The organism is Haloferula sp. BvORR071 (assembly GCF_000739615.1).
In the GTDB taxonomy this organism is placed as follows: domain Bacteria; phylum Verrucomicrobiota; class Verrucomicrobiia; order Verrucomicrobiales; family Akkermansiaceae; genus Haloferula.
Genome location: NZ_BATP01000062.1, coordinates 1 through 44556, shown reverse-complemented (window position 1 = coordinate 44556; position 44556 = coordinate 1). Strand labels below are relative to the sequence as shown.

The window sequence follows — 44556 nt, the reverse complement described above, 5'->3', positions numbered from 1 at the left end:
CCCACACTCCAACCAAGGACTCCCGCGACAGCCGGGCACAGACTTTAGCACAGAAAGCCGCGGAAACCGAGCCACCAGGCAACATCGCTCATAACTACTAAATTTATAGTAGTTACCTCCGCAACCCACGCAAGAGCTCCTCCGCCTCCTCCCTCGATCCAATTCTTACCACAGGAAAAGCCCTCCCACCCCCCTCCTCCATCAGGGCCCGGTACTTCTCCCGAGTCCTCCGGAAGCTCTTTAGCATCCACAGCAAAATCGACTTCTTGCTGAAGAACGCCTGCCAGAAAGACTCCCGGTTGCCCGTCCCCGTCCAGATCTCCTGGCCTCCTAGAGACCTTTTGATGACCCGCCCGAGGGACTGACTCGTCGTCCGCGCAAAGGAGTAGTCCAACCATACCACGCACTCCACCTCGGCCCATTTGATCGCCTGCGTGCGAGTATAGTTCCCATCGAGAACCCATTCCTGGCCCGAAACCGCCGCGGCAACTTTCGCAAGAAAGTCCTCCTCCGCCGGCTGCTGCCAGCCGGGCAGCCAAAACAGCGCGTCCATCTCAATGCAGGGCAGGCCGAGGATCTCCGCCAAGAGTCGGCTGAAGCTTGTCTTACCGCTGCCACTGGTCCCCACCACGTTGATCCGCCGGGCCCGCCGCAGGATCGCCGCGCTTTCCTCCAGATCCTGCTGTCGCCGCGCCCCCATCCTGAAACCCTAAGAGGCTCCTCAGCCTACCGGCGAGCCTCCTGAGCGTCCTCCTACGCTCCAAACAAAAGCGCGGCATGGAAACCCATGCCGCGCTCGTAAATTACATCCGGAGATTGCCCCCTTAGGCCGGAGCCCCGACCACCTCACCGGGCAGAGGGCCGCCGTCATCCGGCTTGTCCTCCGTCGGCTTGGCCACGGGCTTCTTGCGGAATTCCTCCGGCACCGGCGGCGGCTTGGGCGCGCTCGGCGGATTGCGCATTTCGCCGTGGTCGATGATGTCCTTCATGTGCGTGGCATCAAGGGTCTCGAACTCAAGCAGCGCATTGGCGATCAGCTCAATGGTGTGCTTGTTCTTGGTGAGCACCTCGGTGGCGTGATTGAAGGCCTCGTCGATGAAGCGCTTGATCTCGGCATCGATGACCCGGGCGGTGTCTTCGGAATAATTGCGGCTGCGGGACACGTCGCGGGCCAAGAAGACCGGGCTGTCGCCATCGCCATACTCGATCATGCCGAGCTTCTCGCTCATGCCCCATTCGCAGACCATGTGGCGAGCGAGCGAGGTGGCTTGGCGGATGTCGCCGGAGGCACCGTTCGAAACGTCATCGGTAATAAAGGACTCCGCAATCCGGCCGCCCATGGTCACCACCAGGTTGGCCAGCGCCTCCTTGCGCTGCGTGGAATACTTGTCGCCCTCCGGCAGATACATCGTCGCGCCGAGGTAAGGTCCGCGCGGAATGATCGTCACCTTGTGCAGCGGGTGCGTGTGCGGCAGCACCATGTTCAGGTAAGCGTGGCCGGCTTCGTGCCACGCCGTGCCGATACGCTCCTTGTCGGACATCGCCAGGCTGCGGCGCTCGCGGCCCCAGCGGACCTTGTCCCGGGCTTCTTCCATCTCTGCGATCGTCACGGCCGAAAGACCGCGCCGCGCCGCCAGAAGGGCCGCCTCGTTGATCAGGTTCGCCAGTTCGGCACCGGAGAAGCCGGGCGTGCCGCGGGCGATGACGCCGAGATCAGTGCCCGGGGCCAGTTTGATCTTCTTCACGTGAACCCGCAGGATCTCCTCGCGGCCATTCACGTCCGGCAGCGAGACAGTCACCTGACGGTCGAAACGGCCGGGGCGCAGCAGCGCCGGGTCAAGCACGTCCGGACGGTTGGTGGCGGCGATGATGATCACACCCTCCTGAGTGTCGAAGCCATCCATCTCCACCAGCAATTGGTTGAGGGTCTGCTCGCGCTCATCGTGGCCACCGCCCATGCCGTGACCGCGGTGACGGCCCACAGCGTCGATTTCATCGATGAAGATCAGGCAGGGCGCATGCTTCTTGCCCTGCTCGAACATGTCGCGGACGCGGGAAGCGCCCACGCCGACGAACATTTCGACGAAATCCGAACCGGAGATCGAGAAGAAGGGTACGTCCGCCTCGCCGGCGATCGCACGAGCCAGCAGGGTCTTGCCGGTGCCCGGAGGGCCAACCATCAGCACGCCCTTAGGAATCGAGCCACCGAGTTTCTGGAACTTGCGCGGATCGCGCAGGAAATCGACGATTTCCCAAAGCTCTTCCTTGGCCTCCTGAATGCCGGCTACATCCTTGAAGGTGACCTTGTTATGATCGCGCGTCAGCAGGCGCGCCTTCGACTTGCCGAAGGACATCGCCCCACGACCCGCTGCCTTCATTTGCTGGCGGAACAGGAAGAACAGCAGCAGCACGATCAGCAGCACTGGCAGGAAGGTGAAGATGGCGCTCTTCAGGAAGCCGTCGTCCACCTTCACGGAGCCTTGCTTAGCCAGCAGGTCACCCACCTTGTCTCCCAGCATCAGGACCGGAGCCGTGACCTCGAAATGGACCGGGGTGGCCTTATTTTCGGCAAATGCCTCGGGCTTAATCTCTTGGAGAGCCACCAAAGTACCGTTCTCGCCGTTGGTGGAATAGACGGTCAGCGAAGGGTCACCCTCGGGCACCTTCAATTCGCCCAGCGCGACCACGCGCTTGAAGTCGTCGCCCGAGAGATACTCTACCGGCGCCTGTTCAGGCCCGGGATTCGCCTGCTCGACGACTTCCGGAACCGGCTTGTCGAGAACCCGGAAGGAGCGGTCCTTGCCCAGCAAGGACGGAAGTTCCGCGATATTGACGTTGGCACGGATCTGGATCTTCGGGGTGCCCGGCTTCTCGTAGCCCTTACGCGGCGGCTTGGCGTGCATGTAGCCGTCGATCACCGCGTTGTACGGGCTGTCCTTGGTCGAAACCTTGAAGGGCAGCTTCGGATCGTCGAAGATGATGCTCTGCTGGTCCCAGTGCTTGCGGAACTCCGCGTAGGTCATTGCCTGCGCCGTGGGGCTCACCGCATTGCTGAAGAAAGCCAGACCGAGGATCAGGAATGCTGCACCGAGGAGGATGGCGAGACGCCAGTTGAATCCAGGCGGGTCATTGGGTCCACGCGAGCCGGGGCCCTGCTGCGGACGATTCTGGGATGGGTCAGACATGATTTGAGGTAGGAGCAGCTCCTGCCGGAACTCGCGGGGATCATAGCATCACCGGAAGGACATGCAAAGGGCGCGACAGGGTAGCTCTACTTATCCGAAAGAAAACCCAATTTTTTCCGGCGGCCTTGCCCCCCACCCGAGCCTTTGCCATGGATGGCCCGGATGGATCGAGATGCGCCGACCGACGACGCCCACGAATCGCGCAACGGGGCGGGTTCGTGGTGGCGGGCCTTGAGGACACGGCGGCGTGGCAGCTCGTCCGGCTCGCGGATCCTGGCGCTGCTGGTGGATGCCTTCGCCGGCTTCGCTACACTTGATGGCCGGATGGATGCCGAGGAGGCCGACCTGATCCTCGACCTGCTGCGCAGCGCCTTCCCGGAGGCCGACCACAGCTGGCTCGCCCGGCGGGTTCAAAAAGCGGTCCGCGACCAGAAGCCTCTCGCCCGCACTGCATTGGATCTCAGGGAGTTGCTGGACGACAGCCAGAAAATGGCGGTCGGCCTCCAGCTCTACACCCTGGTTGACGCCGTCGGCCGATCCGAACGCAGCCGGGCTTCCTTCGAGATCTTCCTGCGACGGCTCGGCCGTCCCGACCATGCGCGCCAGATCTTGGCGGAAATGAGCGGTGAGGCGGCGGACCATCCGGGCTTCGAGCGCCTGATTTTCGGGGCGGACGAGGAGGCCGAAGTCCGGCTCCCCGAGCAAGCCGCCGGACATGCCTTCCGGGTTTACCGCGCTTCGGACCTCCTGCTGGTCCGGAATACCGGCGAAAATCCCCTCTGGGTCCGCGGCCGATCCTTGGAAAGCGGCGCCTTCCTGCGGATGCGGGAACGCCAGCAACTGGTCGTCCCCGGCTGGACCCTGACCTGCGAGGACCTCGTTTTCTTCCTGAATGTGAAGCTCACCGGCAACCGTCCGGCGATCTTCCTCGCCCCCACCGACGAGGGTCTCACAAGCGAGCGTGCGCGCAGCCGCCAGAGCGCGGTGCGGATCCGCTTCGGTCTGGAGGCAGAGGTGGAGGCCCTGCGGCCCACCGAGATGGTCATGGAGGGCTACGGCCTGCTCAAGCCGGGCCGGCCGCTCTTCTGTAGCAACCACCAGCGGCTCTCCGACCCTTCCGGCTTCTCCACCACCGTGGATGCCCTGCGGCGGCGGAGGGTCGAGGCCGGTGGGCGCTTCCGTCTGGAGGCTGATCAGCGCGACTTCCGGGTTTCGAACGACCCTTCAGTGCTCGACCGCGGCGACCTGCTGCTGGCCCCCGGCATGGCCCCGCGGGTCGTCCTGCGGGTCCGCTTCGACTTGGAGCGGCGCACCGGGGATCTCTTCGTCCGCGAGGCGGAAGATACCGTGCTGGCTGACGGAGTCCCGGTGAAGACTTCCGCGCCGCTGCGGGAAGGCTCGGTCATCCGTCTCTCCCGCACTCAGGCCCTGCGCTGTCGCTTCAGCGAAGGCATCATCGATGAGGAGCGTAACCTGATCGAGTCCCTACGTGCGCAGGACATCATCCACGAGTTCGTGCCGGGCGTGCGCGCCCTGGACAACGTGAACTTCGAGATCGGGCGCGGCGAGATGCTTTGCATCATCGGCCCCAGCGGCAGCGGCAAGAGCACCCTGCTTTCCGTCCTCGCCGGGCAGATCGAGCCGAGCCGCGGCCGGGTGCGCCTGAACGAATCCTCGCTCTATCAGAACCGTCTCGAGCTGATCCGCTTCATCACCTACATGCCGCAGGAGGAGGCGCTCAATCCGCAGCTCACCGTGGTCGAGCACCTGCGCCACGCCACCACCATCCGCCGTCCCTTCCTCTCCGCGGAGGAAGTCGAGCGCCGCGCCCACGGGATCATGGCGGAGCTTGGCCTGCAGGCCATCGCACGCCGCCGGGTCGGTTCTCCCGGCGAAAAAACCCTGAGCGGTGGTGAGCGCAGCCGCCTGAATCTCGGCTTGGATCTCGGCAGCCCGGCGGAAGTCTTCCTTTTCGACGAACCGATCTCCGGACTCTCCTCGAAGGACTCCGAGCACGTCGCGGAAACCCTGCGTTCCCTCGCCCGCGACAAGATCGTAATCGCCTCCCTGCACCGCCCCGGCGCGAAGGTGATGGGACTCTTCGACAAGGTCCTCCTGTTAGACAACGGCGGCAAGCTGGCCTTTTACGGCACCCCGCAGGCGATGATCGCCTACTTCCGCGAGCGCGCGGAGGAACTTGGGATCTCCCACCCTTCGGTCGCGGAAAATGCCCCGCTCGGCGCGGACTTCGTCTTCGATGTGTTAGAAACACCGCTGGCCCAGATCGGCGGCGGCCAGAACCCTACCGCCGCACGGCGCTTCCCGCCGAACTATTGGCAAGAGCGCTTCGAGAGCGAGTCGCTGGTCAACTCGCTCGGTGAAGTGGCCCCACCCTCGCGGATGGAGCGGCTGGCGAATTCACCCGTGCCCTCGATGCGCGGCAAGGCTGGTGTCGCGCACGGGATCAAGCGCTCCTTCGCGGTCTTCTCCACGCAGTTCCTGCGCTCCTTCCTCTCGAAGTTCCGCAATCGCGGCACCCTCTACTCCACGCTGCTGGAAGCGCCCCTGCTGGCCTTGCTCATCGGCATCACCCTGCGTTCATCGAAGGAAGGTCCCTACGCCTTCCCCACCGCGCTGCATCTCCCCGCCTATCTCTTCCTGTCCGCGACGGTGGCGATGTTCCTCGGCCTGACCAACTCGGCCACCGAGATCCTGCGCGACCGGCCGATCCTGCGGCGCGAGCGGAATTGCCGGCCGAACCCCGTGCTCTACGTCGCCGCCAAGTTCAGCGCCCTGGGAGTCGTCGCCGCGGCGCAATGCCTCGCCTACACCGCCATCGGCCACTGGATCCTGGAGATCCGCGGTACTATCCCGAGCCAGTGGATGTGGATGACCCTAACCGCTTGCACCGGCACGGGCCTCGCCTTGCTGGTATCCTCGCTGGTCAAGACCGAGCGTGCAGCATTGACCGCGGTGCCCCTGCTGCTGGTGCCACAGATGTTGCTGGCCGGAGCCCTCGTGCCCTTCCGCGAAATGAACCGCGGGCTCTTCGAGAACAGCGAGCTTGAGCGCGAGCGCGGCGGCACCCCGGTGCCATCCCGCTTCATGCCCTTGCGGCACGCTTATGAAGCGATGGTAGTCACCCAGGCCACGCGCAATCCTTACGAAATCGAGCGCATGCGCATCCAACGCCGCATCGATGGGATCAAGGAGATGGAGCATACCCTCCAGCCGGCGGTGGAAGAGCGCCTGCAACTGATGCTCGAGGCTCTGCTCAAGCTCGGGGCAGCCGAGGCGACGAATGCGCCTGATGCCCGCGAGCTTGCAGAACGGATCACCGACCTCGCCCGGGGTGGAACGCGCTTGGAAGTGGAATCCATCAAGGTCCAAAGCACGGACCCGAAAGCGCGGCCTCTCTCGGAGTTCTTCGTCAACGACCGCATCGATCTATTGATTCGTGAGGCGGAAACCTTCCGTCTCGACTACCGCAATGCCGAGAAGCCGCGGCTCATCTTCCTCGGACTGAAGAAGCCCTTCGGGGACGATTGGATGGACACGCTCGACTACGACGCACTGATCCTGCTCTTCGTGATGGCCAGCTGCGCGGTTTCGACTGCGGCGGTGCTGGGAATTCAGAACCGGAGGACGAGGTAGCCAAGCGGCCCACACCGGCCATCACTGGGTGCGCCGACTTTAGTCGGCACGAGTGGTGCGGGCTGGTACTGGCCTCGAAATTCGATGTCCGAAATTCAAACGCTGCTTCAGGCCGACTGAAGTCGGAGCCCCCAGTGAGAGACCTCAAGGTGTCACCAAGATCCGATAGAATCGTCCCGCCCGATGGGCTCCCCCGCTATCCGTGACCTGCATGATGCTGCCGGTACCGGTGAGATTGCTTGCTACCGACAGCCAAGCACCCGCCGCGAGACTGTCCGAATACTCCACCGTGTAGTGCCGCCCCGCCACCGAGGCGAAGCTCAGGGTGATGTCGTTCTGCCCGCTCTCCACCGCTGAGAGCGCCAGCGTGCTGCTTCGATCCGTGGGATTCGTTCCGGACACATACTCGTTGGCATTGCTCCAGCCATCGCCATCCGGATCCGCAGCATCGGCGGCGTTGCCGCTGTTCTCGGTCGTGCCGAAGTAGTTCTGTCGCCACGCTTCCTCCGGGGTCAGCGCCGAATTCGGTGCCGCATTCTGTTCCGTCGACTTCGCGCTTTCCGCGACGCCCTTGAGCGCTGTGACGACGTAGTAGTAGGTCGTGCCCGTCGCGACCGCGCTGTCGTTGTAGCTGGTAGCGGTGACATTCGCGGCAAGGGTCAGATAAGGCCCGCCGGGGCTGGTGGCACGCTTGACCCGATAACCTGTCGCATTGGCAATCGTCCCCCATGTCAGAGCCACATTGCCCGAACCCGGAGTGGCATTGAAGCCCGCCGGTGGGTTCGGTGGACTGGCGAGTTCGGCCACTTCCGAGGCACTGAGGGCGCGATTGCGGATCTGGAATTCATCGACCAAGCCGCCGAAATAAGGGTCGGGAAACTGCGAGCGCCCCAAGTAATTCTGAGTGGTGACGCCCAAGCTGGAGGGCTTCAGACTCAGCGAGCCATTGCCGCCGACCACCGCACCGTTCAGATAGAAAGTGCCCGTATCGCCGGAGATCGTGATGGCGATGTGGGTCCATGCATTCAGCGGCAGAGCCATCGAGCTTTCGATCACCTGCTCACCGATGATCGGGGTGCGGATCGCGAAGCGCGGCTTGCCCGTCGGCGACTTCGGCGTGAGGAACATGTAGTTCGTGGTGCCAGTCCCGATATCAAAAATACGCGACCAAGTGGTTGTCGTGGTAGCCCGCACCCATCCGGAGATCGTGCAATCGTTCACGCCGCTCACCACTCCAGAAGGCAGGGTGACGTGGTCATCGGTTCCATCGAGGTTGATCGCGCGGTCAAGACGGCCGGCGGTTCGTGTCGAGCCATTGACCATCGTCCCGTTGAGAGCATTGCCGGAATCGTCCACGACGGCGGTTCCGGAGAGTTCATCCATCTTCAGCGAGAGCACGGTCTGCGGAGCGGTCGGCTGTGCACTCGTCTGGCTGGAATCGGCACTCTCCGCCCCGGTCGCGCCGAGCGCGGAGACGACGTAGTAGTAGGTCGATCCAGGAGCTGCGGTGCTATCCGCGAAAGTGGTGGTGGCGACATTACCCAGAAGCGCGAATGGGCCACTGCTGGAAGCACCACGTTTCACGTTGTAGCTGCTGGCCCCGGCGGAGGCGGCCCAAGACAGCTTCACCTGGCTGGTGACTTCGTAAGGATAGAGGTAAGCCGGCGGCTCGGGCGCAAGGGTCGCGGAGGCGGATGGAGTGGCGGAAGCCGATGCGGAATCGGGACTGTCCCCCGCCCCGTTCACCGCTACGACCACGTAGTAGTAAGCGCTGCCATTGCTCAAGCCAAGATCGCTGTAGCCGGCGGCATTCACCGTCGCGACGAGATTGAAGGGACCACCGCTGCCGCTGGCACGTTTCACCTTGTAAGAAGTCGCGCCGAGTGACGGCGACCAATTCAAGAAATTCCGTGCGTCTCCGGGCCGGGCTACCAAGGACACCGGCACAGAAGGAGCGGTGACACTGCGGAGCTTGCCCAAGTCCGCCGCGCTCAGCGCCCGGCTATAGATGCGGAACTCATCGATTCGGCCGTTGAAATAAGGGTCCGCAAACTGCGAGCGACCAATCCAGTTCTGCGTGGTGACGCCGAGGCTGGAGGGGCGCAGGGTCATCGCGTTGTTCGTCGCGGCGACCACCCCGTTGATGTAGAGCGTGGCGTTGTTGCCAGATAGCGTGACCGCGACGTGCGACCAGGTATTCGGCGGCAGGACCGCGGCACTGGTGAGCTGCTGCTCATTCACGGCGGCCGTGCGGATCGCGAAACGGACCCCAGCACCATTCGAGGGTGCAAGGAACATGTAGTTCGTCGTGCCGGTTCCGAAGTCCCACGCACGGGCCCAGTTGCTATTCGCATCCGGATTGATCCAGGCGGCGATGGTGAAATCATTCAGGCCGCTGACGATGCCAGATGGCAGCGCCACGTAGTCATCGGTGCCGTCGAGGTCCACCGCGTTGGCGGCATTGCCAGCGCCCCACACGGCACCGTTGAGCAGCGTGCCATTCCTGCCGAAGCCACTGGCATCCGCTGCAAGCGTGCCCGCGTTCTCATCGAAGGGCAAGTAGGCAAGCAGCTCCGCATCCGTGGCGACAGAAACTTGCGCCGAGTTGGTTCCAGCCCCCGCCGCATTGCTTGCAGCAACCACATAGTGATAAACCACACCGCTGCTGACATTCGTATCCGCATAGCTGGTTCCGGCCAAGGTGAGAAGAGTAGCGTAAGGACCGCCGGGCGTGAGCGAACGCTTCACCGTGTAGGAAGCCGCTCCGGAGACAGCGGCCCAGCTCAGGTTGATCTGACCGGCAGTGGTGGTGGCAGCCAGCACCGGCGCGGGCGGCGGCTGCGGCGTGGTCGAACCGTAGATCTGGGCATCGTAGATGCTCGGATAGCTCGACGAACCACCGGTGATGTAGATGCGCACCCAGCGCGCGACTCCGGAGAAGCTGTCTGAGGTCGTGTAGGCTTGGGTATTGTCAGTGCGGTCGGCCAAGGTGAAGTAATTCACGCCATCGGTGCTGCCTTCCACGCGATACTTGTAAGAACGCCCGTCGTCATCGAACCACGAGATCACTGCCTTGTTCACCTGCTTGGCCGCACCGAGATCGACCTGCCACCAGCCCGGATAGCCGGATGAATTCGAACACCAGCGGGTGTAAACTGGATCCACGTTGTTGGCATTCACCGCCAGATTGCCGTCCTGCTCGCCGTTGGCATTGCAGGGGCGGAACATCGAGAGATTCCGCATCGGCTGTGCCTCGTTGTAGACACGACATTCCATGAAGGCGGCGTAGCCCGCGCTGGAGCCGGTGACCTTCACTCTCACGAAGCGCGCACTGACCCCGACGAGGCTGTCCACGGTGGTGCCAGTGACATTGTTGCCCGTGCGGTCCGCGGCTACGTTCCAGTTCGCATCGTCATTGCTGACCTCGATCTGATATTGGTAGGTGCGCGCATCGTTCGGATACCAATCCACTTCCACCTTGGTGATGGGTTGCACAGTCCCGGTATCAACGCGCCACCACTGCGGGAAGGAACCGCTGGAAGCAGTCCAGCGATCACCGGCCACGCCATTGTTGCCCTTGAAATCGTAGTTGTTGTCTTGGGTGGAACTGGAAGCGACCGGACGGCCTTGCGAGACCACGCCTTCCTCTGGTGCAAGCTGCACAAGTTGGTGCAGGATGGTCCACTGCTGGTTCCAACTGAAATTGTTGGCGGCATTCCATTGCCCGATGCCCGCGCCATCCTCCGTCGCGCCCTGGCCATCGAGGCCCTTGCCATTCGCTTTGTTGACGATCTTGAAGAAGAAAGAGTCGGTCTGGATGATCTGCCAGAGCTGGGAATCCGTGGGCGCGCCAGCCAGCGCCGTCAGTCCGACCGCCGCGCCATCGGCAGTCGTCCCCAGCGAGTCGAGATACTTGCCACTCGCGACATTCTGCAGCGTGAAGTAGCTCGTGCCGCCGATCAGGGCGATGTTCCAGAGTTGGCCGCCGTTATAGTTGGCATTCTCGTTCTGGCGGACTTGCGCGCCATCAGCCGTGGCACCGAGGTTATCGAGCACCTTCACCGAAACGCGGTTGCGCAGGCGGTAGGTGCCGGAGGCGATGCCGATGGTCTGGTCACCGCCAGAGAGATTCATGTCGCGGCGATAAGCGCCGATGATGCCGACCATCTGGGGCGCCTGCACCCCCTCGCTGTCGTAGTTCGCCCCCTGCGGCCCGTAGTGCACGCCATAGGTGAACTGCCGCTCGCCGGGACCATCATAGGCACTGCGGAGGTTGAAAACGTAGGTTCCGTTCCAGATTGAGAAGCGCTGGTGCAAGTCCCACTGGCCCACTGTGCCGGTGCCCATCCAGTGGCTGGATTCGTGCATCGCCGTGCGGTAGTTACCCTGCCCGCCGAAGCGGATTTGCCCCATGTAGCCCGAGTCCGCCGTCGGCGTGCCGGAGCCGTATACGACCGGAATGTTATAACCGTAATTCGAGTAGGTGTTCCAGGTGTTGATGCAATCGTTCATCGGCCCCGGGCCCCATGGACCGGCATCCCCGCTCCAGGTCATGGCGGCGGGAGCAGTGGCCAAGCTGCCGCACAGGCCCAGCAGGAGCGCGGCAATGCGACGGCAGAAAATCTTGCGATACGGACGAGGACGAAGCGGGGGCGTGGGCATCATGGGTTGTCGGGTCCTTGGGAAACTCCGGCACTTGAACCGCGGAATAAGCACACTTCCGAAGAGCTCCCGGCGCTTGAACGTGGTTCAACGCGGGAGCTGCTCGAAAAATGTTAGTCCGCGCAAAAAGCGTGCATGCACGGCTTGGGTTAGGAGCCGTGCTGAATATGCCAGCCCCTCGCTAGTAAGACTCCGCAGGCCGCTGGTATTATTTCACCAGACAAGAAACGATACCTCTACCCCACTCCGCATTATGCGGGCATCAGCTTTGCCTGACTTGGGATCTTTGCGCCCTGACAGATCAGTCTCAAGCCGGCCCTGAATCCCTAGGCTTCGCCGCCTGCCGCAAGGCCGCCGCGATCTCCGCAACCGCCGATGCCGTCAGCGGACGTGGCATGACCGTGCCGAGCACCAGACAGCCGAAAGGCGTCTCCACCGGCACCACTTCGAGCACCGCATTTGAACCAATCTTGACGTGGACATTGCCCGCCTGCCCGGCGACCGGGCGATAGGCTTGAGCGAGGCTGCGAGCCAAGAAATGGAGTTTCCCGAAGGCGGGGTCCTCCATCACCGGCTTGCCCTCGCGATCGAGGATGAAGACGCCTTGCGCACCGGTGTGGCGGATCAGCGCATCACGAAAACGGGCGAGCCGTTCCAGCAAGGGCCCACGACGTTCTTGGACCGGCGTGGGCGCAGGCGATGGCGTCGGCGTGGGCACTGGCTCAGCCACAGCTTCAGGTGGAGGCACAGGTGAAGCAGGAGCTGGTACTGACTCGACCTCGGGAGCGAGTTGCGGCACCGGTGGCGGAGCTGGCGCTGAAGGCTCTTCCGTTGGGATGACGCTTTGCATCGGAGCCACCGCGGGCGTGGCCGGCTCAGGCGGAGCGAGAGGAGCAGCCGCCGAGGCTTGAGTCGCCGCGGCAAAGGGTGTCGCGGGACGAGGCTCCACGGCAAAGCCCTCGAAATCCCGGCCGAAGCCAGCGTCTGGCTCGGCGTTTACGACCGACCCGCGCGGGTCGGCCAGCAGGCTTTCCGCCATCCGCCGCACGGCGGAGGCATCGATCCATGGTTCAAGCGGGTCCATGGGAGCGGGGCTGGGGCAAGTGACCGGCTCGCTCGAGTTTCGCCTCGATCTCGGAGCGCAGGGCATCAAACACCGCGAGGGCGCCGGCACCATCTTCCAACACGCCGACTGGCAAGCCGCGGGCACTGGCCCGAACAAAAAGCGGATCGCGCGGGATCATGGTGCGAAGCACCAAGTCGGGAGGCAGGATCTGGCGCAGGGCGGCCACCGACTCACGGCTCTCGGCCATGTCGTTCTGGACCATGGTCATCAGCACCCCGAGCACCAGCAGCCGCGGATGGATCACGCGCAGGCGGTTGAGGCCTTCCAGCATCTTCGGCACCGAGCGGATCCCCAACGGCTCCGCCTGCTGGGGGACGAGGACGGCGTCACAGGAAGCGATGATGTCCGCGGTCAGCCCGAAAAGTCCGGCCGGGGTGTCCATCAGGCAGAGGTCGAAACCGCGGGCCTCGACCGCGCGCAGGAAGCTGCGGACCCGGGCGAGATTCGCTCCGGTCGGCGAGCCGCCCACCTCGTAGTCGCTGGCCTGACCGCTGGCGACCAGCGAGAAGGTCTCCAAACGCGTGGGCACGAGGATCCGGTCCAGCGGAATCCCGGGGTCCGCGAGATAGTCGTAGAAGCCCGAGAGCATGCGCGACTGGCGGGTCAGGGAGAGGCCGACCGAGCCCTGAGGATCGGCATCCACCAGCAGGGTGCGGAGCCCGGCCCTGGCAAAGGCATGGGCCATGTTGATTGAGGCCGTGGTCTTGCCCACCCCTCCCTTTTGACTGGAAACCGCTATACTGATCACGCTGGTAAGCCTCTGGAAATCGCTGCCGCAGCGTAGCTTCGGCTTGTAAGCACGAAAGCCTTTTCTGCATGGTGCGCGCGCCCCGCCCGGTGCTTCACCCCATGTTCAAATCAGGAATCCGTGCCTGCTTGCTGGTCTCCCTCGCGCTGCTTCCTGCCTGCCGCAAGAATCTTGCGCAAAGCGACCGCACGACCAATCCGCCCCCGCTGATCCCCGCTTTGGTGGAGAACCGCTTGGGTGACGCTCCCGCCGGCCTGCTGGGCTCCCGCGCGGCCTCCCCGGTGCATTGGCAGCCATGGGATCCTGCGATTTTGGCCCACGCCGCCGAGGCAAACCGCCTGATCTTTGTCTTCATCGGCTCAGCCCGCTATCCAAGCACCGTCGAGTCGCTGAACCTGATCGACAAGGACGCGGCGCTGGTCGCGCGCTTGAACTCTGAGTTCGTGCCGGTGCTGGTGGACATTGACCTCTGTCCCGAGGCTGGCCTGGCAGCCGGTGTACTTAGCCAGGAAATCCGCACCGGGGTCTCCTTCCCTTTCCTGCTCTTCCTCTCGCCTGAAGGCAACGAGGTGACTTGGCGGACGATTACCGGCAGTTCCGAGACCGGTGGAATCCGCGAATCGCTCTCTGGAGCGATGGATGTGGTGGCCAAAATGTGGGCCGACTCCCCGGATTACGTCATCAAGAACAGCCGCGTCGATCACCAGGCGCGGGTCGAAAGGCTCCTGCATTCGGACCCGAGCCCGGCGGATGCCGCCGATCGCGACCAGCAGCTGACCCGGGCGATCCGCCAGTTGGTCAGCCTCTATGACGAGGACACCAGCAGCATGTCCGGTGCTGGTGGCTTGCTGCCGCTTGGGATCGTCCAGACCCTGGCTTCCGCCGCACTCGATCCCGCGACCGCGCCGGACCTCGCCAAGCGCTGTCGCACCATCGTTTCGGAGCTTGGCACCTCGCTCTGGTCCAGCGCCATCGTCGATCCGCTGGACGGCGGCGTCTACCCCAGCCGCTTCGGCCCGAGCTGGGACCTGCCGATGATTTACCGGAACTGCGCCACCCAAGCCCGGGTTGCCCGCGCCTTGGCGACCGTTTACCGGGCTACCGGGGACCAGCGCCCGCTGCAGGTGGCCTTGGGGGCGGTCAAATTCGCAGAGGAGCGCTACGCCAGCCAAGACGGGCTGTTCGCGGCCCAGCGCTTGCCGGGGACACTCTCGTTGAAGGACTGGCTATGGACCCAAGAACAGGTCGAGAAGGCCCTGTCGCCCCAAGAAGCGGCCCTGTGGAAGGCCCTCTGTGGCATCAATAGCATGGGCAACCTGGCGATGGAGTCGGACCCGCTACGCGAGTATTTCCGTCTCAATTCCTTGGCTTCGAAGTCCACGCTACCGGATGCGGCCAAGAAGCTCGGCCTGAGCACCCCGGATGCCACGGCGCTCTACGAGTCCGGCCGCAAGAAGTTGCTGGAGGCGCGAACCGCCCGCCAACCGGATCGCCAGCCCAATCCAGCGGCTTCAGCGAGTGCCAGTTTCCGGATGGTATCCGCCTACGCCGCGCTCTTCACCGCCACCGCCGACCCGGCGTGGCGAACCAAGGCGCTGGCCTTGGCCGAGCGGACCCGTAAGACGTTTGGGGAAGGCACCTTGCTGAAGGAGGCAAATCCCGGAAAGCCGGCGGAAACCTGCGAGGCGCGGGCCTTCACCCACGCCCTCGCGATCCAAGCCGCGCTCGATCTGGCGGAAATCACGCTCGATGAGAACTGGCGGATCTGGGCAGGCGACCTCAGCACCAGCGTGGCGGAAGCTTTCGTCGACAACGACGGGCGGCTGCGGGAAGCCCGTCAGGCGGTTTCTCCGCTGAGCACGCCCTTTGAGGACCGCATGATGCTCTTCGACGACTCCACCGCGGGGCTGATGCGGATGAACTTGGCGCGCTTGCAGGCGCTTGGCCAGAGCCCGCCGCCCGCGCTTGTCCCTTGGCTGACCTCCCTGCCACCCTTCGCGGAGGCCCCGGTGGTCTTCACGGATTCAATCCTGGCCGCATCTTTCGCGCGCTCACGTGTCATCGTCGAATTGCCCGAAAACGCCTCGCCAGAGTGGCGGGAAGCCGCCTGCAAGCTGCCCTTGGACCGCATCGGACGCCGCCTCGGCAAGGTCACCGCTCCGAAGCTTCTGAGGCCGGATGGCAGCCAGACCGAGCTGGAAAATCCGGCCGCTTTGGAGGCCCTCGCACGCCCCGTGGTGCCCTGACACGATTTTTCCTCTCGCGTCGGGCGGATCCCTTGGAATTGTCTCGGGAAATGAAAACCCGCCACCTGCTGCCGCTCGTCTCCCTGCTACTCGCCGCGTCCGCTCCGGCCGATACCTTTGAATTGAAGGACGGCTCGAAGATCGAGGGCACGATCGTGAAGGAGGACGGCTCCGATTACATCATCGCGGTCCAAGTGACCAAGTCGATCAAGGACGAGCGCCGCATCCCCAAGGCGGATGTGGTGAGGCAATTCGCGGAACAGAAGGACGAGACCGCCTTCGCCGAGCTCGCGAAGATCTTGCCGACCCCGGATTTGCAGAGCGAGGAAGCCTACCAGGCGCAGAGTGCCAAGGCGGCTACCTTTCTCAAGACCCACAAGGACTCTGCGCGGAAGAAGGAAGTTCAGAAGATCTACGACACGCTTGAGAGCGAGCTCGCCGTGGTGAAGGCCGGCGGCGTGAAGTTCGGCGGCAAGATGATCTCCGCGGAGGAGCGGGCCCCGAAGGCCTATGGCTTGGACGCGAGCATCGTGGCCAGCAACATGAAAAAGGCTGCTGATCGCAACGATCTGATCTCCGCGCTGCGCGAATGGTCCAAGCTCGAGAAGTCCTTCCCGGGCAGCAAGGCCTACAAGGAAAACGTCCCCTATGCGGCGTCCCTGATGAAGACCCAGCTCGCCAACGTGACCACCAGCATCAACGCTTATCCGGCTCTCGTCGAGAAGCGCAAGAGCGGTCTCTCGCGGATGTCCGCATCGGACCGTGTCCGGAGCGAAGAGGCCATCGCCGAGGAAGCCGCAGCCTACACCGCCCGCGTCGAACGCGAGAAGGCGGACGGCGTCAAGTGGCTGAGCCTCGATCCCTATTTCAAGCCGCAACTGGATGATGCCAAGCGCAACCTCGACACCGAGAGCCGCCGCTTGAGCACCTTGGACACCAGCACCATGCCGAAGACTGAAGAGGCTTACGAGGACGCCTATCAGGCGATCACGAAGGAAGGCGCGACCAAGCAAGAAGTCGATGCCGCCATCTCGAAGGTCCGCGGCGTGAGCATGCCCGAAGCCTACCTCCAGATCCTGACCAAGGCGACGCCGGCAGCCCCGGCCAAGTAACTTTTCCCGACTGAACGATATTCCATGTCCGCCCGCACTTCCCACCGCACCCGCCACACTGCCGAAACCAAGATCGAGCTTTCGATCGATCTGGACGGTTCCGGTGAATCGAAAATCGCCACGGGCATCGGGTTCTTCGATCACATGCTGACGCTCTTCGCGCGGCATGGCCTGTTCGATTTGAATGTCGATGCCAAGGGTGATCTGGAAGTGGACTTCCACCACACCGTGGAAGACACCGGCATCGTCATCGGCGAGGCGATGAAGGAAGCCTTGGGGACCAAGGAAGGCATCAAGCGCTACGGCAGCTTCTATCTGCCGATGGATGAAACGCTGGCACGAGTGGTCGTGGATCTGAGCAATCGCCCGCACCTTGAGTTCCGGGCGGCTCCGAACACGCCTTCCGCACCGAACTTCCCCTTCACCCTGGTGGAGGAGTTCTGCCGTGCGCTCGCATCCAACCTGCGCGCGAACATCCACGTGGAGTTGCTCTACGGCCGCGACGGTCACCACATCGCGGAAGCGATCTTCAAGGGCCTCGCCCGCGCCCTGCGGGAAGCCTGTGAAAAGGATCCACGGGTGAAGGGAATTCCAAGCACCAAGGAGGCATTGTGATTGGCATCATCGATTACGGAGCGGGCAACCTGCGCAGCGTGGCAAATGCCGTGCATGCACTGGGGATTGAGCCACGCCTGATCTCGAAGTCCGCGGATCTCGCCGGCGTGGATCATCTGGTCCTGCCTGGCGTCGGCGCCTTCGGCGATTGCATGGGTGAACTGGGGAAGCGCGACTTGATCGAGCCACTGCGCGACTGGGTGCGCGCGGGCAAGCCCTACTTCGGCATTTGCTTGGGCTATCAGATCCTCTTTGAAGGCAGCGAGGAAGAGAATGGCATCGAGGGCCTCGGCGTGCTGCCGGGCCGCGTCAAGCGCTTCACCGAGGACGGCCGCAAGATCCCGCACATGGGCTGGAACTCGGCCATCCCGCAGAACCCCGCCGACCCGATGTGGGATGGCTTGGGAGCCGCGCCTTACTTCTACTTCGTCCACTCCTACTTCCCGGTCCCTGCGGATCCGGGCGTGGTGGCGATGCGGACGGAATACGGCGAAAACTTCGCCAGCGCGGTTCGCACGGACTCGATCGTGGCAACGCAGTTCCACCCGGAGAAGAGCCAACAGGCAGGCTTACGCCTGCTGGGGAATTTCCTCGGGGCTGGGGTCGCGGTAGCTTGAGCCCGTTTTCCCCGCCCTATCTGAGGCTTGTCTAACGGCAAGCTTCTAGGTTAAATGTCCGGTGTAATGAAATACCGGCCGTCGAAGCGTGTCACCCGGGCAATGCTCTGCATGGTGCCCCTCGGGGTAGCGCTTTATTGCGCGCTGACGCCTGAGCCTGGCAATGGCGGAAGCCCACTGGTGCGAGGTGAAGTCGTGTTTCGTAGCGAGCGCCCGCCGCGAGTGAGCAAGGAGACAGTAGCCAGCCAAGTGACGACGCCGCGCCACTCCTCGCGGAGCGTCTGGGACTGGGCGACGGAATGGCTGGACGGGCAGTTCGAGAACCTGATGACCTGGGAGCGCAATCCATGGAAGCGGAGCGAGCGACTCACTTTCGGCAGTCATTACTTCAAGCTCAAGGCATCGAAGGATCCGGCCGACCAGGCCAAGGTGAAGGAGATCAAGCGGCTGGGTGAGGAGTTATTCAAGCGGGTGCTCGCCCGCTATCCGGAATTGGCGGTGGCCGATAGAAAGGTGTCCACGGAGCGCAACGGCTTCCTCCGCTGGTTGGAGTTCTCCGAGCGTTTCAAGGCGGATCCCAAGACCGGCAAGGCAGCCTTCGAAGTTCCGGAAGACATTAGGAAGCACTTGGCCGGTGAGAAGCCTTGGGATGCCGCTGCTGTCCGCGCTTGGCTTGAGCACGAGCGAGCGAATCTGGATGAAATCCGCGCCATCGGCCTAATGCCGGACCAATCGGTTACCGGCATCGACATCGAGCGCTGGTCCTTCATCGGGGCACAACTGGGGAAGAGCGCGACGGAGATCCTGCTGCTGGATGCCCGTCTGGCCGCAGAGGAGGGCGATGCCGCGCGAGCCTTGGAATCGATCCGCGCGGCAAATGGCCTGGCGGATCGTTTCGGCAAGGTGGAGACCCCTTCCCTGCTGGCGATCACAGTCGAAATCCTCATCCGCCTTGAGACCCAGGCTTACGCACTCAAAGAGGTGATGCCGTCGATCCCCACGGGACAACTCGATGTCCAGGCTTGGCAAGAAGCCTTGAACCCGACCGTCGCGCCGCCCGCTGAATTCGCGCGAATCATGGCCGGCGAATTCCACGTGGGTTCACGCGAATTCCTGATGCCGATGCTCGCGGATGCGGAAGACCCGAAATACCCGGTCGATCCGGATGCGTTGATCGATGTGCAAGCGAGCTACTTCTCCCAATACCAGGATCTTTTCGCGGGCACCTCTCCCGCAGATTGGACCAAGACGAAGTTCCCCGGAATTCCGGACATGGATCACCTCTCCCGCTCCAGCCGGGAGCTCATCGAGATCCTCTTTGTCGGGGCCAACGCATGGAGCAATGGCTTCCAGCGGGCGCAGTCCACCACCGCGATGACCCAAGCCGCCTTCGCCATCATGCAGGGGCAGCCGATCCCGAACGACCCCGTCTATGGGCTTCCCTACGGGTGGAATCCGTCCACCCGCACGCTCACGCCTCCGGAAAGCCCCGAATTCGAGAAGATGAAGCTCAAGCCGATCGTGGTGCCGCGGCCCTGATAGATCGTCGGCAGCCGCCTTCCCTGAGGGCGCGCAAATTCCTCGCATGCGCAGGGGCCCGGGCTTAGGCAAGTCCCTGTGCGGCACGTCGCGGTCATCGTCGAAACTTCCACCCAATACGGGCGCAACCTGATCCGGGGCATTGCCCGCTTCGGGCGCCTGCACGATTGGCAGATCCACTTCGAGTACCGCGGCAAGACGGCCGCCGAGCCGGATTGGCTGGCGGACTTCAAGGGCGACGGCGTGATCACCACCAGCCCGGACCAGAAACACTCCCTGGCGCTGCGCAAGCAGGGCATGCCGGTGCTCGACTTGCAGGGCACCTTGATCGATCCCGCCGGCGAGCACCTGCTGGTGGACAGTGATCACCGCGCGGTGGGTCGGCTCGCCGCGGAGCACTTTGTCGAGAAGGGCCACCGCCATTTCGCCTTCCTCGGCTACAGCGACCACAGCGTCTCCCGCGAGCGTGAGATCGGCTTCACGGAGGCACTCGCCGCCCGCGGCCATACACCCCTCTGCCACCACACCCCGGAGCGCAAGGCCCGCACCTTCGAGACCCTGCACCGGGGCGATGAGGCCTTCATCGCATCCCTGCCGAAACCCTGTGCACTCTTCTGCTGCTGGGATGAAGTCGCTTTCCGCGCCGTGCAGTCGGCGATCGAACGCGGCATCGCCGTGCCCGAAGATCTGGCCGTGCTGGGCGTGGACAATGATCCAGTTTTCTCCAGCACCTCGCGGATCCCGCTTTCCAGCATCGACCCCGATATCGTGCGGATGGGCTTTCTAACAGCTTCGTGGCTCGCGGAGCTGATGGAGGGCAAGGCTCTCAAGCAAATCAAGCTGGAGCGCCTGGTGCCGCCGAAAGGCTTGGTAATCCGGCAATCCACCGCGCTTGACGCGATCGACGACCCGGTTGTTAGACGCTTCCTGGAGCTGCTGCGGCAGCAAAAGCCCGGCATGCTCAGCATTGAGGAACTGTCGCGCGACTGCCACGTTTCGCGCCGTCTGTTAGAGCAGCGCGTGAAGTCGGCCACCGGCAAGACACCACGGCAGTTGCTGAGCCAAACCCTAGTCGATGGGATCCAGCGCTTCCTTTCGCAAACCGATTATACCTTGGCCCACATCGCGGAGCTGCTCGGCTTTGAGCACGCGGAGCGACTTAGTCATCTTTTTCGCAGACAGACCGGAATGACGCCCGGGGAATACCGTAAATCCACGGGAACCTAGCGTTCCGGCAGGTTCGCAAAATCGCAAGGCGGGTTCCCGTCTTCATAATGCAAGGCAAGCGGTCTCGGGTTACTTTCACGTCACCCGTTGGGAGCGTCCCTCCCGAAACACACACCAAAAAGACCTCGAACCTACTACAGCCATGTCCGTTCCTTCTGCCATCTCCTTTCCTGTGAACACTGGTTCCACGCAGCAAAACGGCGCTCGCCGCTAAGCTCGCCGATCACTTTCCAAGCGCCGCCCCTCCTGTCCGAGGGTCGGCGCTTTTTTGTGTCCACGGCTTCAAAACGAAGACAATAATATCCATATAGAGGTGCGCATATTCACACAGGAAACGATTGAAAGAGTCTCGTGATGCCAGTGCGTCTCAGCGCTCCGCCACTTCGTATTTCCGCCGTTCGACCTCCTTGCCCTTGTAGGAGAGCTTGAGTTCGACCGCTGAGACCGCACTTGCCGACTTCACCTCGAGCATGGGTGCGCCGTCGTTGCCAAAGTCCTCCTGGGCGGTCCACCACATGGCGGAGGTGGTATTCTCCTCCCCGAACTTGTTCCCCTCCGAGTCGAGTAGCTCGACATTGACCTCGTAGTCCTCTGGAGCGATCTCCTCCTGCTTATCCTGCCGGAAGCCGACACGCAGGGTAGTACGGGCAGCGTTCGACTTCAGAAAGCTCAGGAAGAGCGGCGATTCGCCGGCAGCCGGCGCTCCATCCGACTGCGGGACTTCTTTCGCCACCGACCAATCCTTTTGTGCCGCGGTGCGCCTCCGGTCTTCGCTGCGGGCCGGAGCCGCGTCCGGTTCCAGCGATAACGAGGCGCGGCTCCCCGCGGCTCCTGCATTCCCGCTGACGGAGCGGGGATCCGTAGCAGGAGCTCGCTTCATGAACAGGCCGACACCGAGAACCAGCAGCAGCGCGCCCAGACCGAAGTGAATTTTGCGATTCCCCGACATTGCACGATCCAAGCAGCGCTGGAGCTTGGCGGGCAATCTCTAAACCTGTCCCCGGAACTCCGGAAGAGCACGGTTTTCCAAGCAAAGCCGCCATTCAGCGGCGCTCTTGGCATCGACAAGTCAATCCCTCCCCCTAGCCTTCTATCAATATGCGCCCGACCCTGCTTCTCCTCGCCCTGCTCACCAGCCTTGCCACCGCCCAGGAAAAACCCGCGCCGCCGGACAAGAAGCCGGACGGGCAGGAGGAAAAGAAGGACAAGGACAAGGGCAAGGACGACAAGTCCACCGAGCCGGTCACCACCGAAGGCAGCGTGAAGATCGGCGGGCAGGACATCAAATACACGGTCACCACCGCCAAGCTGACCCTCAAGAAGGACGACGGCTCGCCACGAGCCTCGGTCTTCCACGTTAGCTACCTCAAGAAAGACGCAGGCGACCTGAGCAAGCGGCCGGTCCTTTTCGCTTTCAACGGTGGCCCCGGCTCCTCGGCGGTGTGGCTGCACCTCGGCACCCTCGGCCCGAAGCGGGTGGTGCTGCCCGGTGATGGCACCACGGCCCCGGTCCCGCCAGCTCGCCTGGCCAACAATGAATTTTCAATCCTCGACGTTGCGGACCTCGTCTTCGTCGATCCCGTGACCACCGGCTACAGCCGGGTGGAAAAGGACGGCAAGCCGGAGGAATTCCACGGTGTGGAAGGCGATGTGGAATCGATGAGCGACTTCATCCGCCGCTGGGTCACGGAGAACAAGCGCTGGGGCTCGCCCAAGTTCCTGCTCGGCGAGTCCTACGGTGGCATCCGCGTGGCCGGTCTGGCGGAGAATTTGCAGAGCCGCTTCGGCATGTCGCTCAATGGCGTGGTGTTCCTGTCCTCGGTGGTGGATTTCAGGACCCTCAGCCCGTCGCAAGGCAATGACCTCGCCTATCAGGTCTACCTGCCGAACTACACCGCCATCGCTCACTTCCACGGCAAGCTGAAGGGCGACCGCGACGCGCTGGTGAAGGAGTCCCGCGAATTTGCGTGGGGCGAATACGGCGTGGCTCTCGATGCCGGCAGCAAGCTGGACCCAGCCAAGAAGCAAGCGCTGGCCGACAAGCTCTCCGCCCTGACCTCTCTGCCCGCGCAGCTTTTCATGGAGTCGAACCTGCGGGTGGATCCCTCGCGCTTCCGCGGGGAGCTATTGCACAAGGAAGGCAAGGTGCTGGGGCGCTTTGATGCCCGCGTGGCATGGACTTCCAGCGATCTCTCGATGCCGGTCCCGGATTACGATCCCTCCTTCTCGCTGGCGCTGGGTGCCTACTCCACCAGCATGCTCAGCTACTTGAATGAGCTCGGCTGGAAAGAGGATTCCCCCTACGAGATTCTGACCGGCAAGGTGCAACCCTGGAACATGGGCGGCCGGGGCAACGGCTACACCAACATGGCTGACCGGATCGCCTCCGCACTACGCGATAATCCGCACCTGAAGGTTCTGGTGATGGGCGGCCATGCCGACCTCGCCACCCCGCCCGATGGGATTGCCTACACCTTCAGCCACATCTTCGACCTTCCCGAGAGCACCCGGAAGAACATCCACTTCACCGACTACGAAGCGGGCCACATGTTCTACCTGAACCCGCCCGACCTCGCGAAGGGCCGCAAGGACTTGGTGGAATTCCTGACCGCTCCGAGCGAGGGTTGAGAGGAGGCGATGGAATACATCCCGTTCATCGCGGAAGCCACTTTGGATGAATGAGTTTCATTGCATGATGCGATGAATGCGACTCATCGGAATGGTGCGGATTTCGCACCATTCTAACAAGCCCATCGGCCCGGATTGGCAGGGCGGCGGCTATTCATGGACGCACTTCCGACCATGAATAGCCACACCTACGCCTCCCTGCTCGCCCTTGCTGCCAGCACTGTTGCCCTCCACGCCGGTTCCCCGTCGCCCGAAATCACGGCCGCCACGGAAGAGCCTTGGATCAAGCCGACGCTCGATATCCGCGCCCGCTACGAATTCGCGGACGTGGATCACTTCGATCCCTCCCACGCCCTGACCATCCGCGAACGGCTGGGGCTGAAGACCAAGGACTGGTACGGCTTCTCGGCCTTCGTCGAGGGTGAGTTCACCCAAGCCGCGGTCGATGACTATAGTGGCGGCGCTCCGGGTGTGAACCCCTTCGATCCGCGCAACTCCATCATCGCTGATCCGGAGAACAACGAGCTCAACCAGCTGATCCTGCAGTATAAGGGCTTCGACACCACGGTGAAGCTCGGCCGCCAGCGGATCATCTATGACAATGCCGCCTTCATCGGCAACGTCGGCTGGCGCCAGAACGAGCAGACCTACGACGGGATCTCAATCACCAACACCTCAATCGAAGGACTGACCGCTAGCTACTCCTACATCGATCAGGTCAACCGGATCTACGGCACGGATGCGACCGGCATTTTCGAGAACGCACCCGGCGAGATCCACCTCTTCAATGCCTCCTATGCAGGCATCAAGGGTCTGACTCTGGGGGCCTATGCCTACCTGATGGAGTTCGATGACGCGGCCGCCACCGGCTGGGATAACAATACCTTCGGCATCAGCGCCAAGGGCACGCTCGCCACTGTCCAGCTCTACGGGGAGCTCGCCTATCAGGACGACGCCGGCCCGCTGAACGACAAGGAAGGCCTCTACGCCCACTTCTATGCGACCAAGGCCTTCGGCCCGCACAGCTTCACCTTGGGCATCGAGCACCTGGATGCCGGCGTGCAAACCCCGCTGGCCACGGTGCATGCCTTCAATGGCTATGCCGATGCCACGGATGCGCGTCGCATCAATGGCACGCACGGCGGTCTCACGGACACCTACCTCGCCTACACCGTGCCGATCTTCTGCGGGATCAAGTGGATGAACCAGGCGCACATCTTCGGCGACAACTCGATCTCGGACAACTTCGGCTTCGGCTTCGACTCCGTGCTGACCAAGAAGTTCGACGACCACTTCACCGCGATCGCCAAGCTCGGCTACTTCGATACGAACGACGCGCTCTACCTCTCCACCACCCGCGCAAGCATCGAGTTGGACTACACCTTCTGACCCTCACAAAAGGGATGCCCGGCCGGCGCTCAAGGCACCGACCGGGCCCCGGAGGGGAAAGTATTAGAACCTGGTCGAGGCACCGAGCGTGAACAAACGCGGGGAACCCGGCTGGATGGTGTCCGCAAAGCCCTGGCTGGCGAGATAGTAGGTCTCGTCGGCCAGGTTTTCGACAGTGGCCTTGAAGCTCCAGTTACGCCAGTCGTAGTAGACACCGGCGTCGAAGCGGACGTAGTCAGGGAGCTGGAAGCTGTTGGTCGCATCGCCATCGCGCTCACCCACGTAAACCACACCGGCACCCAGGCTCAGGCCCTGCAGCAGCCAGCGGCTGGTGTCGTAGCGCAGGCGCATCCCGGCCTGGAAGTCGGGCACGTTGTAGAAGTTCTTGCCGAGGGTAGTCGGATCCAAGGTATCCGAGATCTCGCTGTCCATGAAGGAGAAGCCGCCGAGGATATCCAGATCCTCCGTGAGCTTGCCGGTAGCTTCGAACTCGACACCACTGATCGTCACCGTGCCGATCGGGATCGAAAAAAGGGCCGTTCGGGTCGTTTGGATCGGCCTCAAGCATGTTCTCGCGCTCTGTCCGATAGACGGAGAGCGTGGTCTGCAGACGGTTGTCGCAGAAGTTTGCCTTGATGCCGCCCTCAATGGAGGTCGCCTCCAGCGGGTCCGGGCTTTCGCCGCTGGCGAGTTGGCCGGTCTGAGGCTGGAAGGAAGTGCTCACGCCAGCGAAGAGCGAGACGTTGTGGGTAATATCCACCACCGCGCCAAGGCGGCCGCTCCAATCCTGATCCGAATAGCCGGACAGAGGTGGCAGCGGGCGGAGCAGCACATTCGTGGTGGTGGCCAGCTCGTCCTGATACCAATCGTAGCGGACTCCACCGAGGAGGTGCACCTTATCGCCAATGTCAGCCTTGTGCTGGTAGTAGACTCCGAATTCCTCGAGTTCCTCTTCCAAGCGGAAGTTGCGCGGCACGAGGCCCGGCGGATGCAAGATCGGTGGCTGGCCGTAGACCGGCACGGGGAAACTGATCGGACGCAGGTCGTAGCGGTCCATCGAGCGGCGCTTGGTGTCCGTGTAGGCGTAGTTCACGCCGAAGAGGCCGGTGTGCTTCACTGAACCGGTCTCGAAGTTCAGCAGCACTTCCGGCTTCAGGTTGTAGGCCCACATCTCGGAGTCGAAGTCCTGGGTGGTGCGGCGGATCGTCGGATTGCCATTCCACTCGTTGCCGCTGCCATAGAGCAGGAAGGTTGAAGGATTCCGCACGCCGTTGCCCATCCCGCGGTTGGTGTCGACTTCGCCGGACACGCGCAGGGTGACATTGTCGTTTACCTTGTGCGTCCAGTAGAGCGAGGAGCGGGTATTGTGGTTGTCGAAATAGTCGGTGGGCTCGTGGTAGCTGGTATTGATCGGCGCGAAGTTGTCCTTAAAGCCCGCACCCTCGATGTACATGATCCCGCGGTCGTAGGGCTGGTCGCGGTACTGGTAGTCGAACTCGAAGAGCAAGGAGCTGCCCTCCGCATACTTCCACAGGATCGAGGGCGCGACCTGATAGCCATCGGTGTGGAAAGCATCGCGGAAGGAATTCGCGGAATCGCCGGAAACGATCATGCGGTAGAAGACGCCGAGGCCGTCGCTCATGGCCGCGCCGCTCTTCGCATCGAAGCTACCGCTGCCGGGAGTCAGTGGACCCGTGGAATCGACATAGGCGTGGACGTAATCGTAGCTGCCGACCTCGACCCCCATCTCGGTGGATTGGACAGCCTCCGGCTTCTTGGTCACGTAGTTCACAAAGCCGCCCGGATCGCCAGTGCCGAATTCCACGCCACCCGGGCCTTTGAAGATCTCGATGCGCTCGATGTTCGAGAAACGGCGCGACGAATCGTAGGACACCCGGTTGCGCATGCCGTTGATGTACGACTGGTAGATGAAGTCGAAGCCGCGGATCTTCAGCAAGTCACCGGTAGCACCGCTGTCATCGGAGGCGCTCACCCCGGGGACATAGCCTACGACATCGCGGATGCGGCGGGCCGAGGTGTCTTGAATGAATTGCTCGGTGAGGGTATTGACCGTTACCGGCAGCTCCTTGATGGGTGCCGGAAGGCCGGTGACTGCAGTCTCAAGCGGATTGCCATAGGCCCCTTGGATGGACTCACCCCGGACGACAACGTCCTTGAGCGCTTCGTTTGAAGCGGGCTTCTTGTTCGTGTCCGGCGGGGAAGCCGCCTGCTCTTGGGCTTGGAGGGGTGGAAGCGTCGCGAGGGCGAGCGCGAGTGGAACGAGCCGGGTAACGGGTTTCATGGCGGGATGGAAGCCGGTCGACAGGGCGAGTAGGGGCCCTCGGAACCTGCGGGTCCGACTTCAGCGCGGTCTAACGGATCAGCTGCGCTTTCCTTAGCCTAAATTTTCGCCAGCCCACAGATTGGCGGCAGCTTGCTTTCACTCACTCACAGGAAAAACCTTCCTGCCTTATCGGGCGGGCACCGGCATGGCTACGCGGAAGCCGAGCAAATAACCTCGGCTTTTGGGGCTGAAGCCATTGCGGTTGGCGGAGCGGGATTTCGTGGCAGCGGCCTCCCAGCAGCCGCCGCGAAGCACCCGCTCATCGCCCGTGGTGGGGCCAGTGGGATCCAGCGCTGGCGATTGGCGGTAGTACTCCGGGCTGTAGATGTCAGCGCACCACTCGTAGACATTGCCGTGCATGTCGTGCAGGCCGAAGCGGTTCGGCGCGAGCTTGCCGACCTCGCTGGTGCCGGAGGGGGCATTTCCATATTGGCCTTCGCCCGAGGAGTGGCCCCACCAGCCGGTCTCGCTGAGCTTGGCGGCGGTATCGCCATTCTGATAGGCGCCTTCACTGCCAGCGCGGCAGGCGAATTCCCACTCGGCTTCGCTGGGCAGACGCAGACCTTGGCCTGCTTTGGCGAGGAAGGCCTGCGTATCGAGCCAACTGACCTGCTCCACCGGCTTGTCAGGCGCAGGGAAGTAGCTCGGGTTCTTTCCAGCCACCGCCTGATACTGGGCTTGGGTGAGTTCGTATTTGCCGAGGTAGAAGGGCCGCGAGATCACGACGCGGTGGCGCGGGGTTTCATCGCCCTCCGCATCGGCCTCGCCGGGTGCCGCGCCCATGAGAAAGCTGCCCGCGGGTATGAGCTCCATCTCCAGAGTCCGGCCACCGAGGTCAACACTCCGGGTGGCTTCGAGATGATTGCGGGCGGCATAGTCAGCCACGCTTTCCTTGCCGTCCCACAGCGGCCACGGCAGGGATTTCGGATCGATGACTTCCTCGCGGGTCTCTGCCACGGGCGCTACACCGTAGCCGGGCCTCATCGCCGGAGTGGCTCCTGCTACGGCTGCCGGTGCAGGAGCTGTCGGCAAGGGCGTGGCACCACCACGCGAAAGGCTCACGCGCTGCGGGATCACTTCGCGGTTGCCGCTGGCATCCGTAGCTAGGGCCCTGACTTCAAGGCGTCCCTCACCCGCCGACAAGATCTGAGACCATTCCGTGACCGGCCCCGCCTGTAAGACCGCGGGCTCGTCGTTGATGCGAACCTCGCGCACCTGGTCATCGTCCACCGCCACGCCGGAGATGCGGACGCGCTTGTCGTCGAGCCACTCGGTCCTGGTGATCAAGGTCACCGGCGGGCTGTCGTCTTGGGGATCGACGTAGCGCAATTGCTCTTCACGCGTAGGCGCGACGCCGAAGCCATTGAAGAAGGTCGAGACGTGGATGTCGGTGGCATCGATGCCGTTGTAGTCGTGTCCCGCAAAGTTCGAGCGCCAGAAGACATAGTTCACATCGTGCGCGGTGAAGCCCTGGATCTGGACGTTCGGAGCGGTCGTGTGGAAGCCCCAGTGGGAGGCCCACACCAGGAAGTCCTTGATCCGGAAAGGATGCTTGTAGTCCGGCCCGACACCACCCACATCGCCGCCGAGGTAAGCGGCCCGGTCGATGACGTTGCCATCGCGGTCCAGGTCCTCGGTCTCACTCTGGCCATGGAAGCCGCCGAGATTGAAGGCGAAGCGGCGCTGGCTGTGGGCCTCGTTTTGATCGAAGCGGATGAAGGGCAGCGTCCGCACATCCACGACGCGACGTTTGCCGTTCGGCATTAGCACCATCAGATTCGGCGAGAACTCCGGGGTCTTCACCATCTGAAAACGATAGCCGAACTTCCCGCAATCCGCGGCCACGTTGCGGGTGAAGGCGTTGGCGCAGTTCGCCCACCAGAAGCCCGCCGCATCATTGGTATCGAAGCCGAGGACCTGCAGCGGCAGCGGCTTGCCGGCCAGCGCCTGCACCGCGAGGTTGCGATCGAGCACGTTGTTCACCTCGGTGCCATCCTCGAAGAAATAGCCGTGGCCGGTGCTGCGGTAGCCCACGCAATCCTTCACTAACAGGTAGTTCGAGCCGTGGATGGTGACCCAGCGATTGTCGCTGTCCCACACGCTGGCGCCGATGACCGAGCTGCCGCGCATGGTATCCGCGCAAAGGTGGAAGTGGATCGGGTAGCGGCCCAGCACATCCTTCTTCCCTAGATGGCGGAACTCCGCGTAGCTGATCGAGCCGGCCGAGCCGCGATGATAAACGGTATGGCCACGCGGTCCTTTGGGATCGGCGGATTCGACGATGACATTGCGGCTGAGGTTCGCGACCTCCCCGCGGAACTTGCCGAGAGCTTCATGCTTATACTTCAGGGGTTCCTTGAGCAGCAGACCGCGCTTGTCCATACCGAGGATCTCCGCTTCTTCCGTCTCAGAATCCTTGAGCAAGGAAGGAATCACGCGCCGTCCACCTTCGACCTGGTAGAAATCGGTCATGCCCGTGGCTGGGAAGAGCACCTTGTCCCCTGCCCGCCAGCCCTCGACCAGTTCGGCCAGCTCGATCTCGCGGGAGCCGCGGCCTGCGCTGCTACCGAGCTTCACCCAAGAGCGATTCAGCGGCGCGCCGTGGAAATCCATGCGCCCGCCGCAGGACATGATCGCCGGAAAATTCTCCGCATCCATGCCGGGTATGTAGGTCAAGCGAATCACTGCGGTGCGGCCTGCGGGAATGGGTGCCTCCGAAGTTCCCACTTCCAAGGCCGGACGCTCACCCTCGATCTTATAATCCGGCGAGGGAGCGTGGCACTCGAAGCCCTCCTCCTTGCACTCCTCGCCCGCGGCGAGCCGGATCAGGCCGGTGCAGAGCAGGGTATCCGTATCGCGGGAAAAGCTGAGCGTCCCCGCCACGTGGACCGCGCGGATCACCGTGTCACGGGAGACGTCGTACTTCACATGGTGTCCCGGGCGGATCAGGACCACGTCTCCGGCCTCGGGCTCCTTGCCGTTTTCCCAAGTCGAGGCCGCAGACCACGGGCCGTCACCCGCGCTACGGATCTCCGCAGCGCGGACCATCGGCAGAAAGACGCAGACGAGCGAAACAAGGAACGGGAACTTCATGGGAACAGCGGGGTGTCCCATCGCAGCAAAGCGCCCCCACGGATTCAAGCCCCGTGCCTGACCCCGATTAGCGCGAAATTGCCCTATAAACTACCCCTCCGAGCCCCCCAAATCCCGGCCCACGATCTCGGCGATACCGGCGAAGGTTTCCTCAATCAGGCTGAGCTTCCGGTCGGTATTGTGGAAGAGCCCCCACTCGCGTTCAATCGGCTCACCCTCAATGGGGATCGCGATCAGCGAGCCGTCGTCAAACTCGCGCTTCGCCACCCAAGGAGCGACAATCCCCACGCCCAAGCCGATCTTGGCCATGCCCTTGATCGCCTCCATGTCACCCAGCACCAGCGGCGGGCGGGTACGCACCCCCAGCTTCTCGAAGTGTTCTTCGATCAGGCGGTGAGTCTCGGTGGCACGGGCGTAGATGATGAACTGGACCCGCGCCATCTCATCGTGATCGATCCGGCCCGTCTCCGCCCATGGATGCATCGGTGAAACCGCAAAGGTCATCCGATCGCGGAAAATCGGCCGATAACCCTCGCCCGAGCCACCGCGCGGCAGCAAGCCGAGGACGAGATCGAGTTCATGCTCATCGATGCGCTCCAGCAGGGTCGATGTATCACCGGCCTCGATGCTCGGTTCGCAGCGCGGGAAGCAGTCGCGGAACTCGCGCAGCACCGTCGGGAGCAGGAATTGGCAGAGCGAGTGCGGGGCCCCGATGCGGATGCGGCCTTGACCCCAGCGTTTGAGGCCGTCCAGCTCGCGGCCGGCGTCCTCAAGCTCGCCGAGCACCCGGCGGCAGCGTTTCAGGAAGACCTCGCCCTCCTCGGTGAGGACCGTCTTCTTGCCGAGACGGTCGAGCAGGCGGCAGCCCAGACTATCCTCCAGCGCCTTCATCGAGTGACTGATGGCGGACTGGGTGAGAAAGAGCTTCTTGGCAGCTAAAGTGAAGCTGCCTTCGTCGGCCACGGCCACGAAGGCCCGCAGTTGGCGTAAATCGGGCAGCAGATCAGTCATGAACAAACCTCATCAAAATTCGTGACCGGAGAAAGCAGAGGACATGCCAAGGCCGCGTTCTTGGCACCCTTTCCGCTTACCTACCTCCATCATGGATTATCAGGCAGCTGTGGAGTCGCGCTCACCCATTCGTTTGGGTTTTGTTCCGTTGAATGATTGCGCTCCGGTTGCGGTGGCCCATGAACTCGGCCTATTCAAGAGCTACGGCCTGAACGTGAAGCTGTCCCGCCAGCCTGGCTGGGCTACGGTTCGCGACATGCTTTCCTACGGCGAGCTGGATGCCGCCCAATCGATCGCCGGCCTCGCCTTCTTCCTTGCCCTCGGCCTGAGCAAGACCCGCCGCGAGATCGCGGTGCCACTGGTCCTGAGCGCCCATGGCAATGCGATCACTCTCTCCCGCGAGCTACCCCCGGAATCGATCCGTAGCGGCGAGGGGCTGGCCGCCCACCTCAGCCACCGCTGGAAGAAGAGCCGACCCTTCACCCTAGCAGCCGCCCACCGCTTTTCCTCGCACCATCTATTACTCCACGGCTGGCTGCGCCGTCACGGGATCGTTCCCGGCCGCGATGCGGAGATCGTCTTCCTGCCGCCGCCACTCATGCCGCGCAATCTTAATGCCGGCCATATCGACGGCTACTGCGTGGGCGAACCCTGGAATTCCGAGAGCATCCTCAGCGGCAACGGCTGGTGCCCGGCGACTTCCGCGGAACTTGCCACCGGCCATCCGGAAAAGGTTCTGCTGGTGACCGGTGAATTCGTCAATGAGCGCCGTGAAGACAGCATCGCCCTCGGAGCCGCGCTCCTGCACGCCTGCCGCGTCTGCCAGGATCCGTCCTTCCGCAACGAGCTGATCTCGATCCTGTCCAAGCCCTGCTACACCGGCGTTTCCACCGCGACCCTGCGGAACAGCCTGGGCCCGGTCTTCGACTCCGGTCGTGGCAATATCGATGCCTCGGACTTCCATCTCTTCTACGGCGCGGACCTCAATTGCCCCACAGCCGACAAGGCTTCCTGGTTCCTTTCGGGAATGCGCGGAGCGGGCCTCCTCCCGGATACCACCGCAGCTCCCCTCACCCGCCTTTATCGGCAGGATTTGTTCCGGGCTTCGGAGAAGATGTTGCTACCGAGCTGAGACCGTGAACGTCACTCATGGCATGCATGACGATTCAATGAGGTTCCTGCATGTGAGAATACGGCGCTGGCGTGCCACTTGCTCTTTGAGAGACAGCTTTCGATGAAACTTAGCAATCTCAAGTCCTCGGGCCACTGGCCGACACTGCTCACCGCATTCCTTTACTTCGACTTCTCGTTCATGGTCTGGACGCTCCTCGGAGCGCTGGGACCACAGATCGCGGAGACGCTGAAGCTGACGGCGGGGCAAAAGGGCCTGATGGTGGCAGTTCCGATTCTAGGCGGTGCCGTATTGCGGCTCGCCCTCGGCCTGCTGGTCGACCGGATTGGGGCGAAGACCACGGGGATCATCGCCCAGTTGTTGGTGATGGCCTCGCTGGCCTGCGGCTGGATCTTCGGGCTGCAGAATTTCGAGGCCACGCTGATCTTCGGCTTCACCCTGGGGATCGCGGGTGCCTCCTTCGCAGTGGCGCTGCCGCAGGCGGGCCGCTGGTATCCGCCGAACATGCAGGGCGTAGTGCTGGGTCTGGCCGGCGCGGGGAATATCGGGGTGGTGCTGGATAGCCTGATCGCGCCGCGACTGGCAGCGGCCTATGGCTGGCAGGCGGTCTTCGGCTTCGCGCTGATTCCCGCAATCCTGACCTTCGCGGTCTACACGATCTTTTCCAAGGAAGCGCCGGGGACGGTGGTGAAGAAGAAGCTGAGCGACTATGCCCGCTTGCTGAAGGAGAAGGATGCCCATTGGTTTTGCTTCTACTACACGGTGTCCTTCGGTGGCTTCGTGGGTCTCGCGAGCTACTACAATCTCTACTACCGCTCGGAGTTCGGCCTGTCAGCGGTAAAGGCCGGCGACTTCGCGGCGATCTGCACCTGCGTGGGCGCCTTCGCCCGGCCGATCGGCGGCGCGATCTCCGACCGCATCGGTGGGATCCGTTCGATGCTGGTGCTCTACTCCGCGGCAGGAGTGCTGCTGATGGTTGCCGCTGGAATCCATTCCTTCTGGCTCAACACCGGTCTCTTCCTAGGCGTAAGTGCCGCTCTGGGCATGTGCAATGGCTCGATCTTCCAGCTCCTGCCACAGCGCTTCGGCAAGGACATGGGCGTGATGACCGGCCTGGTCGGTTGCGGCGGTGGCTTCGGTGGCTTCTACCTGGCGAGCTCGCTGGGCCTCGCGAAGCAGAACTTCGGCACCTGCGCTCCTGGCTTCATGATCTTCTCGGTCCTCTGCTTCGTCGCGGTCTCCGGCCTAGCGCTGGTGAAGACCCGCTGGCGGACGACCTGGGGTGCGATGGCAGATGCCCGGATTTGATGGAAATGACGAATGTCGAATTTCCGAATGAAGGATGGAGTGTGTTGAATGGCTGGCCAATTGATCCGGCCGAATGAAGATCCGCTCCACCTCCCACGCCCTGCCTCGCGATGACGGGCGGCCCTCGTCGGACGCGGTGGCGGTGACGACGTGGACCGGCGGCTTCCTCGCTGCCTTGGCCGATGGTGCCGGCACCGCCCCTGCCGCACGCGAAGCGGCGGAGCATGCGGTCTCGCAGATCGCCACGCACTACCGCAGCCACCCGCTCGGCTGGACTGCGGGCAAGGCGCTGCGGGAGACGGTGCGGCTGATCCATCGCACACTCTGGAATGAATCGAACGCCCGCTTCGGCCGGGTCGAGATGGTCTGCACGCTGGTCGTCGCGCTTTATGACGAGGGCTTCCTGACCTACCTCGGAATCGGTGACTCCCGGATCTATCTGCTGCGTGGCGGCGAGCTCCAGCAGCTTACCCGCGACGATATCGATCCAGAGGAGCCCCTGCGCCTCTTGCGGGCACTGGGCGCCACCGAGGCGCTAACCGCCACCACCGCCAAGCTCTCGCTCGAACCCGGAGATGTGCTGCTACTCTGCTCGGATGGGATTCATCACCATCTAACAGACGAGGCCATCACGCTCGCATTGCAATCCGGCACCAGCGCCCGGCACCTCGCCAAGGAGGCTCGCGATGCTTCGCCCGATGAGACGCGTGATGATTGCGCCGCCATCCGCATCGATATCGACTCGCTCGAATGGACGGCAAGGCGCGAGGATCACCAGCTTCCGATTCCTGAGAAGCTCGCCGCTGGCCAGAAGCACGACGGCTGGGCCTTGCTGCGCTCCTTTGGCGCGAACGACCGCTGCTGGCTGGCCGAGCGCGAGGGCTGCCGCCAGGTGATGAAGTTCGCACCGCTGGAAGCAATCGACCAGCCAGCCCTGATCGAGGCCTTTCTCAAGGAGACCTGGAATGCGATCCGCTTCTCCAGTGAGCCGCCCTTCGTGAAGGCCTGGGAGCCGGTTGGGCGGTCTTCGCTCTATTATAACCAAGAGTTCGTGGATGCCCCGGGGCTCGCCACACTTCTCAAACAGCGCCGCTTGCAAGTCGACGAAGCGGTCCAACTCGGCCACTTCCTTGCCGGTGCGGGCATCCGCCTCCTGCGCCACGATCTGCTCCACGGGGATATTAAGCCGGAGAACATCCTCATCGGCTCCGCCTACGATTCGATCTTCTACAAGCTGATCGATCTCGGTTCCTGTTGCGAGGTCTTCTCGCGCCAGTCGCGGGCGGGCACCGCGAGCTATCTTGCGCCCGAGCGCTTTCACAACGCGCCGATCAGCGAGCGCACCGAGATCTTCTCGATTGGTATTACCCTCTACGAGGCTCTCACCGGGCAACTGCCCTTCGGAGCGATCGAGCGTTTCCAGACCCCGGTATTTCGCGATGCCAAGCCACCCAGCACGCTCAATCCGCTGGTGCCCCCTTGGCTGGATGCGGTGATCCTGCGGGCCTGTGCGATCGAAGCGGACGAGCGCTACTCGCATTTCAGCGAGGTGCTCTTCGATCTCTCCAATCCGCGGGCGGTCCGCCCTTGGCATCCGGCCCGCGCGCCACTGATCGAGCGCCATCCGGTCTTGTTCTGGAAGTGCGTGGCCTTTCTGTTCGCGGCGATCGCACTATATCTTGCGATCCGCCTCGCGACCCGCGGCTGAGTTGGCACGCCCGGAAAGTTGGCACGCGTGTATGCTGCACGGCGTGCCATGATTCACGCTAATACAAGCGTCCTTCGACGTCATTTCGCGCCATATTGTCGCCATCATGCATCCGGCGCATGAGCCCGTAAATCCCGAATGAATCCCGTGAATTTTGAGGCCTCGTTTATGAGCAAACCTCAGTCAGGACATGAGATTTCAACTCATGGGAAAGGCCGCGGATGCCCGGGAATGGCCCGCACAAAGCTATTTCAAGCGGGTCTTCCACCGAATCCGAGCCATGAATCAAAACCGCCCTTTCTCCCGCCGCGACTTCCTCACGCGCTCCACTCAAGCCACCGCACTCGGCCTGCTTGCCGCAGGCCTGCCGACCGGATGGGTCGGCGCCCAGACCGCTTCCGACGCGCCTGAGACCGCGAATGTTAACTTCGGCATCATCGCGCTGACCGACTGTTCGCCTATCGTCATCGCGCATGAGAAGGGGCTCTTCAAAAAATACGGCATTAACTCCACGGTGACCAAAGGTGCGAGCTGGGCCGCGATCCGCGACTCGCTTGCCAATGGCGACATCCAGGCCACCCACATGCTGCTCGGCATGCCGATCGCCTCGACCATGGGTCTCGGCGGTGCGCCCAAGGTGCCGATGGTGATTCCGTGGCTGCTCAACCGCAATGGCCAGTCGATCACCCTCTCGAATGCCCTCAAGGGCAAGGTTGCCGCCGATCCCAAGGCACTCAAGCCCCTGGTCGATTCGGCCAAGGCGGCAGGCACGCCGATGACCTTCGCGATGACTTTCCCGCCCGGCACCCACGCCATGTGGCTGCGTTACTGGCTTGCCGCCGGTGGTATCAATCCCGGCGATGCCGGTGGCGCCAGTGCCGACATCTCCCTGATCACCATCCCGCCACCACAGATGGTGGCGAACATGCAGGTCGGCAAGATGGACGGCTTCTGCGTGGGCGAACCTTGGAACGGGAAGAGCGTGGCAGACGGCATCGGCTTCACCGCCATCAACACCCAAGGTATCTGGAAGGATCACCCGGAGAAAGTCTGCGCCTTCACCGAAGAGTTCGCGAACAAGAACCCTAAGACGGTGAAGGCCGTCCTGAAGGCCCTTCATGAAGCCAGCGTCTGGCTCGACAAGATGGAGAACCGCCCGGAGCAGGCCAAGATCGTCAGCGCCGCGACCTACATCAACTGCCCGCCGGAATCGATCCTCCAGCGTTTGCAGGGCAAGTACGACATGGGCGACGGCCGTAAGCTGCGCGACCCGGACTACATGATCTTCAGCAGCCGCAACTGCAACTACCCGCAGCCGAAGTACTGCAAGTGGTGGCTCACCCAGCTCCGCCGCTGGGGCTTCACCCAAGGCGCGCCGGACTACGAAGGCGTGGCCAAGCAGGTGATGCGCACCGATCTCTACGAGGCCGCGATGAAAGAGATCGGCTACACTCACGACGGCATGAGCAATGCTCCTGAGACCTTCTTCGATGGCGGCAAGTTCGACCCGAAGGCCGACCTGGAAGCCTACGCCGCCTCCTTCGCCGTCAAGACCCTCAAGGGCTAACAATCCTCTTCTTGGTTGCACATCGGTTCCCCGCGGGCGGCCGCGCCCCGGCCGTCCGCGGGTTTTTCCAAATCACAAATCGACATGAAGTTCTTCCAATCGCTCAAACTCGACTACGTGCTGCTGCCGCTGGTCGGCATCCTGCTCTGCCTCGGCGGCTGGGCCATCATCGCCGGCAAGTCCACCGTCACCACCTCGGTGGATGATTGGGGTGATCCCGTGACCAAGGAGGAGCGCCAGGGCATCGCCAAGAACCTCCCCTCCCCGTCCGAAACCTGGATCGCCAGCAAGCCCTACGTCACCGAGCCCTTGGCCAAGCGCGGCGAGCTCGACCAGGGCATCCTGCGCTTCGCCTGGCTCTCGCTGAAGCTGGTGGCCCAAGGCTACTTCATCGCCCTGCTGATTGGCACCCCGATCGGCTTCCTGCTCGGCCTCTCCAAGAATTTCACCAAGGCCTTCGACCCCATCATCCAGATCCTACGGCCCGTCTCACCCCTCGCCTGGCTGCCATTGGGCATGGTGCTCTTCAGCGGCTTGAAGGTGCTCGACGCGAATGGCCGCGTCAGCTTCGGCACCTCGGATGCCGCCGCCCTCTTCACCATCGCGATCTGCGCGATGTGGCCCACGGTGCTCAATACCGCTGTCGGCGTGCGCGCAGTGCCACAGGACTACCTCAACGTCGCCAAGGTGCTGAAGCTCTCCCGCACCAAGACCCTCTTCAAGGTGCTGATCCCTTCCGCCCTGCCCTACATGTTCACCGGCTTCCGACTCTCGCTGGGGATCGCCTGGCTGGTAATCGTCGCGGTGGAGATGCTGATCGGCAAGCCGGGCGTCGGTGGCTTCCTCTGGCAGCAATACAACGCGAACAGCTTCGCCCACATCATCCTCTCGATTCTGACCATCGGCGTGATCGGCTACGTGCTCGATCGATTGATGAGCATCATCGAAGGCCGCTTCCGCACTGCGTGAATGAAATGCGCACTGCCGGACAAGATCTTCGCGGATCCTGCACGGCAACTGCATCACCTCTCTGGATTCAGAACTGAAAGCATCGAGCCATGCCGCCAATTCTCGAAATCAATGCCGCCTCGAAAGGCTTCGGCCGCGGCTACTCGCGCAGCACCGTCTTGCGCGACCTCAACCTGAGTGTCGCTGAGGGCGACTTCGTCTCCATCATCGGCTACTCCGGTACCGGCAAAAGCACGCTGATCAATCTGATCGCGGGCCTACAGAAGCCGGACACCGGGGCGGTGAAGATGGACGGGGCCGAGATCAAGGGCCCGGGGCCGGAGCGCGGGATCGTGTTCCAGAACTACTCGCTGCTGCCTTGGCTGACCGTCACGGAGAATGTCCGTCTCGCAGTCGATCAGATCTTCCCGCAACTCAGCGAGAAGGAACGCGCCGAGCACGCCGCCAGATACATCGATATGGTGAAGCTCACGCCGGCCTCTGGCAAGCTGCCGCGCGAGCTCTCCGGCGGCATGCGCCAGCGGGTCTCGGTGGCCCGCACCCTGGCAGCCAATCCCCGGATCCTCCTGCTCGATGAGCCGCTTTCCGCCCTTGATGCACTCACCCGCGCCACCCTGCAGGACGAGATTGCTGAGATCTGGCAAGCCAACCGCACCACGGTGATCTGGATCACCAATGATCCCGACGAGGCCCTGCTGGTGGCTGACCGCGTGATCCCACTACTTCCGGGCCGCGAAGGAGCCACCCTCGGTGCCGAGATCCCGGTGGAACTCTTCCGCCCGCGCGACCGCAAGCAGATGCTCGCCAACCCAGAGTTCAAGGACCTGAAGCTCCAGCTGGTGAACACCCTGCTCAGCGCGAAGAAGGACAGCGCGCCGGTGCTCACCAAGAAACTCGCCGCCCCGGACATCCTTCCCGAGGACCTCGGCAAGAAGCGCAGCTTCTCGATCTTCGACCGGCCCGCGCCGCGCCGCAGGTCCCAGCTCCAGCGCGAAGAACTCCAAATCGAAGTGTCATGACCCAAGCCGCCCACGCTCCCGTCCTCGAGCTCTTCAAGCTCTCCAAAGCCTATCCGACCCCGAAGGGCCCGGCCGTCATCGTCAAGGAGTTCAACCTGAACATCGCGGCCGGTGAATTCGTGACCCTCATCGGCCACTCCGGCTGCGGCAAGTCCACCGTGCTTTCGATGGTCGCCGGTCTAACCGATACCACCGATGGCGCGATGATCCTTTCCGGCCGCGAGACCAACGAAGCTGGTCCGGACCGAGGCGTGGTCTTCCAGTCGCCCTGCCTGCTTCCCTGGATGAGCGCCTTCGAGAACGTGATGCTTGGCGTGAACCAAGTCTACTTCACCGCGCCGAAGGCCGAGCGCCGCGAGCTGGCCGAATATTATCTAACCGTCGTGGGCCTCGGCAACGCGATGCACAAGTATCCCGGAGAGCTCTCGCAGGGCATGCGCCAGCGGGTCGGCATCGCCCGGGCCTTCGCCCTGCAACCGAAGATGCTGCTGCTCGACGAGCCCTTCGGCATGCTCGACGCCCTGACCAAGATGGAACTCCAAGAGGTCCTCCTGGAACTCTGGCGCCGCAACAAGCTCACCACCCTGATGGTCACCCACGACGTGGACGAGGCGATCTTCCTCTCCGACCGGGTGGTCATGATGACCGACGGCCCCGAAGCCGAGGTCGGGGACATCCTGCCGATCCCCTTCGAGCGCCCCCGCGACCGTGCCAGCGTGCTGGCCGATCCCCGCTATCCGGAGATTCGGAATCACTTGCTCACTTTCCTCAACGAGCGCTCCCACATCCGCCCCAGCCGGATCACCCCGCCTGTGACGGAGATGGTTACCGCTCCCGCCCCCGTCCGCGAGACACCGGCCGGGGCCACCGCCGCCAACCAATGACTGAAAATCAGTAACTTGCTGATTTCATTCGGCGCCCAACACCCGGTGGAGGACATGCCTTGTCTGGGCCCGCCAGCAAAACCACTCATGGATCGAATGTCGACCAGTGAACGGGATTCATCGGTCGGATGACGGCAAATCCACGCATTTCCCGCCGCTCTGGCACGCTGCGCATGCCGGATGCTTTTTCAACCGCTGAACAAAAGCTCGTATGGTCAATCTCAGCGACTCTGGCTTCACCGCCGAACAAACCTCCTATCTCTCCGGTTTCGTGTCCGGCATCCTGCAAGGACGCGAGCTGCCCTTCCTCGGTCAGGACGGCGAACGCCGTTTCACCCACGAGCCCGAGCAGAGTGTCTTCGGCACCCCGCTCGATGACCTCTGCAAGGAGGAGCGGATCAAGTATGAGCAGAACGGCTTGGACTGCTACGACGCGATCCTGGCCAATGCCGCCACCGGCGAATTCCCGAAGGATGGCGATGTCTTCCGCTACAAGTTTCACGGCCTGTTCTTCGTCTCGCCCGCTCAGGAGAGCCTGATGCTGCGCTGCCGCATCGCCGGCGGGTCCCTCACCAGCGAGCAGTTCCGCGGCCTCGCGGGCGTGGCCGACAAGTGGGGTCCGGGCAATGTCGACCTCACCACCCGGGCCAATGTGCAGATCCGCGAGATCATGCCGGAGAACGCGCCGAACGTGCTGATGGCAATGACCGACATGGGCCTGACCTCACAGGGCTCCGGCGCGGACAACATCCGCAACATCACCGCGACGCCGACCACCGGCTTTGATCCCGATGAGTTGATCGACGTGATGCCCTACGCCCGGGCGATGCATCACTACATTCTCAAGAACCGCGACCTCTACGGCCTGCCGCGGAAGTTCAATATCTCCTACGACTCCGGTGGCCGTGTCTCGGTCTGCGCGGACACCAACGACATCGGCTTCTACGCCGTAAAGGTCGGCGAGAACGACAAGGGTATCGCTCCCGGCGTCTACTTCCGGATGCAGCTCTGCGGCATCACCGGCCACAAGCAATTCGCCACCGACTGCGGCGTGCTGCTTACCCCGGCGGAGACCATCCCGGTTGCTGCCGCGCTGATCCGCGTCTTCATCGAGAACGGTGACCGCACCAACCGCAAAAAGGCTCGCCTCAAGTATCTGGTGGATGACTGGGGCTTCGAGAAGACCCTGGAAGAAACCCAGAAGAAGCTGGCCTTCCCGATGCGCTACTTCCCGCTCGAAGGCTGCGAACCTTCCCTCCCGAAGGCCAAGCAAGGCTACCTCGGCATCCACCAGCAGAGCGATGGCAAGCACTACATCGGCGTGCTCACTCCCGTCGGCCGCATCACGGTGCCACAGATGCTCGCCCTCGCGGATGTGGCGGACGAGTTCGGCCGCGGCGAGATCCGCCTGACCGTGTGGCAGAACCTGATCATCCCCGGCATTCCGGAGGAGAAGCTGCAGGCCGCGATCACCGCGATCCAGGCGACCGGTCTCGACCACCGCAACAACGCGATCACCGGCGGCCTGATTGCCTGCACCGGTAGCCGCGGTTGCAAGTATGCCGCCGCCGATACCAAGGGCAACGCGATCACCCTTGGCAACCACCTTGCCAGCAAGATGATCCTCGACCAACCGGTGAACATTCACCTCACCGGCTGCCACCACTCCTGCGCCCAGCACTACATCGGTGACATCGGGATGATGGGCACCCGCGTGAAGGTCGGGGATGGCACGGTGGACGGCTACAATATCGTGCTCGGCGGCGGCGTGGATGACACCCAGGCAATCGCCCGCGAGATCTGGTCCGGCATCGCCTTCGATGAGATCCCCGCACTGATCGAGCAACTGCTCTGCATCTACCTGGCGAACCGCATCGAGGATGAAACCTTCGCCACTTTTACCCAGCGGCTGAGCGTCGAGGAGCTCAAGGGCCTCGTCGCCGAGAAGCTCGCTGCTTGAGCCGAGTCCATCGACCTTTGTTGATCCCAGCTACTTCTGCGTGACACCCACCCTTCAGCGTCTGCCTGCGCCCCCGGCTTCCAGAAAGCCGGCCACGGCACCCACCGCGGAAGTCCGGACCCTCATCGACGACCTGATCGCCGAGCAGAAGACCCTGCAGACGCCAATCGCCCGCTACTCGGACTATCACGACAGCGAGCCGGACCTCGCTCCGCACTACCGCACCCTGATCCCGCTGACCAAGCCGGGTGACGGCGAGCAGTATGCCTTCGAGGTCTCGCTCGATCGCTGCACCGGCTGCAAGGCCTGCGTTTCCGCCTGCCACTCGCTCAACGGTCTCGATGACGAGGAAGCATGGCGCGACACCGGCGTGATCCGCAGTGGCCGCAACACTCCCGGCTGGCAACAGACGATCACTACCGCCTGTCACCACTGCGAAGATCCCGGCTGCATGAATGGCTGCCCGGTGGGCGCCTACGAGAAGGATTCGGATACCGGGATCGTCCGGCATCTGGACGACCAGTGCATCGGGTGCTCCTATTGCATTCTCAAGTGCCCCTTCGATGTGCCGAAGTACTCGAAGAAGCGCGGCATCGTGCGCAAGTGCGACATGTGCCACCAGCGCCTCGCCGAGGGCGAAGCGCCGGCCTGCGTGCAAGCCTGCCCGACCGAAGCGATCCGCATCATCAAGGTGGCAAAGTCATCCGAGGTGCCCGCATTCCTCCCAGGCGCACCGGACCCTTCGATCACACTTCCGACCACCCGCTACGTGGGTCGTGAGATCCCGGAAAGTGTCTTTGCCGGGGATCGTGAATCGCTCGTCCCCCAGCACGCCCACTGGCCGCTGGTTCTCATGCTGGTGCTCACCCAGACTGGCATCGGCCTGCTCGCCGGAGCGCAGGGCAAGCTGCCACTGATCCTGCTGGCAAATGTCATCTTCTTCGCGGGCATGGCGGCTTCGGTCCTCCACTTGGGCCAGCCCTTGAAGGCATGGCGCTTCTTCCTCGGGCTGAAGACTTCCTGGCTCTCGCGTGAGATCCTCGCGTTCTCGATGTTCGCGCCGATCCCGCCGCTGCTGGCTGCCCTGCCCTTCCTGCCGGACTTCCCCTTCAAGGAGCAGATCGGCATGGCAGCATCCTACTCGGTGCTGCCCATGGGACTCATCGCGGCCTTCACCAGCGTGATGATCTACCACGATACCCGCCGTACTTCGTGGCGCCTGCCGCTGACCTTGGCTCGTTTCTTCGGCAGCGTGTTCTCGTTCGCTGCTCTTGCCTTCGCCATCGCCCAGCCGTCACCACTCGCCATTGGACTGTTTGTCGCCGCGGTCATCGGCAAAATGATCCCGGAACTCCGCATCATCCGCCTCTCGGACGACCGCAATGCCGACTGGACACCAGACATCCACACAGCCCGGATCCAGCGTGGACCGCTCGGCACCATCATGGACGGGCGCTTCCAGCTTGCCCTGATCGCTGCGGCCGTGTCCTTGGTGAATCCTTGGATCTCCTTGCCGCTGCTGCTTGCTGCCGAGATCTTCGAGCGCCAGCTCTTCTTCCAGTCGGTCCACGCGCCCAAAATGCCCGGGAACTTCGGCCCAGCGCGGCAGCATCACTAGGGCCTACCGCGCTTCGCAAGGTTGCGACAGCTCCCCACTCGTTTCATCCACGATGGATTTGAAGTCACTTCCGCCCGGTCCGGCCAGAATGAGCACCAGTTCATCTCCTTCGTAGCGGAAGTAGTAGAAGATGACTCCCCGCTCCGGGCTGAACGGATTCGCCAAGCTAACCTTGAGCCTACCGTCCTCGTCCAAGAGGACAGCACGAGGCCCCTCGACCACTGCAATTCCGCCCGACCGCAGCGCAAGGGCGTGAACGATATCATCGGCGAGCCGGACATGACGCTCCACGCCGTCAGCCCGCCACAAGAGCAGCGAGCCTTCCCAGCTCAGATCAGAGATCGCGTTCATGTCGGTGACACCAGTTGTAGCGCGACCGCGGAACAGCGCCAATCGGCATCCCCGGCAAGATTTCACCGGCAACTTCGGCCTCCGGCGGCGGTTACTTCCACGTGATCCTCGCCAACCGGAGAATCGATGAGGGATAGACTGCGCCGCTTTTTGCCTGGCATTGTCGTATTATTGTTTGGCTGCTGCGCCTATTGGCTGGTGAACCGCGAGGCCGCCGCGCCGCCGCCTGCCCAGCGGGAAGCCCGCATCGCCCCTCCGCCGCAGCCAGCGGAAATCCCGCAACCTGCGGCAAAAAGCGAGGATCGCGACCAATTCGCGGATGGCACCACCATCGAAATCTTCGGCAGTTGCCGGGATCAGGAGATGATCCTGCGCTTTCCGACCGAGGCCAGTTACGACTCCTTCATCGGCGTGCTACAGGGCAGTGAGGTGCGCCTGATCGACCGGCTGGACCGCCTGCGGGCCATGCGGGTCGGTGCCAGCCCGACGGAGATGGAAGTGCTCTCCCGGCTTTTCGACGACGAAAGCATCACCATCTACAAGGGACTGGCCCACCTTCCCGCCGCTCCGCCTGCGAGCGGGGGTGCGAATCGGGGCAATGCCCTTGCCTTTGGTTCGCAGGTTCTCCAGTGGCTCGGGGTCAGCGGCGATAACTCGCGCTGGGGCGCGGGCGTGAAGATTGCGGTGCTGGATTCCGGGGTCACACCGCATCCCGGCCTGCCCAGGAATCTCCGTTCGCTCGACCTTCTGCCGGACAAGCCGGGAGCCTTCGATCCCCACGGCACTGCCGTCGCCTCGCTCATCGTCGGCACCAATTCGATGGCTCCCGGGCTAGCCCCGGCGG

28 protein-coding genes and 1 pseudogene are annotated in these 44556 nt (G+C 63.1%); 19 read left to right on the top strand and 10 right to left on the bottom strand.

Translation table 11 applies throughout. The features are described 5' to 3' along the window. Positions 1–112: 112 nt before the first annotated feature. A complete protein-coding gene (locus tag BV071_RS32125) occupies positions 113–586 on the bottom strand; it encodes an adenylate kinase (RefSeq protein ID WP_265595157.1) in 474 nt (157 codons plus the stop codon). Between the two features lie 238 nt (positions 587–824). Beyond that, complete coding sequence (ftsH, locus tag BV071_RS32120) at positions 825–3185, bottom strand: ATP-dependent zinc metalloprotease FtsH (RefSeq protein WP_035616435.1); 2361 nt, start codon at positions 3183–3185, stop codon at positions 825–827. A 162-nt stretch (positions 3186–3347) separates the two neighbouring features. Between ftsH and BV071_RS32115 the strand changes: the two genes are divergently transcribed. Then, the gene (locus tag BV071_RS32115; RefSeq protein WP_265595156.1) at positions 3348–6839 is read left to right on the top strand and encodes an ATP-binding cassette domain-containing protein; all 3492 of its coding nucleotides are present in this window, start codon (positions 3348–3350) and stop codon (positions 6837–6839) included. Between the two features lie 144 nt (positions 6840–6983). On the opposite strand, the gene BV071_RS34090 is transcribed toward BV071_RS32115, so the two are convergent. The 3 genes from BV071_RS34090 to BV071_RS32095 form a co-directional block, all read right to left on the bottom strand. Continuing rightward, positions 6984–11504, bottom strand: a complete 4521-nt coding sequence (locus BV071_RS34090; RefSeq protein ID WP_081886383.1) for a LamG-like jellyroll fold domain-containing protein — start codon at positions 11502–11504, stop codon at positions 6984–6986. Between the two features lie 304 nt (positions 11505–11808). After that, a complete protein-coding gene (locus tag BV071_RS32100; RefSeq protein ID WP_035616429.1) occupies positions 11809–12585 on the bottom strand; it encodes a hypothetical protein in 777 nt (258 codons plus the stop codon). Continuing rightward, entirely contained in the window at positions 12572–13375 is an 804-nt protein-coding gene (locus tag BV071_RS32095) for a ParA family protein (RefSeq protein ID WP_075091073.1), read from the bottom strand. Before BV071_RS32095 ends, BV071_RS32100 begins: the two co-directional genes overlap by 14 nt. A 101-nt stretch (positions 13376–13476) precedes the next feature. Between BV071_RS32095 and BV071_RS32090 the strand changes: the two genes are divergently transcribed. The 6 genes from BV071_RS32090 (at position 13477) to BV071_RS32065 (ending at position 20731) form a co-directional block, all read left to right on the top strand. Then, positions 13477–15621, top strand: a complete 2145-nt coding sequence (locus BV071_RS32090; RefSeq protein WP_265595155.1) for a DUF255 domain-containing protein — start codon at positions 13477–13479, stop codon at positions 15619–15621. 50 nt (positions 15622–15671) lie between these two features. Then, the gene (locus BV071_RS32085) at positions 15672–16733 is read left to right on the top strand and encodes a PTPDL family protein (RefSeq protein ID WP_035616426.1); all 1062 of its coding nucleotides are present in this window, start codon (positions 15672–15674) and stop codon (positions 16731–16733) included. A 24-nt stretch (positions 16734–16757) separates the two neighbouring features. After that, positions 16758–17348: an imidazoleglycerol-phosphate dehydratase HisB gene (hisB, locus tag BV071_RS32080; RefSeq protein ID WP_035616424.1), complete on the top strand. Its 591-nt coding sequence runs from the start codon at positions 16758–16760 to the stop codon at positions 17346–17348. Next, on the top strand, positions 17345–17965 hold the full coding sequence (gene hisH / locus BV071_RS32075; protein ID WP_265595154.1) for an imidazole glycerol phosphate synthase subunit HisH: 621 nt from the start codon (positions 17345–17347) through the stop codon (positions 17963–17965). Before hisB ends, hisH begins: the two co-directional genes overlap by 4 nt. A 66-nt stretch (positions 17966–18031) precedes the next feature. Beyond that, on the top strand, positions 18032–19504 hold the full coding sequence (locus BV071_RS32070; protein WP_265595153.1) for a hypothetical protein: 1473 nt from the start codon (positions 18032–18034) through the stop codon (positions 19502–19504). Between the two features lie 78 nt (positions 19505–19582). Further along, on the top strand, positions 19583–20731 hold the full coding sequence (locus BV071_RS32065) for a XylR family transcriptional regulator (protein WP_035616416.1): 1149 nt from the start codon (positions 19583–19585) through the stop codon (positions 20729–20731). A 367-nt stretch (positions 20732–21098) separates the two neighbouring features. Here BV071_RS32065 and BV071_RS32060 read toward each other — a convergent pair whose 3' ends face one another. Next, positions 21099–21680 carry a hypothetical protein gene (locus tag BV071_RS32060; protein WP_035616414.1) on the bottom strand — a complete coding sequence of 194 codons (582 nt, stop codon included), beginning with the start codon at positions 21678–21680 and terminating at the stop codon, positions 21099–21101. A gap of 149 nt (positions 21681–21829) precedes the next feature. On the opposite strand from BV071_RS32060, the gene BV071_RS32055 reads away from it, so the two are divergent. Both BV071_RS32055 and BV071_RS34085 read left to right on the top strand, forming a co-directional pair. Further along, entirely contained in the window at positions 21830–23359 is a 1530-nt protein-coding gene (locus BV071_RS32055) for a hypothetical protein (RefSeq protein ID WP_035616412.1), read from the top strand. Positions 23360–23533: 174 nt separating this feature from the next. Then, entirely contained in the window at positions 23534–24748 is a 1215-nt protein-coding gene (locus BV071_RS34085; RefSeq protein WP_265595152.1) for a hypothetical protein, read from the top strand. A gap of 63 nt (positions 24749–24811) precedes the next feature. Here BV071_RS34085 and BV071_RS32040 read toward each other — a convergent pair. The 3 genes and pseudogenes from BV071_RS32040 to BV071_RS32025 all read right to left on the bottom strand — a co-directional run bounded on the left by BV071_RS32040 (position 24812) and on the right by BV071_RS32025 (position 31196). Next, positions 24812–27050, bottom strand: a pseudogene (locus BV071_RS32040) (TonB-dependent receptor). Positions 27051–27218: 168 nt separating this feature from the next. Further along, positions 27219–30185, bottom strand: coding sequence for an SUMF1/EgtB/PvdO family nonheme iron enzyme (locus BV071_RS32030; RefSeq protein ID WP_052574144.1), 2967 nt, complete (start codon positions 30183–30185; stop codon positions 27219–27221). A 90-nt stretch (positions 30186–30275) separates the two neighbouring features. After that, entirely contained in the window at positions 30276–31196 is a 921-nt protein-coding gene (locus tag BV071_RS32025; RefSeq protein WP_052574143.1) for a LysR family transcriptional regulator, read from the bottom strand. A gap of 43 nt (positions 31197–31239) precedes the next feature. Here BV071_RS32025 and BV071_RS32020 point away from each other — a divergent pair, with 43 nt between their 5' ends. The 9 genes from BV071_RS32020 (at position 31240) to BV071_RS31980 (ending at position 43361) form a co-directional block, all read left to right on the top strand. Further along, positions 31240–32328 carry a CmpA/NrtA family ABC transporter substrate-binding protein gene (locus BV071_RS32020; protein WP_081886381.1) on the top strand — a complete coding sequence of 363 codons (1089 nt, stop codon included), beginning with the start codon at positions 31240–31242 and terminating at the stop codon, positions 32326–32328. A gap of 102 nt (positions 32329–32430) precedes the next feature. Beyond that, positions 32431–33636, top strand: a complete 1206-nt coding sequence (locus BV071_RS32015; protein WP_035616404.1) for an MFS transporter — start codon at positions 32431–32433, stop codon at positions 33634–33636. A 73-nt stretch (positions 33637–33709) separates the two neighbouring features. Then, positions 33710–35344, top strand: a complete 1635-nt coding sequence (locus BV071_RS32010; RefSeq protein WP_035616401.1) for a bifunctional protein-serine/threonine kinase/phosphatase — start codon at positions 33710–33712, stop codon at positions 35342–35344. 280 nt (positions 35345–35624) lie between these two features. Further along, positions 35625–36911 (top strand): CmpA/NrtA family ABC transporter substrate-binding protein, encoded by a 1287-nt coding sequence (locus BV071_RS32005; protein ID WP_035616442.1) that lies wholly within the window; start codon positions 35625–35627, stop codon positions 36909–36911. Positions 36912–36995: 84 nt separating this feature from the next. Then, complete coding sequence (gene ntrB, locus BV071_RS32000) at positions 36996–37880, top strand: nitrate ABC transporter permease (protein WP_035616398.1); 885 nt, start codon at positions 36996–36998, stop codon at positions 37878–37880. A gap of 89 nt (positions 37881–37969) precedes the next feature. After that, positions 37970–38899 (top strand): ABC transporter ATP-binding protein, encoded by a 930-nt coding sequence (locus BV071_RS31995; protein WP_035616396.1) that lies wholly within the window; start codon positions 37970–37972, stop codon positions 38897–38899. After that, positions 38896–39783, top strand: coding sequence for an ABC transporter ATP-binding protein (locus BV071_RS31990; protein WP_081886380.1), 888 nt, complete (start codon positions 38896–38898; stop codon positions 39781–39783). Before BV071_RS31995 ends, BV071_RS31990 begins: the two co-directional genes overlap by 4 nt. A 211-nt stretch (positions 39784–39994) precedes the next feature. Beyond that, entirely contained in the window at positions 39995–41743 is a 1749-nt protein-coding gene (locus BV071_RS31985) for a NirA family protein (RefSeq protein ID WP_035616393.1), read from the top strand. A 40-nt stretch (positions 41744–41783) separates the two neighbouring features. Continuing rightward, positions 41784–43361, top strand: coding sequence for a DmsC/YnfH family molybdoenzyme membrane anchor subunit (locus tag BV071_RS31980; protein WP_052574141.1), 1578 nt, complete (start codon positions 41784–41786; stop codon positions 43359–43361). 3 nt (positions 43362–43364) lie between these two features. On the opposite strand, the gene BV071_RS31975 is transcribed toward BV071_RS31980, so the two are convergent. Continuing rightward, complete coding sequence (locus BV071_RS31975; protein ID WP_035616390.1) at positions 43365–43754, bottom strand: hypothetical protein; 390 nt, start codon at positions 43752–43754, stop codon at positions 43365–43367. Between the two features lie 129 nt (positions 43755–43883). Between BV071_RS31975 and BV071_RS31970 the strand changes: the two genes are divergently transcribed. Next, a partial coding sequence (locus BV071_RS31970) for a S8 family serine peptidase (RefSeq protein ID WP_035616387.1) occupies positions 43884–44556 on the top strand: 673 nt, incomplete at its 3' end.

Coding starts and splice junctions, on each gene's coding strand:
- BV071_RS32020 (WP_081886381.1), top strand. CDS start 31,240: ATGCCAAGGCCGCGTTCTTGGCACCCTTTCCGCTTACCTACCTCCATC.
- ftsH (WP_035616435.1), bottom strand. CDS start 3,185: ATGTCTGACCCATCCCAGAATCGTCCGCAGCAGGGCCCCGGCTCGCGT.
- BV071_RS32100 (WP_035616429.1), bottom strand. CDS start 12,585: ATGGACCCGCTTGAACCATGGATCGATGCCTCCGCCGTGCGGCGGATG.
- BV071_RS32015 (WP_035616404.1), top strand. CDS start 32,431: ATGAAACTTAGCAATCTCAAGTCCTCGGGCCACTGGCCGACACTGCTC.
- BV071_RS31985 (WP_035616393.1), top strand. CDS start 39,995: ATGGTCAATCTCAGCGACTCTGGCTTCACCGCCGAACAAACCTCCTAT.
- ntrB (WP_035616398.1), top strand. CDS start 36,996: ATGAAGTTCTTCCAATCGCTCAAACTCGACTACGTGCTGCTGCCGCTG.
- BV071_RS34090 (WP_081886383.1), bottom strand. CDS start 11,504: ATGATGCCCACGCCCCCGCTTCGTCCTCGTCCGTATCGCAAGATTTTC.
- BV071_RS32055 (WP_035616412.1), top strand. CDS start 21,830: ATGCGCCCGACCCTGCTTCTCCTCGCCCTGCTCACCAGCCTTGCCACC.
- BV071_RS32090 (WP_265595155.1), top strand. CDS start 13,477: ATGTTCAAATCAGGAATCCGTGCCTGCTTGCTGGTCTCCCTCGCGCTG.
- BV071_RS34085 (WP_265595152.1), top strand. CDS start 23,534: ATGAATAGCCACACCTACGCCTCCCTGCTCGCCCTTGCTGCCAGCACT.
- BV071_RS32030 (WP_052574144.1), bottom strand. CDS start 30,185: ATGAAGTTCCCGTTCCTTGTTTCGCTCGTCTGCGTCTTTCTGCCGATG.
- BV071_RS31990 (WP_081886380.1), top strand. CDS start 38,896: ATGACCCAAGCCGCCCACGCTCCCGTCCTCGAGCTCTTCAAGCTCTCC.
- hisB (WP_035616424.1), top strand. CDS start 16,758: ATGTCCGCCCGCACTTCCCACCGCACCCGCCACACTGCCGAAACCAAG.
- BV071_RS32115 (WP_265595156.1), top strand. CDS start 3,348: ATGGATCGAGATGCGCCGACCGACGACGCCCACGAATCGCGCAACGGG.
- BV071_RS32060 (WP_035616414.1), bottom strand. CDS start 21,680: ATGTCGGGGAATCGCAAAATTCACTTCGGTCTGGGCGCGCTGCTGCTG.
- BV071_RS32010 (WP_035616401.1), top strand. CDS start 33,710: ATGAAGATCCGCTCCACCTCCCACGCCCTGCCTCGCGATGACGGGCGG.
- BV071_RS32025 (WP_052574143.1), bottom strand. CDS start 31,196: ATGACTGATCTGCTGCCCGATTTACGCCAACTGCGGGCCTTCGTGGCC.
- BV071_RS32005 (WP_035616442.1), top strand. CDS start 35,625: ATGAATCAAAACCGCCCTTTCTCCCGCCGCGACTTCCTCACGCGCTCC.
- BV071_RS31995 (WP_035616396.1), top strand. CDS start 37,970: ATGCCGCCAATTCTCGAAATCAATGCCGCCTCGAAAGGCTTCGGCCGC.
- BV071_RS32070 (WP_265595153.1), top strand. CDS start 18,032: ATGAAATACCGGCCGTCGAAGCGTGTCACCCGGGCAATGCTCTGCATG.
- BV071_RS32085 (WP_035616426.1), top strand. CDS start 15,672: ATGAAAACCCGCCACCTGCTGCCGCTCGTCTCCCTGCTACTCGCCGCG.